Genomic DNA, 54046 nt, shown 5'->3' with positions numbered 1-54046 from the left:
CCGCTCCCGCGGTCACCACCCTGGGCCCCACCACTCCCGGCCCCACCACTCCCGGCGTCACCGCTCCCGCGGTCACCACCCTGGGCCCCACCACTCCCGGCGTCACCGCTCCCGCGGTCACCACCCTGGGCCCCACCACTCCCGGCCCCACCACTCCCGGCGTCACCGCTCCCGCGATCAACGCACTCGGCCCCACCGGGACCAGGCCCCGCCCGTAGGCCGCTTCATGCCGCCGCCGCCCCTATCGAAGCCGCGTGACCACCAGCAGATACTCCTTGCGGTTGAGGGGGTTGTGATCGGTCCGTGCGCGGGCGGGCGCCTCACCGCTCACCGGGCGGTATCCGGAGAACGCCGACTCCACGACACCCTCGCCCCGCGTCAGCCCCGGCAGCAGCTGACCCAGCCGGTGCAGCGAAGCCGCCGGGATCTCGCCTTCGAGCGAGCATGCCGCGCCCCGGATGTCCGGCGTCCCGGGCACGGCCCGCAACCGGCCGAGCAGCGGCAGCACCGGACCCAATGCGTCGGCGGGCAGATCGAGCCGGAAGTGGTGCACCGGCTCCTCGGTCCGGGTGCCGGCCTCCCGCAGCGCATCCATCAGGACCAGCGGCGTGACCTGCCGGAAGTCACGTGCCGTGCTCGACATGCTCTTGTCGAAGGTGGCGTGCGAGTGGCTCTGCCGCGGCCAGTATCCGGAGTGGGTCATCGTCACCTTGCAGTCGACGACCCGCCAGCCGAGCAGGCCCTGGCCCAACGTCTCGTACACCGTCTCCTCGACGGCCTTGAAGAACGCGTAAGGCATCGAACCGAGTTCGACCTCCAGACCGAACGAAACCCCGCTGCCCGGCGGCGCCGGCTCCACCCGCAGTCCGACCGTGCCGAGGAAGGGCAGCAGGTCCTTCTCGTACCCGTACCCGACGCCGACCGGCCGCTCGACGCAGATCGTCGTCGTCTCGTGGAAGCCCACCTCGAGTCCGAACTCCTCGGCGAGCGTGGCCTGGATCACCTCCTTCTGCACCTCGCCGTACAGGGAGAGATGCACCTCGCCGCGTACCTCGTCCTGGCGGAGACCGATCAGCGGGTCCTGCTCGGCGAGTTGGGCCAGGGCCAGATGCAGCGCACCGCGGTCCGTGCCCTCGCCGGGGACCACCAGGGTCTCCAGCGTGGGCGGGGCGAAGTGGGCGTCGGAGGTCTCCTTGCGGGCCGCGCCCACCCAGTCCCCGATCCGGACCTCGCCGAGCCCCCACACCTTCGCGATCTCGCCGGCCCGCGCCACGGCCCGCCGCTGCCCGGCGCCCGCATGGAAAACCTCGACCGCCGTGACCTTGCCCTCATGGGCCGAACCGTCCCGGGCCGAACCGTCCCGGGCCGAACCGTCCCGGGCCGAACCGTCCCGGGCCGAGTCCTCACGCGCCGAGCCCTCGCGGCCCACCGGCACCCGGTCGCGCAGCCGCAGTTCGCCCGAGAACATCCGTACGTACGCGATCTTCTCGCCGGCGGGGCCGCGCTCCACCTTGAAGACCGTTCCCGAGAGCCGGCCGTCGCCCTCGTCCGCGGACGGCAGCAGCGTGCGGATGCCGTCCATGAGGTGGGGGAGGCCGGCGCCGGTCATCGCGGAGCCGAAGAACACCGGGTGCACCAGGCACGCCCGGGTCTGCGCCGCCAGCGCGGAGAGCAGGGGTCCCCGCGGGACGGCCGAGCCCTCCACGTAGGCGGAGAGCAGCTCGTCGTCCTGCTCGGCGAGCACCTCGGTCAACGCCTGCTGGAATACGGCGTCTTCGCAGCCGTACGGCCGCGCCTGCGCCCGTCGTGTCCCGATGCCGTGCACCTGGCCCATGGCGGGCGCCGCCGGAGTGAGGCGCCGGGTGATCTGCCGCAGGGTGTGCTCGTACCGGGCGCCGCCGCGGTCGATCTTGTTGACGAAGATCAGTGTGGGGATGCCGAGCCGGCGCAGCGTGCGCAGCAGGATCCGCGTCTGCGCCTGGACGCCCTCGACGGCCGAGATCACGAGCACGGCGCCGTCGAGCACACTGAGCACCCGTTCCACCTCGGCGATGAAGTCCGGGTGGCCGGGGGTGTCGATGAGATTGACGGTCACCCGGTCCTCGGGCGGCCCGAGCGGGAACGAGGCGACCGCGGACTTGATGGTGATACCGCGGCGCCGCTCCAGGGCGAGCGAATCCGTCTGCGTACTTCCCGCGTCGACGCTGCCGGGAGCCTCGATCACACCGGCGGCATGCAGCAGCCGCTCGGTCAGACTGGTCTTACCTGCGTCGACATGGGCCAGAATGCCCAGATTCAGCGACGGAGTTGGCGATGCCGATGACACGTAGCGTCATGTCCTTCGAAGAGGGGGTCGGGGTCAGCGAGCGGGACATGAATGTCTGGCGCATTGCCGTTACCTCCTCTTGGGCCGCTTCGTCGCGGCGGACGTCTGCGAGTAGAGCAGGGCGTACGCGGGCCGGGCAACCGATTAAACGGGTGCGAAGGGTCCGCGTTAAACGGGTGCGAAGGGTCCGCGGGCCGGGGGCGGGGAGCGGCGCCGTACTCCCGTACGCAATCCTGCTGCGGGTGGCCGAGCACCCTCACACGAGGAAACGGACGACGACGGTGGACGCAGCGGTGGGCGCGGGAGTGGACGAAGCGGCGCAGGTCGGTGCCTTCTGGCGCGGGCTCGGTCTGCCGGGCCTGATCGACGTGCACACGCATTTCATGCCCGAGCGGGTCATGGACAAGGTGTGGGCGTACTTCGACGCCGTCGGACCCATGACCGGTGTGGACTGGCCCATCACCTACCGCGACGCGGAGGACGAACGGGTGCGGCGGCTAAGGGACTTCGGCGTGCGCGCCTTCACCGCCATGGTCTACCCGCACAAGCCCGGCATGGCCGCCTGGCTCAACTCCTGGGCCGCGGAGTTCGCCGCCCGCACCCCCGACTGCCTGCACACGGGCACCTTCTACCCCGAACCCGGCGCCGCCGACGAGGTCCGCCGGGCGATCGAGTCGGGCGCGCAGGTCTTCAAGACGCACCTCCAGGTCGGAGCGTACGACCCGACTGATCCCCTGCTCGACGACGTGTGGGGCATCCTGGCGGAATCCGGCACCCCCGTCGTCACGCACTGCGGCTCCGGACCCGTACCGGGCAAGCACACCGGGCCCGGCCCCATCGGTGCGGTCCTGTCCCGCCATCCGCAACTGCGGCTGATCGTCGCTCACTTGGGCACGCCCGAGTACGCCGAGTTCCTGGACCTCGCGGACCGGTTCACGCACGTCCACCTCGACACCACGATGGTGTTCACCGACTTCACCGAGCGCATGGCGCCCTTCCCGCCGGCCCTGCGGCCGCGCCTGCTCGACCACCAGGACCGCATTCTGCTCGGCACGGACTTCCCGAACATCCCCTACCCGTACGCCCACGCCCTGGACTCCCTGGCGCGCCTCGGCCTCGGCGACGCCTGGCTGCGCGCGGTCTGTTACGAGAATGCCGCGCGGCTCTTCGCGGGTTCACCGGCCGTGCGGCTGCTCGGCCGCGACTCCGCCTGAACACCGGTCCTCGTTCGCTGAACACAGGTCCTCGTTGGGGCCCCAAGTCGTCTGCCTGGCATGACGGTTGACCGCCTCGGTCCGGCTGGTCCGTCGCGTCCGGGGCAAGTCCCGTGTGGTCCGGTGGTGTTCGGGTACCCGCCGGGCGCCTGACTCCCGTACGGGCGCGGGCCGCCCTACCCCCCACCGCGATCCAGGAGCACTGCGTCTGCCATGCCCATCACCATCGAGGGTCCCGCGCTGCCCCAGCCGCGCGGCGTCCTGTCCGCCAGCGTCATCGACACCCTCCGCGGCCCCGGTTCCCGCTGTGCCGCCGAGCTCGTCCGCCGCGCCGAGCCGTACGGAGACGACCTCCAACTCGCCCTCTACCTCTGCTACGAACTCCACTACCGGGGATTCGCCGGCGTCGACGAGGCGTACGAATGGGACCCGCACCTGCTCGGCTTCCGCCGCGCCCTGGAGCACCGCTTTCTCACCGCGCTGCGCAAGGACGCGGCCCGCCCCCGGAGCGTGGACGAGGCGCTCGACGCGCTCCTCGTCGAACCCGTCGAAGGGGCCGGAGTCTCCCATCGACTGTGCGACGAGGGCGAGTTGTGGCAGCTGCGGGAGTACGCCGCACACCGTTCGCTCTACCACCTCAAGGAGGCGGATCCGCACGCCTGGGTGCTGCCCCGGCTGCGGGGGCGGGCCAAGGCGGCCATGGCGGCGGTGGAGTTCGACGAGTACGGCGGCGGACGGCCCGAGCGCGTGCACGCCGTGCTCTTCGCCGGCCTGATGAGCGACCTCGGCCTCGACACCGCCTATGGCCACTATCTGGACGCCGCCTGCGCACAGGCTCTCGCCACCGTGAACGTCATGTCGCTGTTCGGGCTGCACCGCCGGCTGCGCGGCGCCCTGGCCGGGCACTTCGCCGCCGTCGAGATCACGTCGTCGCCGGGCTCGCGCCGCCTCGCCCGCGCCATGTCCCGTACGGGGGCAGGGCCCAAGGCCGAGCACTTCTACACCGAGCATGCCGAGGCGGACGCCGTGCACGAACAAGTGGTGCGCCACGAGGTGATCGGCGGGCTTCTGGAGACGGAACCGCAGCTCGCGCCCGACATCGTCCTCGGCATCGACGCGACCGGCTTCCTGGAGAACCGGTTCGGCACGTATCTGCTCGACCGATGGGACGCGGGCTCGACCTCGCTGCGGGAGCCCTATGTGCAGAGCGGCACCGGATCCGCCAAGTGAGGGCGCCGCACGGACCGGACGGGCGGCCCGCCGCGCCGGGGCGCCCGGAGGACCGGCCCGCCGGGCCTAGGCGCCCGGATGAACGCCCCGCCCCGTCGGCGCGCGCCGACGAGCCCTGCCGTATCGCCGTCCAGCGCGAAGGTCCCTTCCTGGTCGAGGGCCCGGTGGAGGTCACCCTGGAGGACGGCAGCACCGTCCGCTCCGACCGCTTCCGGGTCGCGCTGTGCACCTGCCGCCGCAGCCGCCGCTATCCGTGGTGCGACGCCAGCCACCGCAGGCGCGTACACGAGTGAAGGCACTCGCGTACGCGAGTGAGGGGGCTGCCCTGCCTCGGCAGCCCCTCACCTGCCCCCTCCCTGAGGCACCCCTCACGTGCCCCTCCCCGAGGCTTGCGTGCCCTACTCCTTCGGCACGTCCCGAGGCGCGAGCGGTCGAGTGGCAGGCCCTTGCAGCACCGAGCCGTCCGGGGCGAAACGCGAGCCGTGGCACGGGCACTCCCACGCCGTCTCGGCCTGGTTGAAGGCGACCAGACAGCCGAGGTGGGTGCAGCGGGCCGAAACGGCGTGCGCGCTGCCCGACGCGTCGCGGTAGACGGCGCAGCGGCTGCCGTCGAGCCGTACCACCGCCCCCGTGCCCGGCGCGATCTCGGCGACCGAATCGACATGCGCGGGGCCGGTGCGGTCACCCACGAAGGGCCGTGCCACATCGGCCTGTTGCCTGGGGAGCGCGGGCGCTTCCACGGCGGCTCCTCGCCGTGCAGCAGCCGGGTCAGGAGCTGTCCGGCGAGGACGCCGCCGCTCATGCCCCAGCCGCCGAAGCCGGTGGCGACATAGGTGTGGCGGGCGCCCGGGTGGTACCGGCCGATCATCGGGACGGTGTCGCTGACGTCGTTGTCCTGCGCCGCCCAGCGGTAGGCGGTCGCCCCGACGGAGAAGTGCGCGCCCATCCACGCGTCGAGCCGGGCGAATCCGGCGGCCGGATCGCCTTCGCCCGGGGTGAAGCTCTCACCCGTCACGATCAGGAGCCGTCCACCGTCGCCGTACGGGGCGGTCCGCACGGACCGTTTTCCGTAATCCTCGGTGAGGTACATGCCGGCCGGGTCCTGACCGGCCGGCAAGGGTGCGGCGACGACGAGTTCACGGCGGGGCGAGAGCCGCGCGAACAGCAGCGCGCGGTCGAAGACCGGATAGTGCGTGGCCACGACCACGTCCCGGGCGGTCACCGTGTGGCCGGCCTCGGTGGTGACCCGGCACGGGGAGCCTTCGTGCAGTCCGGTGGCCCGGGTCCGTTCGTGGATCACGCCGCCGCGCGCCCGTACGTCCTCGGCCAGGGCGAGGAGATAGGCGCGCGGATGGAACTGCGCCTGCCCCTCCGCGCGCACCGCCGCCGCCACCTCGAAGGGCAGCCCGGTCTCCTCGACGTAATGCGCGTCGAGCCCTGCCGCCCGGGCGGCGTCCGCCTCCGCCCGCAGCACGGAACGGTTCTCGGGGCGGGTGGTGTACGTGTAGGCCGGGCGCCTCTCCCACGCGCAGTCCACCTTCAGCTCGGCGCTGACGGTGGCGATGCGCTCGACGGCGCCCACTTGGGACCGGGCGTACAGCCGCGCCGCCTGCTCGCCGCGCGTGCTCAGGAGCCTGTCGTAGACAAGACCGTGCAGCGCGGACACCTTGGCGGTGGTGTGTCCGGAGACCCCGGCGGCGATGCGGTCGGCCTCCAGGACGACGACGTGCAGCCCGGCGCGGGCCAGCTCCCAGGCGGTGCTGAGGCCCGCGATGCCGGCGCCGATGACCACGACGTCCGTCTCGGTGTCGGCGGACAGCGGCGGCAGGTCCGTCGTCGGGCTCGTCGCCATCCAGTACGACTCGTCGCGGCCGGGCAGCGGATCGGTGTCGAAGGTGCGGTGTGCGCTCATCCGGACTGAGTGCCTCGATTGCCGCAGAAGATGCCCGCATGAGGGCACGGGCTCGGCCCTGCGCCCAGGTGACGCGAGAGGCGGCCGCGTCCGTACATACGTCGTGGGCCGCGGGGTACCGCGTATCCCTTGATGACCAAGATCTTCAGGGAACGGCTGAACGGGACCGCGCACTGGTGGCGGCGCGCGCTGGCCCGGTCGGGTCACGAGCGGCACACCGCGCTCCTGATCGGCAAGAGCGCGCTCGCCGCGACGTTGGCGTGGTTCGTCGCCCACCATCTGATGCGGGCTCAGTCGCCGGCGTTCGCCCCGTTCTCGGCCGTCCTGGTGATGCAGACGACGGTCTACCGGTCGGTGCTGCATTCGCTCCGCTACACGGGAGCGGTGGTCGTGGGCGTCGCCGTGCAGACGGCCCTCGCGCTGACGCTCGGGCCCGGCTGGCCGGCGTTCGCCCTGGTCGCGCTCGTGACACTCGGGATCGGGCGGTGGGCGAAGCTGGGTGCGCAGGGCGCGCAGGTGCCGACCGCCGCGTTCTTCGCCTTCGCCACCTTCGTCGCCGCCGAGCCCGGTGACCGCCTCGCGCACCTCGGCCAGATCGTGCTGCTCGTCCTGATCGGATGCGCCACGGCCACGGCCGTCCACCTCGCGCTCGTACCGCCGATGCGCCACCGCAGCGCCGAGTCCGGGATCGGCATCCTCGCCCGGGCCTTCGCCGGGCTGCTCGCGGATGCCACGTCGGCCCTGCGCGAAGAGGAGCGGGGCGCGGAGCGCACCGGGCGGCTCGACCACACCGACGCCCTGATCGCACAGGCAAGGGCGGATCTGCGCACGGCCCAGGAGAGCGTCTCCTTCAACCCCCGCCGGTATCTGCGCGGACACCGAGGCCACACCAGCTTCGACGGGTACGCGACCGTGCTGGAGGCGCTGGTGCGCACGCTCTACCAGACGGCCTCGCTGCAGCGCAGCCTCGACCAGTGGCACGAGGAGCACGAGCGGCACAGGGACGGGGACTTCCTGCGGAACTACGCGCGCTTCCTGGATGCCCTGCAGGAGTTCGCCCAGGTCCTCGGTGACCTTGACGAGGACAGGCTGCCCGCCCAGGCACGCCGGTTGAGCGGGCTGGCCGAGGAGGCCGGCGCGCTGCGCCACGGGCTGGCCGAAGAAGCCGTACGGCAGGGCCTGCCGCTGGCCGATCCGTCGCGCCCGTACGGCGTGCTCGTCGTGGAGGCCACCCGCCTGTGGGAGGAGTGCCGCCGCGCTTCGGACGCCCTGCGGCAGTGGGTGGAGAACTGACCTGTGCCGTATGGGTGCGAGCTGACCTGGTGCCCTATTGGGTGGTCCTGACCTGGTGCCTTATCCCTGGCACGCGCTTATCCCTGGCACGCGCCGAAGTCGACCTCGTCCGCGGCGACCACCTGGGCGCTCATGTTGCGCTCCATCATGCGCAGGGCAGCATCGGCCAGGTCCCGGTGGATGTGGGCGACGGCGTCGTAGGGCACGGTGACCCGCAGGTGGCGGATGTGCGCGTCCAGGGCGGAGTACAGGACGCACTGCTCGGTGACCTGACCGCACAGGACCACATGATCGATGTCCTGCTGGGCCAGAAGATAGCTGAGCGGGGTCTCGTAGAAGATCGAATGCCGTGCCTTGACGACGAACAGTGAGTTCTCGTCCGGCGCGAGCGGGCGCACGAGATCGGCGTGCGGACCGTCAAGGGCCGTCTGCAGGATCTCCCCGTGGTGGGAGCGCCACTCGCCGAAGTTGTCGTTGGCGTAGATGACCGGGACGCCCTGCTCGCGCGCGCCTTCGATCAGTTCGAGCAGCGCCGGCAGAGCCGCCTTGGCGGAGGGCAGCAGGAGCTGGGCATCGTCGTGCTCATAGGTGTTGATCATGTCGATGACGATGAGTGCGGCAGCTGCCATACGGGATCACCTCGCCCGGGACGCCAATGTGCGGCCGCGCATGAGCAGCGCGCCCAGCGCGATCATGCCAACACCGCGCCCGGCGCGCAGCCCGGATCGTGCGGGATTGACCCCTGCCCGCCGGGGTACGCGGCACACTCCCACCCCGCGGGTACGGAGAGGCTGCGCAGGCATGAGCATGATCGAGGGCTCGGTCGACGTCGATGTGCCGGTCAGGACGGCGTACAACCAGTGGACCCAGTTCGAGAGTTTCCCCCGGTTCATGGACGGTGTGGAGCGGGTCGACAAGCCGCAGGCGACCCTCTCGCACTGGGTGACCCGGATCGCCGGCGTGACCCGCGAGTTCGACGCGAAGGTGGTCGAGCAGCGCCCCGACGAACTGGTGGCCTGGTGCAGCCTGGACGAGCCGCACCATGCGGGGACGGTGCGCTTCGAGCCCCTCGGCGACAGCCGCTGCCGGGTGACGTACCGCCTCGAGTTCGCTCCGCAGGGTCTCCTCGAGCGGACCGGTGACGCCCTCGGTCTGGTCCGCAGGCAGGTCCAGGGCAGCCTGCGGGGCTTCAAGGAGTACATCGAGGGCCAGGGCAAGGAGACCGGCGAGTGGCGCGGCACCATCAGCGGCGGCCAGGTGAAACCGCACGCCGCACACACGCCCCGGCCGGTGCCGCACTGGCCGACGGGCTGACCCTGCCGGGCCCTTGGGGTGAACCGGCGATCAGGAGCGCCGGCGATCAAGAGAGCCGGAGGCCGGAGGACGGAAGGGCCGGCGATCAGGAGAACCAGTGGCCAGGCGCGCCTGTGACCAGGAGACCCGGCGAGACCGAACGAAAGGCTGACGCGGTGCGAGAGTCGTCGACGGCAGACCCTGGTGGCGAGCACGCGAGGGTCACGCCGCCCAAGACATGGGCGGCCGGTGTCCCGGCGGTCGCCGAGGCGGTCCGCTACTCCCTGGCCGAGACATCCCCGCGGCGTGCGGGCCGCACTCTGCTCGACCTGAACCAGACCAGGGGCTTCGACTGCCCGGGCTGCGCCTGGCCCGACCCGGAGCCGGGCGAGCGGCACGTCAACGAGTACTGCGAGAACGGCGCGAAGCACACCAACGACGAGGCGACATCCCGCCGTATCACCCCCGAGTTCTTCGCGCGCCATTCCGTTTCCGGGCTCGCGCGGGCCTCCGACCGGTGGCTGAACCAGCAGGGGCGGCTGACCCACCCCATGGTCAAGCGGCCCGGCTCCGACCACTACGAGCCCATCAACTGGCATGACGCGCTGGGTCTGTTGGCCGAGGAGCTGCGGGCCCTCGACACCCCCGACGAGGCGGTCTTCTACACCTCGGGCCGGGCCGGCAACGAGCCCGCGTTCGTCCTGCAGCTGTTCGCCCGCGCGCTCGGCACCAACAACCTGCCGGACTGCTCCAACCTGTGCCACGAGTCCAGCGGCACCGCGCTCCACCAGACGCTGGGCATCGGCAAGGGCGATGTGAGCCTGCCCGACCTCCACCACGCCGACCTCATCCTCACCCTGGGTCAGAACCCGGGCAGCAACCATCCGCGGATGCTGTCCGCGCTCGAGGTGGCCAAGCGCAGGGGCGGGAAGATCGTCGCCGTGAATCCGCTGCCCGAAGCGGGCCTGATGCGCTTCAAGAACCCGCAGAAACCGAGCGGGGTCATCGGCCGCGGCACCAACATCGCCGACCAGTTCCTCCAGATCCGCCTCGGCGGCGACCTCGCCCTGTTCCAGGCCCTGAACCTGCTGCTGCTCGAAGCCGAGGAGGCGGCGCCGGGCACGGTCCTGGACCGCGCCTTCATCGAGGAACACACCGACGGTTTCGAGGAGTTCGCCGACCACCTGCGCCGGAGCGTCTCCTGGCCGGAGGTCCTCGCCGCTACGGGGCTGAAGCGCGCGCAGATCGAGGAACTGAGGGGCCGGGTCCTCACCAGTGAACGGATCATCGTCTGCTGGGCGATGGGCCTTACCCAGCACAAGCACGCGGTGCCCACCATCCGCGAGGTGGTCAACTTCCTTCTTCTACGGGGCAGCATCGGCAAACCCGGCACGGGCGTGTGCCCGGTCCGCGGCCACAGCAACGTCCAGGGCGACCGGACCATGGGCATCTGGGAACAGATGCCGCAGGATTTCCTCGACGCCCTGGAGCGGGAGTTCGCGTTCAAGCCGCCCACCGGGCACGGCCTGGACACGGTGAACGCCATCCGGGCCATGGACCAGGGCAGGATCAAGGTCTTCCTGGGGCTCGCGGGCAACTTCGTACGCGCCACACCCGACAGCGACTTCACCGCCGACGCGATGCGCCGCTGCCGGCTCACCGCGCACATCTCAACGAAGCTCAACCGCTCCCATACGGTGTGCGGCGACACCGCGCTGATCCTGCCGACGCTCGGCCGCAGCGAGCGTGACCGCCAGAGCGGCGGCGAGCAGTTCCTCACCGTCGAGGACTCCATGAGCCAGGTGCACGCCTCCGCGGGCCACCTGGAGCCCGCGTCGAAGCACCTGCTCAGCGAGGTCGCGATCCTCAGCAGGCTCGCCCGCCGCACCCTGGGCGACCAAGTGGCCGTCCCCTGGGAGGAGTTCGAGGCGGACTACGGTCATATACGGGAGCGGATCGCCCGGGTCGTGCCGGGCTTCCACAACTTCAACGCGCGGGTGGCCAAGCCCGGTGGCTTCGGCCTGCCGAACCCGGTCAACGACGGCGTCTTCCCCACGCCCAGCGGCAAAGCGCAGTTCACCCGCAACGACTTCGAGGGGCTCACAGCACCCGATGGCCATCTGCTGCTCCAGACCCTGCGCTCGCACGACCAGTGGAACACCGTCCCGTACACCATGAACGACCGCTACCGTGGCATCCACGGGTCGCGCCGCGTCCTCCTGGTCAACCCGTCCGACCTGCGCGCCCTGGGTTTCGCCGACGGCGAGCGGGTCGACGTGATCAGCGTCTGGCGGGACGGCACCGAGCGCCGGGCCGAGGACTTCCGGCTCGTCCCGTACTCCACACCCGTCGGCTGCGCCGCCGCGTACTACCCGGAGACCAACGTTCTCGTCCCGCTGGACAGCGTGGCCGACCAGAGCAACACCCCGACGTCCAAAGGCATCGTGATCCGCCTCGGACCGCGCTCCGAGGCACCGTGAGCGGCCTCGCCGAGCCCGCGGTGCGGGTGGGGACCTGCTCCTGGACCGACCCGGCACTCGTGTCATCGGGCTGGTACCCGACCGGCAGCAGGGACGCCGAGGGGCGGCTGCGGTTCTACGCGACACAGTTCACGGTCGTCGAGAGCGACTCGACGTACTACGCGCTGCCGAGCGCACGGAACTCCCGGCTCTGGGTGGAGCGCACACCACCCGGATTCACCTTCGACATCAAGGCGTTCGCCCCCTTCACCGGCCACTCCGTCCCCGTCCGCGCGCTGCCCGCCGACCTGCGTCCCGCGGGCCCGCCCGGGCGCAGACTGCGGGCCGGCGACCTGCCCGCCGACACCACGGCCGAGCTGTGGCGCCGCTTCCACGCGGGCATCGAGCCGCTGCGCGAAGCGGGCCGGCTCGGCTGTGTGCTGTTCCAGTTCCCGCCCTGGTTCGCACCGGGCGCCGACGCAGTCGAACGCATTCTGCGCTGCGCCGAGTCGTGCCGGGCACCGATCGCCGTCGAGCTGCGGCATCCGGACTGGTACGAGCCCGAGGCGTTCGCCCTGGTCACCGACGTCCTCGCACGCCACCGGATCACCTTCGCCGGCGTCGACGCCCCCGGCCTCCCGCCGGAGGTCCGCGCCACCTCGCCGCAGCTCTCGGTCGTCCGCTTCCACGGCCGCAGCGCGCACTGGGGACGCGGCTCCAAGGAGGACCGCTACCGGCATACGTACGAGCGGCACGAGCTGGAGGAGTGGGTGCCGCGCATCCGCATCCTCGCCAAGGAGAGCGCCGCGGTGCATGTCCTGTTCAACAACTGCTGTGCCGACGCGTCGGTGAAGGCTGCCGCGACCATGGGGGAACTGCTGCGCGCCTGAACTCCGGAATGCTGCGTTACGGGGCGGGACGCTCGACCGTCCGCGTCCGCGTCCGCGTCCGCCTCCGCCTCCGCGTCGTCCCTGTCCGCGTCTGCTTCCGCGCCCCCGTCCCCGCCTCGCGCCGGGGCGCGCCTGCCTCGTGTCGGTGCCGGCTCCTCGCCCACGCCGGTGCCGGCTCCCCGCCTTATGCCAGGGCCGACTCCTCGCCGCCGCCCTCGTCCTGTTCCTCATGGCCCGGCCGCCGCCGCAGCGTCGGCAGGACCGGCAGGATCGCCGCCGCCTGGGACGGCGAGGGTGCGATTCCGCGCCGGCAGACGAGGGCGTCGGGATCCGTGGCCGGCACCTGGAGGCTGTAGCCGTCGGGACAGGACGGACCGGCCTCACCGCGCGGACCCTGCACACCCTCGGGGCCCGCGGGTCCGGCCGGACCGGTGTCGCCCCGCTCACCCCTCGTACCGCCGTCGCCGGGCGGACCCGCAGGACCGGCCGGACCCATGGCGCCGTCCGCACCCGCGGGACCAGGGGCGCCACTGGCCCCCGGCTCACCCGAGGGGCCAGGCGCACCGTCCGCGGCGGGGGGACCCGAAGGGCCGGCGGGACCGCGCTCTCCGCGGGCCCCGCTCTGGCCGGCCTTGCCGGGCGCACCCGGAGCTCCGGCCGGTGCCCGGACCCGGGCCAGCAGATCGTCCACCGCCTCCGACGGATCGGGCACGGCCGGGGTACCACCCGCCGCCGAGACCTGCCGGCGCAGCGTGCGGACATCCTCGGCGAGCGTCGACAGGGCCTCGCCCCTGCGCGTCGTCTCCTGGGCCAGCTGGTCGGCCCGGCGCTCGCCCTCGTCGATGCGCGCCCACAGGATCACGGCGATCCCGCACAGCGCGATCAGCACACAGACGAGAAAGACCTTGCGCCAGCGCAGCGCGAGCAGCCGCTCGATGCGGTTGGTCACGGGTGCCTCCGGGGGCGGGCGAGGACCGAAGCGGGGGCGACGCACCGAGCGCCCCCCGGAAACGGGGCGCGGCGTCGTACGGGATGGATCACTGCGGGCCTCCGAGGCGGTGCACATCGAGGCGCAGCCGGGCGATCTCCGACTGGTCGGCCGCGTGCAGGGTGGCCAGTTCGGCGATGCGCGAGTCGCGCTCGGCCAGCTGGCGCTCAAGGCGGTCGCGTTCGCTCTGTAACCGCTCCGTCAAACTCGAGTACCCGGTCAGCGCGTTCTCGCCGCGTTTGCCGAGGTACGCCACCAAGGCGGCGCCCAGGACCCCCACGCAGGCCAGCGTCGAGCCGAGCAGGGTGGTGCCGGCATCCAAGGAGTGCCTCCTACTTGGCCACCGGATTGTGCCGGTGTGAACTCTCGGCGGAACAACGAGCGTTGGTTCGCGGCGTATGCCGTACTGCGCCCGATACATCCGGAAGTGTGCTGACGGTGCGTCACTTCCGGTGCGCCCGGGAGCCCGGATGCGCCCGGGGGCCCGGATGCGCCCGGGGGCCCGGATGCGCCCGGGAGCCCGGAGGAGGTGCACCCGCGCAGGTCCGGACGGCCCGCAGGCCCGCAGGCCCGTACGGCCGCATCCAGCGCGACGACCGGCCCGGCGTCGGATGGAGTGATGCCTGTACCAGGGGGGTCACACCGAGGGAGTCCTCCCGTGCGTCTCACCAAGTCGACCGTGGCCCTGACCGCCGCGGTGCTGCTCTCCCTGACCGCCTCGGCCGCCCAGGCCGCAGGACCTGACCCCACGTATCCGAAGGGCAATCCGCCGGCCACCAACTGCGGGCCGTCCTTCTACAACCCGCCGACCGGGCAGAACGACAAACCCGAGGGGCACTACTACGACGAGATCCCCGGCACGGGGCTCGCCTGGTGGTTCTTCGCGCAGTCCGGCACCGGGACGCTGCCCATGGGCGAGGAGTTCCTCGCCGAGATGAAGCGCGCCGGGATCAAGATCGAGGCGATCTGCCCGGTGGGAGCTCTGAAGGGCGGCAAGGGCATCTGGACCCCGGTCGGCTCCGACGGCTACAGCGCTATCAACGTCTTCAACGGCCGGATCTGGTATCCGGGCGGCTGGAAGTTCACCAACCCCAACACGGGCCGCTCGCACCGGATCGACGGGTTCTGGCTGCACGACTTCCCGTTCATCAACAAGGCCAGCGGCAACGCGTACATCGACGAGAAGCGCACCCCGCACCAGTTGCACCTCTCCAGTTACGACACCGTCGACTTCCTCACCCACCTCCTCGAGCCGCGGATCAACCAGGGAAAGGTCAGCCTCGGCCCTGACAACTGGCGGTTCAATCTGACCGGGGCGTACGTCAAGGAGCTCAACGACGTACTCGGCACCAAGCTCAAGCCGGGCGTCCACTTCGCCACCCTGGAGATCAACGCGAGCGTGCTGCCGGGCCAGAACATGCCGCTCAAGCCGGGTTACGCGAAGGGCGAACCCGGCACGCGCTGAGCAGCCGGCCCACCCGCGGACCGGTCCGTACGCCGTACGCCGTGGTCAGGCGGCCGGCTTGCCGGGCCGGTCGTGGGTGGCGCACTGGATCCCGCCGCGACCAGGAGTCGGCGGGCAGGCCTGGGAACGGCCGGCCCCGGCGTCGTTCGCGTGGACCTGCCTGTCGCCCCAGCCGTTGAAGTTGCAGTCGACGCCGAGGACGTCACCGCCCTCCTCGACGACCTCCACCTGGGACCTCCACCTGGGACCCGCACGCCTTCCGGGCGGCCGCCCGCTCGTCCCCTCCCGCCATCACGACCACGTACTCGTACTCCTCGACTGCCCGGGCGTCGCCTTGTCCATCGCACCCGCGGCGCGGCTCGACGATGTCCCTCAACCAGCGGCATCCGACGCCCAGTTCATCAAAACTGAGGAATCCTCATCTTTTTCGGCCGGGACCGTTGACTATGCTCCCGCGGCTCGCGATTCTGAAAACTCGTCAGTAACTTGCGTGCGCATGTCAATCAAGGTGAGTGATGACCATGGTTCAACCTCCGCGTCACAGACTCGGACCCCTCACGGTTGTGTCACTGCTCCTCGCCGTGTTCTCCCTGTTCATCGGCCCGATGCCCGCCTCCGCCGCGGACCCGGGCGCCGGGACCGAGGCCAACTCCGCGGCGGAGCGCGACTGGTGGACGCCGACCGCGCGGCCCGAGCCCGACTCGCAGATCAACGTCACGGGTGAGCCCTTCAAGGGCACCGACGCCCAGGGCAGGGTCAGGGGCTTCGTCGACGCGCACGACCACATCATGTCCAACGAGGGCTTCGGCGGCCGGCTGATCTGCGGCAAACCGTTCTCGGAGCAGGGCGTCGCCGACGCGCTCAAGGATTGCCCCGAGCACTACCCGGACGGCTCGCTCGCCCTCTTCGACATGATCACCAAGGGCGGCGACGGCAAGCACGATCCGCACGGGTGGCCCACCTTCAAGGACTGGCCCGCCCACGACTCGCTCACCCACCAGCAGAACTACTACGCCTGGATCGAGCGGGCCTGGCGCGGCGGCCAGCGGGTGCTCGTCAACGACCTGGTCACCAACGGCGTGATCTGCTCCGTCTACTTCTTCAAGGACCGCGGCTGCGACGAGATGGACGCCATCCGTCTCGAGGCGAAGAAGACGTACGAGATGCAGGACTTCATCGACACGATGTACGGCGGCCCGGGCAAGGGCTGGTTCCGCATCGTCACCAGCAGCGGGCAGGCCCGCGAGGTCATCGAGCAGGGCAAGCTGGCCGTCGTCCTGGGAGTCGAGACCTCCGAACCGTTCGGCTGCAAGCAGATCCTGGATGTCGCGCAGTGCAGCAAGGCAGACATCGACCGCGGCCTGGACGAGCTGAAGAAGCTCGGCGTCAGCAGCATGTTCCTGTGCCACAAGTTCGACAACGCCCTGTGCGGCGTGCGCTTCGACTCCGGCACACTCGGAACGGCCATCAACGTGGGCCAGTTCCTGTCGACCGGCACCTTCTGGAAGACGGAGACCTGTCGTGGCCCGCAGCGCGACAACCCGATCGGCAACGCCTCGGCGGCGCAGGCGGAACAGCACCTGCCGAAGGGGGTGTCCGTGCCCACGTACGCATCGGGCGCCCAGTGCAACACCCGCGGTCTGACCGGCCTGGGCGAGTACGCGGTGCGCGGCATGATGAAGCGCGGCATGATGCTGGAGCTCGACCACATGAGCGTCAAGGCCGCGGGCCAGGCCTTCGACCTCCTCGAGTCCGCCTCGTATCCGGGCGTGATCTCCTCGCACAGCTGGATGGACATGAGCTGGACCGAGCGGCTGTACAAGCTCGGCGGGTTCATCGGCCGCTACATGAGCGGCTCCGAAGGCTTCAGCGCGGAGGCCAAGGGCACGGACGCGCTGCGCGAGAAGTACGACGTCGGCCTCGGCTACGGCACCGACATGAACGGGGTCGGCGGCTGGCCGGGCCCGCGCGGCGCGGACACCCCGAACCCGGTGACGTACCCCTTCCGCAGCGCGGACGGCGGCTCGGTGATCGACAAGCAGACCACCGGCGAGCGCACTTGGGACTTCAACACCAATGGAGCGGCGCACTACGGCATGGTCCCGGACTGGATCGAGGACATCCGGATCGTCGGCGGCCAGGACGTCGTGGACGACCTCTTCGCGGGCGCCGAGTCCTACCTGCGCACCTGGGGGAACGCGGAGAAGCACGACCCCGGGCAGAACCTCGCCTCGGGCGCGACCGTCACGGCCTCCACGACACAGTGGTGGAACCCGTTCGTCAGCTTCGCACCCGGCAAGTCCGTCGACGGCGACAAGGCCACCCGCTGGGCCAGCGAGTGGAAGGAGAACCAGTGGCTGCGTATCGACCTCGGATCCGTGAAGCCGGTCGGGCGCGTCACCCTCGACTGGGAGGACGCGTACGCGAAGGGGTACCGCGTCGAACTGTCCCAGGACGGCAGCACTTGGCGGACGGCATGGTCCACGGACTCCGGTGACGGCGGTCTGGACACCGCACGGTTCGACAGCACACAGGCGCGTCACGTTCGGATCCAGGGTGTGCAGCGCGGCACCGAATGGGGCTACTCGCTGCGTGAGGTCGGCGTGTACGGCGGCTGACGGCGGTCGATGGCCGTTGCTCGGTGGGGGGGGCGCCTGGGGAGGCCCAGGCGCCCTCGGGGCATGTCGTACGCTGCCCGTGCGGCACGTCCCCCGAGCCGTCTTTCACCTGATCCGTCCCCTATCCTCACCGCCCCCGACAAGGGGCTGCAGTGAGATATGAGAGCGTGCAGGGCGTGAGCGAGACACCCGAGAACACCCTGCAATACCGCTTCGACGGCCCGGAGGACGCCCCGGTCCTGATCCTGGGACCCTCCCTGGGCACGACCTGGCACACGTCGGCAAAGCCGTCTTCTGGCGTCCATGTGGTCCAGGTCGGGAGCGTTTGACCGAGTTCGGTCCTCGCAGTCCAGGCGCGTCCACGCAGTTGGTGACTCGGACGTGACAGATGTTGACCCCCGTCGGCTTGTTTCGGCGCGGGTTCTGTCTGCGAGGTCGATGGCGCGGCACTGGTCGGCAGCGGCTTGGGAGGGGATGCGTCCGGGAGGTCGCAGTGCCCAATGATTCGAACAACTGTAGGCATCGTGGCGTGGGATGGCTACGATCGCAGTTGCTCGTCCGCGACCTGTTGCGGGTGCAGATTGCGCAGCGAGACCGCGGCGGATGACCGATGCGGAGCTATCCGGCGAGGCGGCCGACGATCGCACGAGTGTCCGTACTAGCCTTGCCGTTCGTTTGGACGCGTTCGCGTGTCTAGGGCTGGTTGAGGTCCGTTGGTTTTGTTGTTGAGGCTGCTTCCGGTGGCGCGGGGCAAGCGGCAAGGATGTGCGCGTACAGCCCTGCTGGGGAGAGCGTCGGTGCAGGACGAGAGCGGGTTGGTCGATGGCAATCGCGGCACGTGAGCCCTTGGGTGTGGTTGCGGGAGCGTTGGCTCCTGGCGATCTCGTGCCTCGCGATGCGAACCTGGCAGTTGTTGAAGCCGAGGGTGCGAAGGTCGTTGCGGCCTACCGATTCGAGGCGCGAGAGCGGGAGCGACGGGCGGCAGCGGGTATGCCACCCCTGACGCGACCGGATGCCTTGAACCTCTTGATGGCGCTGCCGCTCGGCGAGCCTGTTCCTGCGAGATCACTGAACGGCAGGGAACGCCGAGCGTTGAAGTGCCTGCCGAAGGGGGCGGTGGTCCGACGCGATGGATTGATTACGCGTCTGGCAACCCAGCCGGTCCACGTCGACATGGTGTTCGTGCCCGGACGCAGCTGGGAGTCGGCGATGGAGCGGGCCGAGCGGTTTACACCATTCACTGCTCGTTCCGTATTGGTCGATGGTGTGTTGCGGCGCAAGAACGAGGCGGTGATGCGCGCTGACTTCTACGGCATCGGATTGCTCCACGTGCAGGGGGATGCGGTCGAGGTTGTAGTGCTGCCAAGTCCCTTCGTGCGCAGGCGGCATACGGTTGCTGGCTGGAAATTCCTGGAAGACGTACACCGTCAGCTCCCTTGAGGGGGCTTCCGGCTACGGCGTGACGGGCAGTGTCGCCCATGCTTTGAGCGGTGCGGGTGCTTGGAACCCGGACTTGGGACTCGCGCCCACTCCGATGCGCTGGTTTTCCAGTGCATGACGGTCGACGGCTGCAGCGCATTTGTTGCGCCACCACGTCTTACGCGCGGAGCCGGCTCGGTAGCTGGCCATGTCGCTGATCCATGCGCCCCAGGTGCGGATGTTGTGGTTCTCGGCCTCACGCCGCGTTTCACCATCGGCAAGGTAAAAGCTGTCGAGGCTGCGCCCGTCGCACTCCTCGCAGTCGCAGGTTGCCGGATCGGCATTGCCGTAGACCTTGGACAAGAACTCGGCGCCCTTGAAGCACATCAACTGCGGCATCAGGATGTGCGGGTACGTGGGCCCGCCGCCGCGCTTGCCTATCTGGGCCTTCTCGTCGGGCGGTATCGCGTGGCGGAGCGAACTCTGCACGCCGATTCCGGCGCAGAGGGCGCCGTGCGCCATCACGTCGAGTGCTGCGAGGTCTGTGCGCAGCAGTGACATGTGCTCGACCTCGGTGAACAGCCGGCGCAGGTTGGCCGGGATGTCCTTTGTCTGTCCCAGCGGGTCGAACTGGCGAAAGAGGATGACCGCCTTCGGGTGGCGGATCTTGGCGCAGACAGCGATCAACTGGGCGATGTTCTCCTGGTTGAGCCAGGTGACGTCGATCGGAAGGGAGACCAGCGTGTCAGCTCGCTCGATCCGGTTGGCATCCCGCATTACCGCCTTGAGGGCACGGGAGTTAGCCGGCGGTATGTAGCCGGTGGGTGTTAGTGCTGCGGTTGCGCCTCGAGCCTTCTGGAAGTTCAGTGAGGTGTCCACGGCGGCGAACAGTTCGTCGGGAGGAGCCATGAACGGCTCCTCTGCCGTTGCCGTGTAGGTGGTGTACACGGCGCTGTCGATCAGCAAAGTGCCCTGGTAGCCGACGTCGGTGCGGAGCTGGAAGGCGCGTGCGTCGGCGTTGGTGCCGGTCATGACCACGCCGCTCAACCTGTCATCGAGGGCAGGGCGAGGCCGGGGAATGTTGCGTGCATGTTCATGCAGCAGGATGCGTCCCTGCAGGAGCGGCACCGCTGCCACGGTGTGGTCGAGCGTCTTCACGGCGGGCGGTCGCCGCCTCGGATCGGGGGCGTTGCTCATGAATCACCTCGCAGAAGGGTCCGGCACGTCCTTGTGTCCGGACGGAGAAGTAGCGCACAAGTAGATCTCGTGGAACTCCTCACGACCCAGGCCCGCCAGGTGAGCGGTCTCGGTCGCACTGAGGTGGTGCTGTCCCTCAAGCCGGGTGACGGCCTGAGCGATATGACGCGGGGTCTCGCGCCGGATGACGATTGGTTCGTTGGTGCGGTAGCCGAGTGCGGACAACTCGACCATGAGCGTGCGGTATTGCCATTCGCTGATCACGCCCAGGTCCACGGCACGCCGGATGAGTGCGGCCATGGAGACTCCCCAGCGGGCTTTCAGATCCATGAGGCGGGCGACGTCGATGCCGGGTTTGAGCTCGCTCAGGATCACCTCGTGCGGCATGAGGAACTCGGCGGCGAACCGGTCGGCTTGGGTCTCCTGCGTACGTCCATCGCCCGGCTCGTGATGCATGGTCAGGTGGCCCAGTTCGTGGGCGAGGCTGAAGCGTGAACGGTCGCCAGGGGTAGTGGAGTTAAGCAGCACGAGCGGCGCCCGGTCCTGCGGCCACTGGCTGACGGCGTCGAGTTCGGTGGTGCCCAGATCGCGGACGACGACCAGGGCGCCGGCGTCTTCGAGCAGTGCGACCAGGTCGTCGATGGGGCCGGCGGGAATGTTCCACTCTTCGCGCAGCGTCTCCGCAGCGTCCGCGGGGGTATCGAAGTCGTTGACCTCGATGGGCCTGAACCGGTGGGGGCGACGGAGGGCCGCTGCCTGTGTCACCGCTTCGACCTGGAGGCGGGTGAGCGTCAGCGTCGCATGGATCCGGCGCAGCGCGGGAGCTCCCAGCGAGGCCCGCTTGCGATGGTGTATCAGCCCGATGCCCACCCCGGCCGTATCGGCAGCCTGGCACAGAAGCTCGGGTGTGAAGCGAAGCGCGGCGGCGAACAAGAGCACCCGATCGGCCCGGACCGGGATCCGTCCGGATTCAGCCCGGCTGACGTACCCCTGCGTGATGGGGCGGCCCTCCACGCGCGACATCTGCTCGGCAAGCTCGGCCTGGGTCCACCCCCGCGAGTCGCGCGCCAGGGCGAGCATGGCGGGGTCTGCGACCAATTCCGGCTGATCACTCACGGCCCACCTCCAACCCTGGCAAGTCTCAACTTCGCTGAGGATACACGGTCTTATCCCTCAGAATATTCCGCAAATGATCCGCAGTATGTGGTGCCTTCAAGGATGCCATGAGCCACCGACAGTCCAACTCCCGTCTTCATGGCTCGTGTTGGTTGGTCGCCATGCAGATCGGAACTCGATGCGACGGGCTGCGGCCGCAGTGGGACGATCCGGTGTGGCCGCAGCCTGCGGTCAAAGGCTCCAGCTCAGTTCGCCGAGCGCGCCTATGAGGGTCTGCGGTACAGGGGGTGGCGCATATGGGCCGGTCGTTGTTGCCCTGCATGCGGGCGCACTCAAATGCGCTGGAGGGGACACTGCAGCGCGCGGCGGTGGGGGAGCATGACAGGGAACGAGGCTGCTGTCCCGCGGACTGGCTCCTGACATCTCGGACCGACGTGTCCTGACCATCCTGTGTCGACGCGGGGCGAGGCAGTGTGCTTGGACGCTGGGCCGGGCGAGCGTGTCTGGAGCACTGCACTGCGAGGTGTTATCTGCACCGTGTCACTGGTGACCGCTCTCCGGGCCAGCGGCGCGGCTGCTGACCTTCGACGGGGGATGAGCCATCGAGTCGTCACACCCGCCTCGAGCCGCGGGCCGCGCTGCCGATGCGGATGAGGTGGTGCTGGGGGTCGACACGCATCGCGATGTTCACGTTGCGGCTGTCGTTGCGTTGACGGGTCACGTGTTGGGTGTGGACCGTTTCCCGGCAACAGCGAGTGGCTACAGGCGACTTGCCGAGTAGGCCGGCCGGTGGGGTGTGGTTCGACGTGCCGGTGTGGAGTGCTCCGGCAATTACGGCGCGGCGCTGTCTCGCCATCCGCTGACTCAAGGCATCACGGTGGTCGAGGCTCCTGGCCCTGGGCCTGCAGCGCGGCGCCGACGGAGCAGGTCCGACGAGGGCGATGCGGTTGCTGCCGCCCGGTCTGTGCTCAGCGGCCGTGCACAGTCCCTGGTGAAGACAGGGGATGGCCCGGTTGAAATCGCGCGCATGTACCTGATGGCGAAAGACTCTGCGGTGAAAGCCAAACGGCAGGCCGTGAACCAGATCAAGGCCCTGCTGGTCACCGCTGATCCGGCCCTCAGAGAGGAGCTGAGGAGTCTGTCGCGCCGTCGTCTCACCCTTTCCTGCCTGCAGTTGAGCGAGGGCGGTGAGGAGGTGGATCCGGTCGTGCGGGCGACCAGGTTCACGGTGCGGGTGCTGGCGGAACGCATCGAGCACCTTGATGGGCAGGCTCGAGTGTTGGAGCAGCGCCTGTCTGAGCTGATCGGGATGCATTACCTGCGCCTGCTCGATGCTGTCGGGGTTGGACCGCACAGTGCGGCGGTGCTGTTGACGGCCCTGGGGGACAACAGCGACCGCCTGCGGGGTGAGGCGTCTTTCGCGGCGTTGTGTGGGGCCAGCCCGGTCGAATACTCATCTGGCAGCCGGCAGCATCGCCGGCTCAACCGCGGCGGCAACCGGCAGGCCAACGCCGCTCTTCATCGGATTGTGCTGTCCCGGTTGCGCTGGGATCCGCGTACGCAGGCGTACTACGAGCGGCGGGCGGCTGAGGGAAAGTCCCGGCGCGAGATCATCCGCTGTCTGAAGCGGTACGTTGCCCGCGAGGTGTACCGGCTGATCGCCGCCAGCCGTCAGGAATTCGTGAACGGATCCAGCCGCCGGCTCGCCCCGTAACAGGGTCTTGGTCCACCTGGTTCGCAGATCGCCTCGGCTCGATCGTCGAGGTCCCGATGCCGTCAGATGAGGGCCACGACGTTAGGCCCCATCCCAAGCCTGGCCTGCTGTTCAGCATGCTCAGCCTCGGCCTCGGCCTCGCTCCGCTTGCGCCGGGGGGTGTGGTGAGCTGAGCCAGGCGGACCAGGACAGCAGCTCCTTGAGGGAAGCTGGCCAGCGCGACGGCGGCGTGCCCGACGGGCCTGCGATACGCAAAGTGCCCAGGGCCGTGTGCAGGAACGTAGTGGCCACGGGTGTTCTGCGGGTGTCGAGGACGCCAAGGAGCTGGATGGCCTGGCGCGCTCGCTCGGGGTGTGTGCGCCAGTCGGTGAACAGGCTGTCGCGCAGCACCTGCGAGGTCGTATCGGGGGCGATGAACAGCCGGCACAGTACAGCTGCAACGTGCTCGGGGGTCCAGGTGATGGCGCTCTGTGTGGCGTAGTGGGCGAGCTTGGGGGAGTGGGCGAGTCGTTCGGCGTCCATGACGGCCATGGTCATGCCGTGGGCGGCCAGGGGGTGGTTGTGCCCCAGTGCGTCACCGATCAGCGCGACGCGGCCTTGGCCGTAAAAGGTGCGTGGGCGAAAGGAGTTGACGGCCCATTGGAACCGGCGGCCGGTGGCCAGCCAGGTGCGCAGGGCGGTGCGTAGGGCTCGGGGGAGGAAAGGCAGGTAGCGGTGGCCCACGTATCGGGCGGCCGCCCTGGCGGGTGGTGGTGGGTGGGGAATGTCGAACGTGACACGCAGCAGGTCGGGGGTGAGGCGGTAGGCCAGCACGGGTCCGGGGCCGCCGAGGAATATGTGCCCGTACTCCTCGGTCGGTAGATCCGCGCCTTGCAGGAGCAGGCCGGCGGTGTGGGACAGGCGTATGGGGTGTGCTTCGTGTGGTCGCAGGGCTCGGCGGACGGCTGATGTGCGGCCGTCCGCCCCGATCACCAGCCGTGCCCGGTAGTGGCCGTTGGTGGTCTGCGCTTCGCCGGTGGGGGTGGCCGACAGCACTCGGTGGCCGGTCAGTGCCGTGATTCCGGGGTGGTCCTGTGTCGCGTGATGCAGGAACTCGGTCAGGACGTGGTGCGGCATGCTGATCGCCGTCGCGTCGGGGTGGGTGAGCGTGATCGGCTGGTCACCGTCCGTGGTGTGCACGATGAATCCGTGATTGCGCATGAACTGCGGGCCGTCCAGGGGTAGTCCCGCGGCCCGCAGTGTGTGCACGCCGCCCGGGTGGATCCACTCGCCGGAGAACCGGCGCTCATCTGGGCCGCCTGGGTCGATGAGCTCGACCTGCGCGCCTCGTGCGGCGAATTGCAGTGCGCTGACGCATCCGCCTGGTCCTGCGCCTGCCACCAGCACGTCGGGAGTCCTCATGATGCGCCCCCTCCAAACTCGTACCAAGCTGGATGAATGCCATGAAGAACGTATTCCTGGTCTATTGACCCTATGAGGGAGGGATAGGTCATGTCCATACGGATGGTGCGACCCGCAGCGCCCGTGGGGGTGGAAGACGGGCTGAAGCCCTGGGCGGCGATACCTGAACTGCCGGGAGGGAAAGTCCCGTGGCTGGGACACGGGCCTGGATTCGGCAAGGATCCGGTGTTGTTTCTGCGGGCGGGCCGCGAACTGGCCGGCGACCTGTTCCGCTTCACCTTGATGGGACGTCCTGCGGTCTTCGCGTGCGGTGCGACGGCTCACGAACAGGTCTTCAAGGCGGACGAGGCCACGCTCAGCGCGGCAGATGCCTATCCGTTCATGGAGCCCATCTTCGGCAGCGGTGTGGCCTTCGACGCCGGTCCGCAGGAAATGGCCCGGCAGATGGGGCATCTCGCGCCGCTTCTCGCAGGCTCCAGTCTCAAGAGCTACCCCGGCGTGATGCAGCAGGAGATCGAGCAGTGCCTCGCGACGTGGGGCGACGAGGGGGAGATCGATCTCGTTCCCGCCATCACCGAGCTGGTCGGGGCCATCAGCGTCCGCTGCCTACTAGGTCGGGAGGTGCGTGAGCGCCTCGGACCCGAGACGATCGCGTTGTACCGCGAACTGGCCAGCGGCATCCGACTGGCCGCGCTGCTCAATCCACGACTTCCCATTCCGGCATTCCGCAGACGAGATCGCGCACGCGCGCGCATCGCCCAGGAGCTGCAACGGGCCATCGACGCACGCAGGCACGGCCCGCACACCCACCACGGCGACCTACTGCAGTCCCTTCTCGATTCACCCTCACCGCAGGGCGAACCTGTGCAGGACGACGACATCCTGATCGGGATCCTGATCGCGATGACGTTTGCCGGAGTGCACAACAGCGCCGGGCTCGCGGTCTGGTCCGGTGTGGTTCTCCTCGACCAGGGAGTCCACGCCCTGCCCCCGGTCATGGCCGAGCTGCACAGCATCATGAGAAGCGACAGTTCGCTGACAGTCGAACGACTGCACCGCATGGAGCTCTTGGGGCACTGCATCCGCGAGGCGGAACGCCTCTACCCGCCGTCCTTCCTGCTGCTACGCAAGGCCCGCAAGGCATTTGTCCTTGAGGGGCACGAAATCCCCCCGGGCACGCTGGTGATGCTGTCGCCCACCGTGTCGCACCGGATGGAGTCCGTGTTCTCCGAACCCGGCCGCTGCGATCCGTCCCGCTTCGCACAAGGCAGGGCCGAGCACAAGCATCCATACAGCCTGATTGCCTTCGGTGGCGGCCAACACCGCTGTATCGGCCTCGCCTTCGCCTATCTGGAGATCCAAGCCATCTGGAGTGTGCTCCTGAGGCGTTTCCACCTGGAACTGCTCGGCGGTCCTCACCGGCCGCAGTACGCCACATCGTTCGTCGCCGAGCCCAACAGCCCGTGCGTGCTGAGGTATCGCCGACGCCGCGACGATCAGGCCCAGGCGTAGGGATAACTCCTGAGAACCCGAAGGGTGGCGCCCACTCGGCGCTCCCGTGCACGCAGGAACGGATCGCGCATGAAGCCACACACCTCATCGCCGCCGCTGCCACTCGCCGACCCGGCACCGGAGCGGGCCACGGACCCCCGCCTTGTCCACCGCAGGGCGAGCGAGCGCCTGCTGTCCCTGCAAAACGCCGACGGCTCTTGGGAAGGGGAGATGGTCTGGAACACAACGACCCTCTCCCAGTACGTGATCACCCGTCACCTGCTGGGGCGGCCGAACTCCGCAGCGGAAGCCGCCTCCATCATCCGCCATTACGCAGTCACCCGCCGCGACCGGCATGGCTGGGGGCTGCACGCCGCCGCCGACACCCCCTCGCTGTACTGCACGACGCTGGCGTACACCGCACTGCGCCTGCTCGGTTTGCCCGCGGATCACCCGCTGTGCGCACCGGCACGCATCTGGCTGCGTTCGCAGCCGGGCGGCGTGGCCGCCGTCCCGTCTTGGGGCAAGTTCTGGCTGGCCCTGCTCGGCCTGTACGACTACCGGGCGATGCATCCCGTGTCCCCCGAACTTTTTGTCCTGCCGCGGTGGTTGCCGCTGCACCCCGACCGCCTGTACTGCCACACCCGCTCGATCATGCAAGCCATGTCCTATCTCTATGGCGTCCGGTTCCGAGGCCCGTCCGGCCTGGTGATCGACGAGCTGCGCGCGGAACTGTTCGACCGGCGCCTGCGTGCCCGGGACCGGTATCGCACCGGCGCCGACACCGTCGCCGCACCCACGCCGGCCCTGCGTGTGATGCAGGCAGCCCTGGGGGTCTATGAGTTGCGCCCATCGCGTGCCCTGCGCCGCCGCGCGCTGGAGCGCTGCCGCCGGCGCGTCGAGCACGAACACACGGTCACCGCACGGACTGCGCTCTCGCCCGCCAACGGCCTGCTCGACGTCCTTGTCCTTCATGCCTGTGGGGCTGACCCACAGGAGATCGACGCGTCACTGGACGCCTTCGACTACTGGCGATGGAGTGATGCAGGGGAGGGAACCCGCTACGTCGGCGCGCGTTCCCACACCTGGGACACCGCCTTCGCCGTGGAGGCACTGCTCGCCGACCGGTCACCCGGCCCACCTGTGATCCGTGCGACCACCCAGGCGAGCCGGTTCCTCGCGAGCGCGCAGATCGTCGACGAGATACCCGAGCCACATCTCACCGCACGCTCGCCGGCACTCGGCGGATGGTGCTTCTCCGCGGGCCGCGATCGCTGGCCGGTCAGCGACTGCACCGCCGAAGCCGTCGGTGCCCTGTTCACCGCCGCGTTCCACCGGGGCGTCACAGACAGCGACGCTGGCTTCGACGTGCCCGCGGCCACCGAGTTCCTGCTGGCCCGGCAGAACCGCGACGGCGGCTTCGGTACCTATGAGGAGCGGCGCGGACCACGGTTGCTGGAGCGCCTCAACCCGGCGGAGATGTTCACCAACTGCACGATCGAGAGCTCCTACATCGAATGCACGGGATCGGCGGCCGTCGCACTGGCGCAGCTGCGTCAGCGGTGCGCAGGCACCCAACGGCAGGCATGCGACCGGGGTCTGCGCCGTGCAGCCGCTTTTCTCCTGTCTCAGCAGTCCAAGGACGGTTCCTGGCCGGCGGCCTGGGGCGTCAACCGGATCTACGGCACGCTCTTTGCCGTACGGGGCCTGCTCGCCGCGGGAGTTCCGCGCACGCACGCCAGCTTCGTCAAGGCCGGCTGCTGGCTGGAGAGCGTCCAACGCCCCGACGGCGGCTGGGCCGAGCACCATAGCGGCTGCCTGGAAGAGCGCTACGTGCCAGGCGATCACAGCCAGCCGCTCAGCACGGCCTGGGCGCTGCTGGTGCTGCTCGAGCTCACCGGCGGACGCAGTCCCGCGGTGACCCGCGGCATTGACTGGCTGTGTACTCACCAGCGTCCTGACGGCAGCTGGCAGCAGGACGCCCCCATGGGTGTCTTCTTCGGCTCGGCCGTCCTCGACTACCGCTACTACCGCGAGTACTTCCCACTGTGGGCCGTCGGCCGCTGGCTCTCCACCCAGCCTGCCCCAGCCACCGGGAGGACCCAGGCGCACACCTGACCCCACGGCTTCCCTCACCGACGCATCCAGGAGCACACGATGACCGCGAACATCCCCCAACTGGAACGGCTTCAAGAGCTCGTGGCTGCCCCGACCACACGCCATGCCCAGAGCACAGAGATGGTTACGACCTACTACGCGCTGGTCAACGACCTCTACCACGCGGGCTGGGGCGACTCGCAGCACTTCCCGCCGCTGCGGGAAGGGGAGCCGCTCGCCGCAGCGCAGGCGCGCAGCGAATGCACCCTGGCCGACCGCGCTGAACTCACCACCGGGCAATGGGCCCTGGATATCGGCAGCGGCATCGGTGGTCCCGCCGGCACCATCGCGCAGCACTCCGGTGCCCATGTCATCGGAATCGATCTGAGCCGCCTGCGTGTGGCCAAGGCCCGCGAACGTGCTCAACAGCTGCCTGCCGAAGAGCGACTGGCTTTCATCGAAGGGGACGCGGGCCGGTTGCCGTTTCCCGATGCGTCCTTCGACGTGTGCTACACCTTCGAGGCTATCTGCCACGTCCCCGACAAGCCGCGTGTGCACAGGGATGTCTTCCGGGTGCTCAAGCCAGGCGGCCGCTACCTCGGATACGACTGGCTCGCCGCCGACGATCTCACCGACGCGGAACATCAGCAGTTCATCGAGCCCATCTGCCGCCACCACGGCATCCCGAATCTTGCCACGCCCACCCAGCTCGACGATGCGCTCGGCGCCGCGGGGTTCACCGGAGGCCACCTGGCGGACACCGCATCCACCGCGGAGATGAACCGCACCTGGGACCTCCTCGAGCAGTCCGAACAGCTCGCTGAGGGCATCGACGACCCGCTCATCGACTTCATGAGCACAGGCGCCCGCGCCCTATACCAGGCGGCCCGCGCAGGCCGCTTCACCATCGGGTACTGGGAGGCACGCAAGCCCGCTCCGTGAGCGCCCGCGTCGCGCCGCGCGCACGGACCACTGGCGCCGCACTTCACCGATCCTCCGCCCGTCACGCAGGGAGCGAGCATGGACACGGAGTTCAACCTCTATGACCCCTACGACCGCGCCACCACTCTCAACCCGTTCCCCGTCTACCAGTGGCTTCGCGATCACGAGCCTGCCTACTACAACGCGCAGCGAGATTTCTGGGCTCTGTCGCGGCATGCCGATGTCGTGGCGGCGCATGCCGATCCGGAGACCTTCAGCAGCGCGGGCGGTGTGACGCTCGAAGGGCTCGAGAAGGGGAGCGGGAACCTGGTGGTGATGGACCCCCCGGAGCACCGGGATCATCGCAAGCCGGTCAACGGTCTGTTCACCGCGCGTCGCATCGCATCCCTCGAAGGGTTCGTGCGCTCGCGCGCTTCTGCGCTCCTCGACGCCGCCGGGGACGCAGGCGAGTTCGACGTGGTCACCGACTTCTCCTTGAAACTGCCCCTCGAGGTAGTGGCAGAGCTCGTCGGCATACCCGCCGAACTGCTCCCGCAGATCCACGAATTGAGCAACCGGGTGCTGGCGCGCAGCGGACCGGACGATCCGGCGGGCCTTGACGACATGATGACCGCCGGAGCCGAACTCTTCTGCCTGTACCTGGACCTCGTCCGCGAGCGTCGCGAGCAGCCACCACGCGACGACGCCATTGCCGTCCTGCTGACCACCGAAGTCCCCGACACAGACAGTGGAACCGCCCGTCGCCTGTCCGACGAAGAAGTGGCCATGCGCTTCCTGGAGTTGGGCCTCGCGGGGCACGAGACCGTCGCCAAGCTCATCCCCAACGCCGTGGTGGGCCTGTACTGGTACCCGGAGCAACGCCGGCATCTGGTGGACCATCCCGAGGACATGCCCAACGCGGTCGAGGAATTCCTGCGCTGGGATCCCCCCTCGCACCTCCAGGGGCGCACCCTGACCCGCGATGTGGACCTGCACGGCCGCACCCTGCCGGCCGGCAGTCGCGTCATGCTGCTCACCGCCGCGGCCTCACACGACGACCGCGTCTATGAGTACCCGGAACTCCTGGACATCCACCGCAAGATCCGCAAACAGCTCGCCTTCGGATACGGCGTACACGCCTGCCTGGGTGCGGCCCTGGCCAGGATGGAGACGCGCATCGCTTTGGAGGAACTCCTCAAGCGCTATCCGGACTACGAGATCGACGGCTCGCGGGCCGTACGGAAAGTGCACTCCAACGTCCGCGGCCTGAGCAGCCTCCCCCTGCTGACCACCAGGACGCATCGTTCGCCAGCGCGCTCCACTCGCGCCGTCGCGGCCGCGGGTTCCTGAACAGACGCACGTGCGCACAGACCGGCGCACCACACAACGGAGGTGCAGCAATGGGCGCCAATCTGATGGAGCGGGTGAGTAGTCCCGAAGCTCTCAGAGCCCTGCCGGTCGACGCTCTACCGACGCTGGCGGAGCAGCTCCGCCAGGTCCTCATCCAACAGGTCTGCCGCAGCGGCGGCCATCTCGGCCCGAACCTGGGAATGGTGGAGATCACCATCGCGCTGCACCGGGTGTTCGACTCACCGTGGGACACGCTGCTGTTCGACACCGGCCACCAAGCGTACGTACACAAACTCCTCACCGGCCGTTACGACGGGTTCGCCTCACTGCGTACACGCGGCGGGCTCTCCGGCTATCCGGACCGCCGCGAGTCCGTGCACGACCACATAGGCAACTCCCATGCCTCCACCGCCCTGTCCTACGCTGAAGGCATCGCCAAGGGGTACCGCATCACGGGTGTCGACCAGCGGTGGGTGGTCGCCGTGGTCGGGGACGGCTCCCTCACCGGCGGCATGGCCTGGGAGGCCCTGAACAACCTCGGTGCCTCACCCGACCTGCCCGTGGTGATCGTGCTCAACGACAACGGACGCTCCTACGCGCCCACCGTCGGCGGCCTCGGCGTCCACCTGCAGAACTTGCGCAACAGCGATCAACATCCGCCGCAGGCCGATCTGTTCACCCGTCTCGGGCTGTCCTATCTGGGCCCCGTCGACGGACACGACACCGTGGCAGTCGAAGACGCCCTCATCCGGGCGTGCCGCTCCGGTCGGACCACCGTGGTGCACTGCGTCACCCGCAAGGGCAACGGCTACCGCCCCGCCATGGAGCACGAGGCTGATCAGATGCACGCCATCGGCCCGATCGACCCTGCCACGGGCAAGTCCTCCGTTCCTGGCGAGACGACCTGGACGAAAGTGTTCGGCGAGGAGCTGTGCGAACTAGGCGCCGAGCGCCCCGACTTGGTGTGTCTGAGCGCCGCGATGCTCCTTCCTGCGGGCCTGGGGCCCTTCGCCCAGCGCTACCCCGACCGGGTCTTTGACGTGGGCATCGCCGAACAGCACGCCCTCACCTCGGCCGCCGGTCTGGCCATGGCCGGGCTGCACCCCCTGGTGGCCGTCTACTCCACCTTCCTCAACCGTGCGTTCGACCAACTCCTGATGGACGTGGCCCTGCACGATCTTCCGGTCACAGTGATCTTGGACCGGGCGGGCATCACCGGACCGGACGGCCCCAGTCACCACGGAATGTGGGACCTGCCCCTGCTCTGCCTCGTACCGGGACTGCGAGCGGCCGCGCCACGCGATCCACACCAGCTGCGCCAACTGCTGCGCGAAGCCGTCGGCCACCACAGCGGCCCCACGGCCCTGCGTTTCCCGAAAGCCTCCGCCGGTGACCCGGTGCCGGCGCTCGAGCAGGTAGGGCAGATGGACATCCTGTACCGCTCCGGCCCCACAGACGTCTTGCTGGTCGCCATCGGGACGTGCGCGCCGGTGTGCATCGAGGCCGCCGGCATCGTGGCACGACAGGGCGTGGGTGTCACCGTGGTGGATCCACGATGGTTCAGCCCCGTGCCGCAGATGCTGCCCGACCTGGCGGCCGCACACCGCGGGGTGGTCACGGTGGAGGAAGGAGTCGAGACGGGTGGCGCGGGCGCCGCGATCACGCACGCCCTGTCCGCAGCACAGGTCCGGGTGCCGGTCCGGATGGTGGGACTACCGGACACGTTCATCGAGCACGGCGCCCGCGAGGAACTCCTCGCAGCAGCCGGCCTGACCGCAGAACACATCGCCGAGTGCGCTCTGGAAACCTTGTAGGCGGAGGCGGCGCACGATCATGGCGGACGTTGGGCCGCTCGTCCCGGAGGCCCATCGCGTCCCTTGCCACCAGAGACCCTCGTCTCACGCCGGACCGGTCACGCCGGGCTTGCGCGGTCTTCGGGGCGCCCTTGCTGTGCGAAGAGCCGGGGAAAGAGGGTGGCACCTGGTGAATCGGGTGTGAGGTCCAGAGTCGCGTCCTGCAGGTGGGGCGACTGCCGTAGCGCGGTGGCGAGTTGGAGGGCTGCGGGGGCTGGGGTGAAGGGGTAGTCGCTGCCGTACAGGAGGCGGTTGGGCGGGGCGAGTTTGAGCAGGGTCTCAAGGGCCACGGGGAGCGGGGTGCCGGCCAGGTCGTAGTGGAGGTTCCCGAGGGCCGTGGGCAGGTCGGCGGGTGTACCGGTGAGGTCGCAGACGAAGGCTACGCGGTGGGCCAGGGTGGGGAGAACTGCGCCGGCGTGGGGCACGATCCAGCGCACTCGTGGGTAGCGGGCGAGGGTGCCGCTGAGAGCGAGGTCGATGACGCAGCGGGTGGTGTCGAAGAGGAACTCGATCATGGGTCTGGGGCGGTCCAGTGCTGTGCGCTGCCAGCCGGGTGGGGAGGTGGGGTGCAGGGTGACGACAGCTGCGTGAGCGTCGAGCGCGGTGAGGACGGGGGAGAAGGCCGGGTCGGACAGGTAGCGGCCGTGATAGTTGGTCTTCAATGCGATGGCGTCGGCTCTGAGATCACCGTAGGCGTGGTCGAGTTCGCGCAGCGCCCCTTGGATATCGGGCAGGGGCAGTGAGGCAGCGAGGCCGAATCGCGAGCGGTGCGAGGTGACCAGGTCGGCGCCGAAGTCGTTGACGTGTCGGGCCAGGTCTCTGGCGGCCCGGTCTGCGCCGAGGGAGTCATCGCCGAAGTGCACACCGGGAGAGGAGACGGACAGCACGGATGCGGCAATACCGGCCGCATCCATGAAGGCGAGTGCGTCCTGGGGGTTCCACGCAGGAAGTGCGGGCATGCCGTCGGGATGGTGGTGCCCTGCTGCTGTACACGCCTGGGTGTAGCGGTCGGTGAGGTAGTGGGCGTGGACGTCCAGCCAGCCGGTCATGGTGTTCGGTTCCTTGCGTGCGGCGTTCTCGTTCGCTGAGTCAGTCGATGCGGCGCAGCTCGCGCCGGTAGCGCTGGCCGTTGGCCACGTACTTGGCTGCTCCGGCGGCGAACGCCTGGGGGGCGACCCTTTGGCCGGTGATGCGCGCCGGGACTCCCAGCGCTTGTGCGCGGGGCGGCACGCAGGTGTGCTGCGTGACCACGGCGCCGGCCCCGACGAGCGCACCGGCTCCGATGGTCGCGCCCTGCAAGACCACAGCCGCGGCACCGATGAGGCATCCGTCGGCGACGGTGCATCCTTCGAGGTGGGCGAGGTGGCCGATCACGCAATCGGCTGCGATGCGCGTCGGCCAGGCATCGTCCGCGTGCAGCACCGCTCCATCCTGGATGGATGTGCGTGCGCCGACAGTGATGGGGCCGTAGTCCCCGCGCAGGACCGCGCCGGGCCAAACCGTCGCCTGGGCGCCGATGCTGACAGAACCGATCACCGTGGCTTGCGGGTGGACGAACGCATCGGGGTGGATGTCGGGTACCTGCGTACCGAGTGCATAGACCGGCATCGAGACAACTCCCCTTACCGATAGGCCAGAGCTTCACGGATAGTCGAATGAACGAGGCGCCTGGACCCCTCAGTTGGGCACGATCAGCGTCCGGCGGAAGGTCATGACCAGGTCGCCGTGCTGATTCAGCCCTCGCGTCTCCAGCCGAACGGAGCCTCGGGCCGGATTACCGGCAACAGCCTCCTTGTGCAAGATCTCGCTCTCGGCGTACAGGGAGTCGCCGTGAAAGACGGGGGCGGTGTGCCGGATCCCGTCGAAGCCGCGGCACGCAAGCGCGCGCCCTGCCACGTCTGCCTCGGACAGGCCGATGAGCAGCGACAGCAGGTAGCTTCCGATGACCAGGGGGCGTCCGTGGCGAGTCGCGGACTGGGCGTACTCGGTGTCCAGATGGAGCGGGTGACGGACCATCGTCAGCAGACAGAACAGGTGATGGTCGTATTCGGTGACGGTCTTTCCCGGCCAGTGCCGGTAGACGGCCCCCACCTCGAACGCACCGAAATCCCTGCCGAACATCACCCGCACCATCCTCTGCTCGCCGACCAGGTGGCCGTGTCCGGCACGGCCACCTCTGCGCCGCCTCAGCCAGTGCGGCGGGCTACTTCCTGTCGCATCCGGCTTTGCCGCGGCTGGGGACGTGCACCCCGGAGGCGCTCAGGTTGTCCTGCTGGTCCACATCCACGTCCGACTCGGTGGCCGGGGCGATGAGGGCCAGCCCGTACAGGACGCCGGCGGGCGCGCCCTCCCGCATCCGCAACGGCAGGGTGAGGGTGTCGTCGTCCTCGACGTCGAGCCCGTCGACCTTGCAGACCACGATCTCGGGGACTCCGGGCACCGGGTCGTTGAGCTCGATCGTGCACCCCGTTGGGAGTTCTCGTTCGGTGTCGATCCGCGTGTAGAACGGGGTGACGACGGTGATCTGGATGTCCCCGGACTCGTTGGGCCCGACATTGCCGTAGTGGAAGACTGCATCGGTGCGCCCGTCGACGTCGGTGGCGGGGGTGTCACGGGTGAGGTAGAGGCCGACCTTGTTCTTCCCGGACGGGACGGGCGGGGTGGGCTGGGTCAGCATCAGCTGGGTGATGGCCCAGTTGTCCGAGAGGTTGGATTCCACGTCTTTGGAGCCCGGCGCCGGCACGGCCGCGGCCCGGCCGAGGACGATGCCGGTCAGCCGGGCGCGTTCGGTGACCCGCAGTGGAACGCTCAACGTGACGGGCTTGCCCTTCGCCAGCCCCCGGGGGAGCCGGCAGGCGATGACCTCGTTGACGGTCGGATCGAGGTTCTTGTAGTAGATCTTGCAGCCCTTGGGCAGCTTGGATGCGCGGTCGACATTGACGTATGACGGGGTCGCGAAGGTGACTTGGACCTCCCCCGTAGTGCGTGCACCGCGGTTGGCGATCGTCAGCTTCTGGATCCCTGATCTGCCGGGAGCGATGGTGGGCGGAGCCGAGGTGATGGCCAAGTCCACGTTCCCCGGCGCCGCCGGGGCGGGGGCCGCAACGGCGGTCGGCGCAGTGATGGCGAGGGCGGCCGCTGTGGCTACGGCCAGGCGGGGGCCTGCCGATGCGAAGGACACAAGATGGTGGGGCAGGAACATGGCGTACTCCTCGTACCGCGCCTGCATCAGGAAGCAGCAGATGCCAGGCATGTAGAAAGTGCCGAAGCACAGTGAACAGCCCATGCATTGCCCACGGTCTTGCTCGCTACCCGGTCGGACGGCTGATCCCCTCCATCCGGCGGACGGCAAGCAGGTCATCCCGCCGCTGACGTCGGGACCTTCATGCCTCGGCGCGACTAGCTCGGGAGGCTTCGGCGAGTTCCTTGCGGGGCGCTGCTGGGGGAGGAGGCTGACGTCGATAGTGCGCTCTGCGGCCGGCCGGACCATCACTACGAGCATGGTCGTGGTGAATGGTCCGGCGACGTTAACTCCGCCCGCCTGGACATCTGGCTGGGGAGTGTGTCTCTGCAGTTTGCGGTGGATGGTTGTTCGTTTGATGCTCAATTCGCGTGGTGCGGGCGCGTGTGGCGCGACCTGGGCTCCGGTGGAGCGTTGAGAACGCTGAGGCTCCGCTGCCGTGACGATTCTGCACGCCGGGGTTGCGACGTTCTCGGCCGCGGTGCTGTGGGCCGCGGCTGTGAGAACAACAGGGAAGGTTGCGTCAGTGTCGAGGTGGGCGGGGGAGCCCATGGCCCCCCAGACGTATTCCGGTGGGCTTAGGGGTAGTTGGGTGGGCCGGGAGCGGGAGGCCGCCGTTCTGGAACAGGCGCTGACGGAGCATCGTCTGGTGACGGTCTGCGGCAGAGCCGGAGTGGGCAAGAGCCGCTTGGCGGCCGTCGTGACTGACCGGCACGGCCCACCCTGCATGGCAACGAGTCGTACGCGCACGTTGGCCGGGCAGACCTGGTCGGCCGGGGGCTTTGGCCGCCGCGGTTCACGCGGCATGGCCTCATCGCAAGCCATCGCACAAAGAGGTGGACCTCTTCACCCTGGTGCGCCGGGAGGTGGCCGAGGGCGTGCTATTGGTGCTCGATGACATCGATCCCGTTCACCGGCAGTGTGTCGGTGTGGTGCAGCAGTTGCTGATGGCCTCGCCCGTTGTGTGCATGGCGGTGAGCACCGCGTAGCCCGCCCGCTGAGTGTGAGGCCCTGGGGCCGGGTGGGGAGGGTGGTCATCGGCCTCCGCCCAGCGGGGCGGTCAGCCGTTTGGGGGCTGGCTGGTGGTGTGGCGCAGGGCCATGAAGTAGGCGGGGACCTGGGCTCGTTGGCCGTCCGGGAGAGTGAATGTGGTGTGGACGAGTGCCTCGCGCTCGGCCAAGACCGTGAAGGTGTCGGCTCCCAGTAGTGCGAGGGCTTCCTGCCGGTCGACGCTGCCGGGGCGGACTCCGGTGTTCAGCACGCGGGTCAGGCCCGGTGGGGGGCCGTACGTTGCGACGAGGTCGTGCAGGTACTGCTCTGCTGTCGTGGCCAGTTCCACGAAGGCGAGGACGCCGGTGGTGCCCAGGAGTGTGCGCAGGGAGCGGGCGAAGGCCGGGCGGTGCTCGGGGAGGATCTGGTGCAGGACGGTGCGCATGTAGATGTTGGCGTCGCCGAGGCGTTCGTGCAGGGCCTCAACGGCAGGTGTGTCGAACAGGTCGAGCACCATGTACTTGGTGGTGGGGTCGGCGGCGGTGGCGGCCTTGATGGCTGCCGGGGAGACGTCTGCGCCGATGACGTACGGGAAGTGCTGGGCGAGGTAGCGGGTCTGGGTGCCGTTGCCGCAGCCGAGGTCGATGAGGGCCTTGTCCTTGTCGAGGTGGGCGGCGAAGCGCGGCAGGTCCACGGCGCTGGCCAGCTCGGGCGGAGCGTCCCACAAGGAGGTCTCCTGCTCCTGTTCGGTGGCGCTCCAGTAGGTGTCCCAGCTGTCGCCGTACTGAGGGGTGTCTGTGCGCATGGGATGTCTCCGTTCAGGTGCGGGGTCAGGGTGCCCCGCCGCAGTGCGGGCGTGGGTGACGTACTGCGGCGGGCTTGGTGGTGACCTGGTACACCGCGATGAGCAGTTCGCGTGCCGTCAGGTTCGGTTCGCCAGGCAGGGTGGTGACCGGCTTCGGCTCGCCGAGGAAGGAGGTGAGTCGTCGGTCCCGCGCGGGTGGGGTGTTCTGCAGGTGCATGGGTGACTCCGATGTACCGGGCGGTGGGAAGTTGACTCGTCAATCGGTGTCAGCGGGTGGTGTGAGCGGGCTGAAGAGATGTTGCAGCTCTGTGGCGTTGTAGGCGTTTTCCCAGTGCTCGACGATGAGCCCGTCTTCGAAGCGCCACAGACCGCAGAACGGCATGGCGATCTCTTGTGGGTGGGTGGCGCGCAGGATGCCGAGGACGGCGCCGAAGTAGTCGTTGGCGGTGATGTGCTGGACGTCCATGACCAGGGTGTTGTGGGTCAGGCGCAGTAGCGCCTGCTCGTGGGCCAGGACGGCCTGGATGCCGCGGCACACATGGGGGTCTTCGGCGCTCCGGTCGGCGCGGTGCAGCACGATGTCGCCGGCCGCGTGCTCGACGAGGGTCGGCAGGTCGGCGTAGATGGCGCGCAGGATCTTGGTGTGCGGGTGTGTGGTCTGCGAGGGGATGGTGGCGGTCATCGCGCGCGTCCTTCCTGGGCCGGTACGGCGGTGGGCCGCCATGGGGTGGCCTTCGCGCACTGGGCTTCGATCTCGTCCCACTGCTGATCGCTCAGCTGCAGGTCGGTGGCCTTGAGGTTCTCTTCAAGGTGACTGACCGAGGTGGTGCCGGGGATGAGGAGGGTGTTGGGCGAGTGGCGCAGTAGCCAGGCCAGTCCGAGCTGGGCGCCCGTGCAGCCGAGGGTTTCGGCGGCTTTGGTGAGGATCCCGGCCGGTCCGACGAGGTCGCCGTGTCCCAGGGGGAACCAGGGAATGAAGGCGATGTTCTCCTTCTCCGCGTGCTCGAGTACCGCTTCGCCGGATCGGTCGGCGATGTTGTACAGGTTTTCCACGGCCACGATGTCGACGATGGCGCGGGCCGCTTCGAGCTGGTCGATGGTGACTTCGGGCTGGCCGGACAGGCCGATGTGGCGGATCTTGCCCTGCTGTTGGAGATCCGCGAGTGCCCCGAGCTGGTCTTCCAGCGGGACGAGCGGGTCGATGCGGTGCAGTTGGTAGAGGTCGATGCACTCGCGGCCGAGGCGGTACAGGCTCAACTCGACCTGCTGGCGCAGGTATTCGGGCCGACCGAGAGCCACGATGTAGGGGGCGCGGCCCTCGGCGCGGACCCAGTCCTCAGGTCCGCTGCGTAGCATGCCGCCCTTGGTGGCGATGACCAGGTTGTCGGGGTAGGGGTGCAGGGCTTCCTTGATGATCTGTTCGTTGTAGCCGGGGCCGTAGGAGTCGGCGGTGTCGATGAAGTTCACCCCGAGCTCGCGTACCGCGCGGCGCAGCAGGTATTTGGCCTTGTCGGGGTCGGCGGGCGGTCCCCACATGCCGGGCCCGGTCAGATGCATCGCGCCGTAGCCGAGGCGGTTGACCTTCAGGTCGCCGCCCAGCATGAAGGTGGTGGACACGGTCGGGGCAGGTGTGGTCACAGCAGTTCCTCGTTTCTTGTCGCTGGATGAGGGGCTTGACGTGTCAGTGACGCAGCGCCGGGGGCGCATCCGCCAGCAGCCCGTCGGCGCTTGTGGATTGGCGGCCGACTCGGAGAGGTTCGGGGGCACTCCACGCACCCAGGGAACTTTCGGCGGTGATACCGGGCCCGAAGCCGGCCAGCAGACCGCGGGCGCCCTCGGGCAGTCCCTCGTCGAACTGGCGGCGCAGGGCGTCGAAGACGACGGCTGAGGCGATGTTGCCGTATTCCGTCAGCGTGGCCCGGCTGTGCCTAAAGGCGACGGTCGGCACCATGAGGTAGCGGCTCAGGTCGTCCAAGATCCGTGGCCCGCCCGCGTGGATGATGTAGAAGTCCAGCCGTGAGGCATCCCAGCCGTTCGCACCTGCCAGGGTGTGCAGGGCGGGTGCCAGCACGTTCATCGTGCCCGGCACCCTCCTGTCCAGGCGGAAGTGGAAACCGGTCGCCTTCACTTCGTAGGCGATCCAGCCTTCAGTGTCCGGTACCAGGTGGGAGGCGTTGTGCAGCAGCCGCATCCCTGTGCCGCCGCTGCCGCGCAGGACTGCGGCGGCGATCGCGTCGCCGAACAGTCCGTCGGAGAGCAGCGAGCCGACATCGTGGTCGTCGGGCTGGTAGCACAGCGAACAGAACTCACAGGCCACGATCAGGACGTTGGAGTCGGGATAGGCGCGGCAGAAGTCGTGTGCCCGGTTGATCGCGCCGCCGCCGGCCGCGCACCCGAGCTGCGCGATGGGGATCTGCCGGGTGTCGCTGCGAAACCCCAGTTCGTTGATCATCCAGGCGGTCAGCGGTGGCATCGCGAACCCGGTGCAGGACACGAACACGATCGCATCGATCTCCTGGGCCGTCACCTCGGCCGAGGACAGCGCCTCCTCGACCACGGCGGGGATACGGGAGCGGGCCTCACGGACGTAGATGCGGTTGCGCGCCTCGAAGCCCGGGTGGGACAACGTTGTCGCGAGCGGCTGGATCAAGTGACGCTTCACGACTCCGGTGTTCTGGATCATCCGCAGCACCAGTGGCAGTTTCGGGTGGTTCGGGTGTAGCCGGCGCGCCAGCGCCAACGTTTCTTCCATCGAGATGGTGTTCTCCGGGACCCACACAGCGGGTCGGCACAGCACAGACATGCACGCACTTCCTCACGGTTCGCTTTGCAGAACCAGCCATGGACTCTGGGGCGACAACGGGGCGCCTGCCCATGGAACTTGCTCACTTATCAGCAGCTCACCGCCCTGCGGACGCGAGGCCGGGAGCTGGATGCTGCTTGGTCAACTCCATATTTGTTCACTAATCCGAACGAGCAAAGGCGCATGGTGTGGAGCTTGGCGTGTTCAGGATCTACGAAGTGCGCTCGGGACGTACGAGGTGCGCGGTGGCGTAGAAATTCATGGGGCGCTTCAAGCTGCTCACCTAGGACCAGGGCGCCGCTGTTCACGCCGTCTGCCTCCGGCGTGCGCTACCTGACCGCCGCCGGGGATCGGCCCGATTGCCCGGCGCCACTTGTTCGGGGATCCGGTCGAGGCCAGCGGTTTGGGCGAAGCGGCAGGTCGGTACGCATTGTGTTGTCCACGGTGCAGCAGTGGCCTCGATAGCGGGTCACGCGCTGGCTGTTGAGCGCTTCCAGACCGGTGGCTAGCGGCAGCTCGCGGAGCCGATCAATGAGGTGTGGCGGTCACGGCCGATCCAGGCCTCAGGGAGGCGCCAGGGAGCCTGAAGTGCCGTTGTTTCATCCGTTTCTGCCTGCAATTGCACGAAGGTGGAGGGCGAGCGGTTTCGGTCGTGCAGGCGACCAGGCAGATGCGCCGCTCGTGTTCGGCTTCGTCATCGACAGGCCGCGCGTCCGCCGTGTCCGCCGCTTCCTGCCGTACGCATAGTTCGCTTTGAGGCGTGAGCCTCCTTGATTGCCTCGGGTCCTAGTCCTCGGCCCGGGCGGCGAGTCAACGGATTCATATGCAGCCGCGTGGGCGGTGGATCTACCGCCAACGCCTGTCAGATCGGGAAGGGTTGAGCTCGTGTGCGGCACACCGCACACGAGCTCATGGTGTGCCGTTCCAGATCTCAGTGGGGATCTGCTGGTTGCCTGCGGGTTGGCGACTGCGAGGAGTGCACCCCCGGCAAACTTTCCGCTTCAGTGCGCAAAGAAGGCGGAGGGAGATCTTGGTGCTGGTGGCAGGACCTGCGGGTGTGGCACGGGTTTCCCTGACCGATCTGGCATACGACGCGCTGCTCCGGCGCATCCTCGACGCCGAACTGAAGTCGGGCGCCCGGCTGGTGGAGCGGCACCTCGCCGCCGAGCTCGCGGTGTCCCGTATCCCCTTGCGTGAGGCGCTGCGCCGGCTCGAGGCGGACGGCCTCGTGGTGCTCGTGCCGCATCGGGGTGCGCTGGTCTCGCCGTTCACTCCGGCGGATGTGCGCGATCTCTTCGATGTACGGGAATCCCTCGAGTCCCTCGCGGCCCGGCTCGCGGCCGAGCGCGCTGACTCGGACGGGCTCGCGCGGCTCGCGGGCCGTATCGCGACGGGCCGTACGGCGATCGCTGCTCAGGACCGCGGCAGCATCGCGACCGCCAATGCGGGCTTCCACACGGACATCGTGGAACTGGCGGACAACCCCCTGCTCAGCAACATGATGCGCCTGCTCGAAGCGCGTACGTACTGGCTCTTCCGGCTGACCGCGCAGCGCGATCCGGCGCAGCAGTGCGCGGAGCACGAGGAGATGTACGAGGCGATCGCCGCCGGTGACGGCGATCGCGCCGCGGCGCTCGCGCATGGGACGACATCCGCGCCTTTTCTGCACCCTCCGCAACTGACGCAGCGCCCTGGGCTAAAACCTTCTCGGCCCCCGAGCGATTCGCACGCGGGGCCGAGAAGTCAGCAGTGCTCTCCATCGGTTGACATCTGATATTTCCGCCCGCCTTTGCTTCGACGGCGGCGCCGCCTTGGTGGAGTCGGTCCTCTTCCTACCGGGCAGCGATCCGGGCCCATTGCCCACCGGTGAATCCGTGAACCCGCAAGGCGGCGTCGGCGGACGAGTTGCCTGCAGCATTCAGTACGCGCCGAGTTCCTGGTTCAAGCGGGGTGTCGCGGCGAGACCGAGCTGAACCGGCCGGAGCGTTGGGGGCGGGGCTGGCAACAGTCCTGCCCCACGGCTTGCCGGCCTGGTCGGCGGTGTTCTACTACTTCGGCCTGTGGCGCGAGGACGGGCTTGACCAGCGGATCCAGGAACTCCTGCGTAGCCAGGTGCGGGAGAGAGCCCGGCGATTAGAGGACCCGTCCCTCGTGATCATCGACACTCAGTCCGTCCGCGCGGCCGCGGGTGTCCCGAAGACCACGACAGGACTGGACGCCAACAAGAAGGTGTCGGGCCGCAAGCGGGGACTGGCCGTCGATGTCCTGGGGTTGGTCATCGGCGTCGTGGTGCTGGCCGCCTCCGCCCACGACAACGCCACCGGCACCGCCCTGCTCGACCAGGCGGCGACGCCGTGCGGGATGCGCCTGGAGAAGGCCCTGGTGGACCAGGGCTTCAAGGACCAAGTCGTCATCCACGGCGCATTGTTGGACATCGACGTCGAGGTAGTCCGCCGTAACCCGGAGGATCAGGGCAAAGGCTTCGTCCCACAGCCGAAAAGGTGGATCGTGGAACAGGTCAATGGCACGTTGATGCTGCACCGGCGCCTGGCCCGCGAGTACGACCACCGGCCCGACACCTCCGCCTCGCGCGTCTACTGGGCCTCCATCGCGAACATGGCCCGCCGCCTCACCACCCCGAGTCCGGCCTGGCGCGACACCCTCGAGCTGGCCGCGTGAACGTCATCGATCTCCTGGCCGATCTCCAGGCCCAGCACGACAAGACCACCGCCCACGCCGGTGAACTACGCGACCGGATTGAGCACTTGACCGCCGCCTTGGCCGAAGCCGAAGCACGGCTTGCGGACCTGGCCGCCACCCAGAAGGTCATCGCAGAACTCGCGCCGGCCCAAGACGAACCCGAACCTCCCGAGACGAGCACCGCCTACCAGGCCATCGTGAACGCCTTCAACCAGCACCCCGACCAGGCATTCAGAGCCCGCGAGCTGCATGAACTCCTCGGCATGCCCACCGACGAGGCATCGGTCAACGTCACCCGCGCTCGCCTCGGACGCCTCACCCGCCAAGGCTTCCTCACTCAGCCAGGACGAGGCCGCTACCAGAAACGGACTTAACGTCCACTGACAGCCGAGCGACTTGCCGAGTCGTATGCCCAGCAGGGTAGGGGTGGATTCGGAGGCAGGCTGCTGGCTGTGCACTGGCAGCTACTCCGAGGGCGCACAGCTACGGCCAGTCTTCCGCCAAGCGGCCACAGACCCGTGCGCTGTGTGGTGTTCAAGCTGCTGTTGGGTGGGATTTCGGAAGGTTTCCGGCTTGGTCGCGCCGAGCCTCGTTCGTTCCGCCACACTTGCAATTGCAACTCGCCCCTGAGGTCGCGGCCAAGGAGGAAAGCCTTGCTCGTAGGGACGAGGGAGGGCGTGCGCCCAGAAGACCCGCTGCCAACACGGCCACGAGCGCGCGTCGGCGAGCGTACGCCTGGACTCTCGTTGGCGGGTGCGGCAGCGTCGGAGCGGGGCAAGCTTCTGTAGGTTCACCCCGGCGATGTGACACCTCGTGACAGATGAGAGGGTCAGGCAGGTGAGTGAGACGCCGAAGAACACCCTCCAGTACCGCTTTGACGGGCCAGAAGACGCTCCTGTCCTGATCTTGGGTCCCTCACTGGGTACCACATGGCACATGTGGGACCGCCAGATACCCGACCTCACCCGGACCTGGCGCGTCCTGCGTTTCGATCTGCCCGGGCATGGCGGAGCGCCCGCCCATCCCACCGACTCCGTCCAGGCGCTCGGCGACCGGCTGCTGGCGACGCTCGACGAGATCGGGGTCCAGCGCTTCGGGTACGCGGGCTGTGCGTTCGGCGGTGCGATCGGTGCCGATCTGGCGCTGCGCCACCCGCAGCGCGTCGCCTCGCTCGCCCTGATCGCCGCGTCACCCCGCTTCGGTACCGCCGATGAATTCCGGCAGCGTGGCGTGATCGTCCGTACGAACGGGCTCGAGCCCGTCTCGCGCACCTCGCCCGAGCGCTGGTTCACGCCCGGCTTCGCCGCCGCGCAGCCCGCGATCACCGAGTGGGCGGTGCAGATGGTGCGCACCACCGACCCCGGCTGCTACATCGCGGCCTGTGAGGCGCTCGCCTCCTTCGACATACGGGCGGACCTCGGCCGGATCGGCGTGCCGACCCTCGTCCTGGTCGGCTCCGAGGACCAGGTGACCGGGCCCGCCGAGGCGCGCACGCTGGTCGCCGGCATCCCGGACGCACGGCTCGCGGTCGTGCCCGGTGCCTCGCATCTCGCTCCGGTGGAACAGCCGGCCGCCGTCACGGACCTGCTCGTACACCACTTCTCCACGGCGTGGACCGAAGCGCACGCGGCCATCGCCGCGCCGCCCCTGGTCCCCGTGATCGCCCCGTCCAGCGATGTACGCGGTCCGGTCGCCGAGATCGCACCCTTGGAAGCGCAGACGGGTCCGGGCGGGCGCCCGGACCCGTACGAGGCCGGCCTCAAGGTCCGCCGCGAGGTGCTCGGCGACGCCCATGTCGACCAGGCGCTCGGCAACAGCGACGCGTTCTCCGGCGACTTCCAGGACCTGATCACGCGCTACGCGTGGGGCGAGGTCTGGGCCCGCCCCGGCCTGGAGCGCCGGATGCGCAGCGCCGTGACGCTCACCGCCCTGGTGAGCGGCGGTCACCTCGACGAGCTCGCCTTCCACACCCGCGCCGCCCTGCGCAACGGGCTCACCCCGGACGAGATCAAGGAGATCCTGCTCCAGGCCGCCGTCTACTGCGGCGTCCCCGCGGCGAACTCGGCGTTCAAGGTCGCGCAGACGGTGATACGCGAGGAGACGACGCCCCGCGAGTAGCCAAGGGCGCCCGCTCGTGGGCTACAGCCCCGTACCGTCCAGCCGGGCGCCCGCTCGTGGCCTACAGCCCCGTACCGTCCCCGGGTGCGAGCCGCAGATGATCCGCACCGCTCAGGTTCGTCAGATGCGTGTCGTACACGGGGCGCGCCAGGTCCGTGAGCAGGGCGTCGTGGACGTCGATCGTGCGCTGCGGCTTGACCTCGCGTACGTAGTCGATGACCTCCGAGACCTTGCTCCAAGGGGCCATCACGGGCAGCAGCAGGGTGTCGACCGGATGGTCGGGCACGGTCAGCGCGTCGCCGGGGTGGAAGACCGAACCGTCCACGAGGAAGCCGACGTTGGTGATCCGCGGCAGATCCGGGTGGATCACGGCGTGCAGCTCGCCGTACACGCGGACGTCGAAGCCGGCGGCGGTGAAGCTGTCACCGTTGCCGACGGTGTGGACACGGCCCGGGAACGCCGCCGCGATCTGGTCCGCGACCGAGCGCAGCGTCCAGATCTCGGCGCCCGGGTTCGCCTCCAGGGCGGCGCGCAGCCGGTCCTCCGCGAAGTGGTCCGGGTGCTCGTGCGTGACGAGGATCGCGTCCGCGCCGACGGCGTCGTCGGCCTCCCCGAACAGACCGGGGTCGATGACCAGGGTGCTGCCGTCCTTCTCGAGCCGTACACATGCGTGGGTCTTCTTGGTCAGCTCCATGAGCCCCATCTTGCTCCGGTACGCCCGGGGCTTCACCCCCGGGGCGTACCGGACCGCTCCGGCCGGCGGCGCCTCACCGCGAACGGCGCTGTCAGACCCCAGCGGTAGATTGGCCGCATGCGTATTGCCACCTGGAACGTGAACTCCGTGACCGCCCGACTGCCCCGCCTCCTGGCCTGGCTGGAGAACAGCGGCACGGACGTGCTGTGCATCCAGGAGACCAAGTGCGCGGCCGAGCAGTTCCCCGCCGACGAGCTGCGCGAGCTCGGCTACGAGTCGGCGGTGAACGCCAACGGGCGGTGGAACGGGGTCGCGCTCGTCTCCCGCGTCGGACTCGACGACGTCGTCAAGGGCCTGCCCGGCGACCCGGGCTACGACGGCGCCGAGGAGCCCCGCGCGATCTCCGCGACCTGCGGCGGCGCCCGTGTCTGGTCGGTCTATGTGCCCAACGGGCGCGAGCCCGACCACGCGCACTACGCGTACAAGCTGCAGTGGTTCGAGGCCCTCAAGGCCGCCATCGCGGGCGACGCCCAGGGCTCGCGTCCGTTCGCGGTGCTCGGTGACTACAACGTCGCGCCGGCCGACGAGGACGTCTGGGACATCAGCCTCTTCGAGGGCGCGACCCATGTCACCCCGGCCGAGCGCGCCGCGCTCGCGGCGCTGCGCGAGACGGGACTCAGCGACATCGTGCCGCGGCCGCTCAAGTACGACGTGCCCTTCACGTACTGGGACTACCGCCAGCTCGGCTTCCCCAAGAACCGCGGCATGCGCATCGACCTCGTCTACGGGAACGCCGCGTTCCAGAAGGCCGTCACCGACGCCTACGTGGACCGCGAGGAGCGCAAGGGCAAGGGTGCGTCCGACCATGCGCCCGTCGTGGTCGACCTGGACATCTGACCGGGGATCCGTCAGGACCTGAGGCCTGCGTACGAGGGCCGGTCGGCTCTGCAGCCGACCGGCCCTCGCGGCATACCGTAGCGGTATGCCCAGTTCTGTCCGCATATCATCCACGGGGGAGATGCCAGCCCAGGACGAGACAGCACCTCCGGACGAGACAGCACCCCCGGACGAGACGACGGCAGCCCAGCTCCAGACCCTCGCTCTGGCGGTCGTGATCGGTGTCGGCGCAGGCGCCGGCGCGGTTCTCTTCCGCTGGATGGTGATGGGCGCGACCAGGCTGTTCTGCGGCCACGCCGACTACGCGGCGGCCGGCGGCGCCGCCCATCCGCTGCTCCCGCACCTCGGCCCGTACTTCGTCCTGCTCGCCCCCGCCGTCGCCGGCCTCGTCTACGGCCCGCTCGTCCACCGCTACGCCCGCGAGGCCCGCGGCCACGGTGTCCCCGAGGTCATGCTGGCCGTCGCGCGGGGCGGAGGCCGGATCAAGGGCCGGGTCGCCGTCGTGAAGTCCCTCGCCTCCGCCCTGTGCATCGGCGGCGGCGGCAGCGTCGGCCGCGAGGGCCCCATCGTGCAGATCGGCTCGGCGCTCGGCTCCACCCTGGGCAGGCTCGTCCGCGCCGACGAACAGCGCACCACTCTGCTGCTCGCCTGCGGCGCGGCCGGCGGTATCGCCGCGACCTTCAACGCACCGCTCGCGGGCGTGGTCTTCGCCATGGAGCTGATCCTGCGCCGCTGGACCGCCCGCACCTTCGGCATCCTGGCGATCGCGTCCGTGACGGCCTGCGCACTGGCCCGCGCGGTCTTCGGCAACGAGGTGTTCCTGCCGCTGCCCGGCCTGAGCGTCGAACACCCCGACCAGTACGTCCTGTTCGCCGTCCTCGGCCTGGTCGCGGGCGCCGTCGGCATCGCCTTCACCCGCTTCCTGTACGCCGTCGAGGACCTCTGCGACCGCATCTGGCGCGGCCCCGAGTGGCTGCGTCCCGCCGTCGGCGGCCTGGCACTCGGCGCGCTGCTGCTCGTGCTGCCGCAGATGTACGGGGTGGGCTACCCGGTCCTCGAGGACGCCGCGCACGGCAAGTACGCGCTCGGACTGCTCCTCGTCCTGCTCGTCGGCAAGATGGTCGCGACCAGTCTGACCATGGGCATCGGCGGCTCGGGCGGGGTCTTCGCACCGTCCTTGTTCATCGGCGCCATGCTCGGCGCGGTCTTCGGGATCATGGCGGCGTCGCTGTTCCCCGGGCACGCGGCGGCCCCCGCCGCGTACGCCATGGTCGGCATGGCGGCGGTGTTCACGGGCAGCGCCCGCGCACCGATCGTCGCGGTGGTCATCATGCTCGAACTGACCGGTGCGTACGGTCTGTTGCTGCCGCTCCTCCTCGCGGTCGCGCTCTCGGCCGGCGTCAGCCGTGCCCTGAGCCGCGAGACGGTCTACACGCTCAAACTGGCCCGCCGCGGCATCGACCTGTCCCGCCCGGCGGGCGCGACAGGCTGAGGCTCACAGCAGCCCGAGATCGATCGACTCCCCGAGCGCCGCGAGCCCCGCATCCCCGGGATGCAGATGATCCCCGCTGTCGTACGCGGGCAGCAGCCGCGCCGGATGCTCCGGGTCCCGCAGTACGGCATCGAAGTCGAGCACCGCGTCGTAGACCCCGCTGGTGCGGATCCACTCGTTCACCGCCTGCCGCTCCGCGTCCGCGGCCGCCGTGCACAGCGCCTCGCCCTCGCAGGGCGCGATCGTCGCGGCCACGGTGCGCAGCCCGCGCTCCTCGGCGCGCGCGGCGATCTCCCGCAGACCGGCGGTCACTTGAGCCGCCTTCGCACCCCACCGCACATCGTTGACACCTTCGAAGACCACGACCGTACGGGCCCGGGTCTGCGCCAGCACATCCCGCTCCAGGCGGTGCAGCGCGCTCACCCCGCCCGTATCCGTCGAGACACCGTCGCCCGGATACCGGTCGGTGACGACGCGGTTGGCGGAGATCCCGTGGTTGAGCACGCCGTACGCCGGGACCTCGTCCTGGTCGAGCAGCCGCCGCGCCAGCACGTTCGGCCAGCGCCGGTTGGCGTCCGGCGTGGACTTCACCCCGTCCGTGATCGAGTCCCCGAGCAGCACCACGGACTGCTCCTGGCCGCCGACATCGACCCCGGCGAGGAACGGCCACGTACTGATCGCCGAGGTGTACGCCCCCGCGTCCGGGGACCCCGTGTGATCACCGCCCTCGCTCACGTACGACTTCTGGATCGCCTGACTGTGCACCGGCGCCGCCCTCACCGTGCCGGGCAGATGGAAGGAGACCAGCAGATTCGTGTCGGCCGGCACAGCGAAGTCCACCGGATCGCTGAACACCTGGGCGCCCGCCGGGATTTCCGCGCCACGCTCCCCGCGGAACGTGAGGGCCACGGGCTCGGACCGGGCCCCCGCACCCGCCCCCTGTACGGCGACGCTGGCGGCACCGATCCGTACCGGAACCGAGGCGAAGGGGTTGGCGAGCTGGATCCGCACGCGCGGCCCGCCCGCCGAGGTGTGCACCACGAGCCGCAGCGTCCGGTCCGTCCAGGGCCCCACCGCGGTGAAGCCGGACGCGGAGGCGGACCAGCTGCCCGTCCAGCCGCGTGCCGGCTCCCGCAGGGACATGGCGAACACATGCAGATCCGCGGCGCCCGGATCGCGCGGCAGCTCCACCGAGGCGACCTCGCGGCCGCGCACCAGCGGCACCGACACCACGTACAGCCGTGCCTTCTCGGTCAGTTGACCGTCCGCGGTGTTCACATGCGGCAGCGCCACCGCCTTCGTCGCGAGCGGACCCGAACGCCAGTCGGGCGCGGTCAGGCGGTACGAGGAGGAGGACCCGTCCCGGTAGCGCACCCGCCCGGCTCCGCTCGCGTCCCCGCCCGTCCCGGCCACCAGGAACGACAAGGCCTCGCCGCGCCCCCGCACCCGTACGGACTGCCCGTCGGCGCGCACGTTGTCCCGCTCGCCGGGACCGGTGCGCGGCAGTCGCAGCCGCGTGGCGTCGACGGAGAGCGAGCGGCCGGGCGTCCAGCCCGCCGCCGCGAGGTCCTGCGCCGACAGCGAGGCACCCGATCCGTCGAAGTCCGCCTCGCCCGGCGCCGCGTCATCACTGATCGCCCGGCTGTCGAAGAGCCGCTCCAGCGGCGCCGGGGCGCGTTGCCCCTCGGCCACCGCGACGGCACCCGGCGCCAACCCCGCCACCAGCGCGAGAACCGTCGCCCCACCCCACAGACCTCGGCGCACGAAGGACTCCTCCCGTTGACGGTGTGACGAAGGATGCGCCATGAAGCTAAGGAGGTGGCAGGAACGCGTCAATGACCGCCGTCCGAACTCGCCCTGAATTCAAGGCGGAACGAGCGCGTGTGCGAGAGGCAAGATCGATCCGCGCGCCCTGTGGTGCCCCGCGGGAACGGATGCGACTCTTGGCTTATGAACATCCCTTTTGTCGATCGGTGGCGCAGGAGGCAGGCGGCCGGCAGCGATGACGCACCTCTCGCCGCCGCGTTCGAGGAAGACCCCGCAGGCGTGGCCGAGCTGCTCTCGGAATGCGCCTTGCTGCGCTCGCAGGCGGAGAGCGCAGGACTCGAACTCGACGACTCTCCCGCCTCTTTGGAGGCGCTCGACCAGCTGCTCCCGCGCTGGCGCGACGACCCCGAGCTGCTGCCCTGGCTCGGCAACGACGCCGGTCTCTACCTCGGCACCGTCGTCGTGCGCACCGTGCCCGGCGCCACCTGGCACGTCTGGCCCGGAGGCCATCCGGTGGTCCGGCTCGTCTCGGGCCGTGAGATCCAGGTCGTGGAAGCGGGCCTGGACTGGGCGGTGGGCGGCGCACCGGAGCTGTCGCAGGTTTACGCGGAGGCCTCCGAGGCCTGACGCGGACCACACCCCGGAGCCCTCAACACCCCGTTGGTCAAAATACGGTTAATGCCCCAATCATGCGTGTCGCCTGTTAAGTCCCATATTGCGCTGGATAGTTTGCGCGGACTCAACAGCGATAAGTGGGCAGGTCCGTACATGGCCGTCGATCCGTTGATCGAGCTGCGTGACGTCAACAAGTACTACGGAAAGCTGCATGTCCTCCAGGACATCCAGCTCACCGTCGGACGCGGGGAGGTGGTGGTGGTCATCGGGCCGTCCGGCTCGGGCAAATCGACCCTGTGCCGGACGATCAACCGGCTCGAGACCATCCAGTCGGGCTCGATCACCCTCGACGGGCAGCCGCTGCCGGAAGAGGGCAAGGGACTCGCGAAGCTGCGGGCCGAGGTGGGGATGGTCTTCCAGTCCTTCAACCTCTTCGCGCACAAGACGGTCCTGCAGAACGTCTCGCTCGCCCAGGTCAAGGTGCGCGGCCGCAAGAAGGACGAGGCCGACAAGCGCTCGCGGGAACTCCTCACCCGCGTAGGGCTCGAGGCGCACGCCGAGAAGTACCCGGCGCAGCTCTCCGGCGGTCAGCAGCAGCGCGTGGCCATCGCCCGCGCCCTCGCGATGGACCCCAAGGTGATGCTCTTCGACGAGCCCACCTCGGCCCTCGACCCCGAGATGATCAACGAAGTCCTCGAGGTCATGCAGTCGCTCGCCCGCGAGGGCATGACGATGGTCGTGGTCACGCACGAGATGGGATTCGCGCGCTCGGCCGCCAACCGCGTCGTGTTCATGGCCGACGGCAAGATCGTCGAGGACCGCGCTCCGGAGGAGTTCTTCAACAACCCCGAGAGCGACCGCGCCAAGGACTTCCTGTCCAAGATCCTGAAGCACTGACGGGGGACGGGACTCAAGGAATGCGTACTACACGTGTGCTCGCGGCGGTCCTGCTCGCCGCGCTCGCCGCAGCGGGCTGCGGCAAGGAGGGCAGTCCTCCCACCAAGGGCCCCAAGCCCGAGGACCTGCCCAAGTACCAGGTGGCCACCGACTTCCAGCTGCCCGACTCCGGCACCTGGAACAAGGCCAAGCGCCGCGGCCGGCTGATCGTCGGCGCCAAGGAGGACCAGCCCTATCTCGGCGAGAAGGACCCGGCGAGCGGCACCTACTCGGGATTCGACATCGAGATCGCCAAGATGATCGGCGCCTCACTCGGCTTCGACCCGAAGAAGATCGAGTTCCGCACGATCGCCTCGGCCAACCGTGAAACCGCCCTGCAGAACGGGCAGATCGACTACTACGTGGGCACCTACACGATCAACGACAACCGCAAGAAGCTCGTCGGCTTCGGCGGCCCGTACTACATGGCGGGACAGGGCCTGCTCGTCCGCAGCGACGAGGAGGACATCAACGGCCCCCAGGACCTGGACGGCAAGAAGGTCTGCTCGGCCGCAGGTTCGACCCCGTACCAGCGGATCCAGGCCGACTACCCGAAGGCCGAGCTGGTCGCGTACGACACGTACTCGATCTGTGTGGACAACCTGCTCACCTACCAGGTCGACGCCGTGACCACCGACGACGCGATCCTCCAGGGGTACGCGGCCAAGCTGCCCGAGGAGATGAAGCTGGTCGGCAAGCCCTTCTCCGAGGAGCCGTACGGCATCGGCGTTCCGCGCGGCGACAACGCGCTCAGGTTCGCGATCGACGACGCCCTGGCGGCGCGCGAGAAGGACGGCACGTGGAAGAAGGCGTACGACGCGACCCTCGGCCTGTCCGGGGTGCCCGCGCCCACACCGCCGCCCATCGACCGCTACCCGGCGAGCTGAGGGGGCCGGCATGAACGTACTGACGGAGAACTTCTCCACCTACGGCGAGGGTTTCCTCGGGACGGTCGAACTCACCGTCTACGCCTCGATCCTGGCCCTGGTGCTCGGGTTCGTCATGGCGTCCTTCCGGGTCGCGCCGGTCGGCTCCTTCCGTGTCTTCGGCACGGTCTGGGTCACCGTCCTGCGCAACACCCCGCTGACCCTGCTCTTCTTCGCTGTCCTGCTCGGACTGCCGCGCTTCGGACTCGTGCTTCCCTTCAAGGTGTTCGCGGTGCTCGCGCTCGGCTGCTACACCTCGGCGTTCATCTGCGAGGCGCTGCGCTCCGGCATCAACACCGTGCCCAAGGGGCAGGGCGAGGCGGCCCGCAGCCTCGGGATGACCTTCAGCCAGACGCTGTCCCAGGTGATCCTGCCGCAGGCGTTCCGCTCGGTGATCCCGCCGGTCGGCTCCAACCTGATCGCGCTCGCCAAGAACTCGGCGATCGCCGGCGCGTTCAGCGTCGTCGAACTGCTCGGCACGTACCGCACGCTCAACGAGCTGGGCTACAGCATCATCTGGACCTTCGTCTGGATCGCCGTCGGCTACCTGATCATCACTCTCACCATCAGCGCGCTCTTCAACTTCCTTGAAAAGCGCTGGGGGGTCGCCCGATGAAAGCCCTCGACCACGGCTCCAACGCCCTCTACGACATCCCGGGCCCCAAGACGGAACGCCGGCACATGCTGTACGGCGTGCTGTCCACCGTGCTCATCGCGGCGGTCATCGGCTGGGCGCTCTATCTGCTCTTCGACACGAACCAGTTCACCGCCACCAAGTGGAACCCCTTCACGTACAAGGGGATCCAGGAGCTGCTGCTCACGGGCCTCGGCAATACGCTCAAGGCCTTCGCGATCGCCGCTGTGCTCTCGCTCGCCCTGGGCGCCGTGCTCGCCGTGGGGCGGCTCTCCGACCACCGGCCGGTGCGTTGGCTGGCCACGTTGATCGTGGAGTTCTTCCGGGCCATGCCGGTCCTGGTGATGATCTTCTTCGTGTTCGTGGCCCTGAAGGTGCAGCCGCTGCCCGCACTCGTCGCCGGCCTCACGCTCTACAACGGCTCGGTGCTCGCCGAGGTGTTCCGCTCCGGCGTCAACTCCGTCGAGCGGGGACAGCGCGAAGCCGCGTACGCGCTCGGGATGCGCAAGACGCAGGTGATGAGTTACGTGCTCGGTCCGCAGGCGCTGCGCGCCATGCTGCCGGCCATCATCAGCCAGCTCGTGGTGGCCCTCAAGGACACCTCGCTCGGCTACCTCATCACCTACGAGGAATTCCTCCACGCGGGCAAACTGATCGCGTCGAATCTCGACTACGATCTGCCGTTCATCCCCGTGGTGATGGTGATCTCGCCGATCTACATCGGGATGTGCATGCTTCTGTCCTGGTTCGCCACGTGGGTGTCCAAACGACAGCAGCGCAACCCGAAGGTCGAGGCCGTGGAAGTCGCACCGGCCGAACCAGGGACGCTGCTGCCGGGGAGGCAGTAGCAACGAGCAAGCCCCCCGGCAGCAGCCGGAGATCACTTCTCGCGCAGCGGCACCGATACGAACGACGGGTCGGCCGCGGGAGAGGAGAAGGTCAGCTGCGCGCCGGTCGGGTTGTGCTCGATGTAGAGCGGGTCGACCGTGTCGATCACCAACGCGAGCCTGTGCCCCTCGGGGACGTCGTAGGCGGTGGAGAACAACTCCAGATCCACGCCGAACGGTTGTCCCGGGGTGCGGTCGTGGAAGGTGTACGGAGCGTGGGAGACCAGCTTGCCGATGCTCTGCGGGCCCACGTCGTGGAGAAAACCGGCCGGGCGGGCAAACGGCGGCCTGGGA

The 54046-nt window shown here is 69.2% G+C and carries 46 protein-coding genes and 5 pseudogenes; 30 read left to right on the top strand and 21 right to left on the bottom strand.

The features are described 5' to 3' along the window. Positions 1-218: pseudogene (locus tag JAO81_RS24470) on the top strand (hypothetical protein); the annotation flags it as partial. Positions 219-241: 23 nt separating this feature from the next. On the opposite strand, the gene JAO81_RS24465 reads toward JAO81_RS24470, so the two are convergent. Beyond that, a complete protein-coding gene (locus tag JAO81_RS24465; RefSeq protein WP_307813628.1) occupies positions 242-2326 on the bottom strand; it encodes a TetM/TetW/TetO/TetS family tetracycline resistance ribosomal protection protein in 2085 nt (694 codons plus the stop codon). Positions 2327-2607: 281 nt separating this feature from the next. On the opposite strand from JAO81_RS24465, the gene JAO81_RS24460 reads away from it, so the two are divergent. The 3 genes from JAO81_RS24460 (at position 2608) to JAO81_RS42720 (ending at position 5063) form a co-directional block, all read left to right on the top strand. After that, on the top strand, positions 2608-3540 hold the full coding sequence (locus tag JAO81_RS24460; protein WP_307813627.1) for an amidohydrolase family protein: 933 nt from the start codon (positions 2608-2610) through the stop codon (positions 3538-3540). A gap of 213 nt (positions 3541-3753) precedes the next feature. Further along, positions 3754-4770 (top strand): iron-containing redox enzyme family protein, encoded by a 1017-nt coding sequence (locus JAO81_RS24455; RefSeq protein WP_199550070.1) that lies wholly within the window; start codon positions 3754-3756, stop codon positions 4768-4770. Between the two features lie 122 nt (positions 4771-4892). Beyond that, positions 4893-5063 (top strand): CDGSH iron-sulfur domain-containing protein, encoded by a 171-nt coding sequence (locus tag JAO81_RS42720; protein WP_307813629.1) that lies wholly within the window; start codon positions 4893-4895, stop codon positions 5061-5063. Positions 5064-5168: 105 nt separating this feature from the next. On the opposite strand, the pseudogene JAO81_RS24445 reads toward JAO81_RS42720, so the two are convergent. Next, positions 5169-6682, bottom strand: a pseudogene (locus JAO81_RS24445) (FAD-dependent oxidoreductase). A 132-nt stretch (positions 6683-6814) separates the two neighbouring features. On the opposite strand from JAO81_RS24445, the gene JAO81_RS24440 reads away from it, so the two are divergent. Beyond that, complete coding sequence (locus JAO81_RS24440; RefSeq protein ID WP_199550068.1) at positions 6815-7975, top strand: aromatic acid exporter family protein; 1161 nt, start codon at positions 6815-6817, stop codon at positions 7973-7975. A 77-nt stretch (positions 7976-8052) separates the two neighbouring features. Here JAO81_RS24440 and JAO81_RS24435 read toward each other — a convergent pair whose 3' ends face one another. Then, on the bottom strand, positions 8053-8604 hold the full coding sequence (locus JAO81_RS24435; protein ID WP_199550067.1) for an isochorismatase family cysteine hydrolase: 552 nt from the start codon (positions 8602-8604) through the stop codon (positions 8053-8055). A gap of 172 nt (positions 8605-8776) precedes the next feature. On the opposite strand from JAO81_RS24435, the gene JAO81_RS24430 reads away from it, so the two are divergent. The 3 genes from JAO81_RS24430 to JAO81_RS24420 all read left to right on the top strand — a co-directional run bounded on the left by JAO81_RS24430 (position 8777) and on the right by JAO81_RS24420 (position 12617). Beyond that, positions 8777-9289 carry an SRPBCC family protein gene (locus JAO81_RS24430; protein WP_199550066.1) on the top strand — a complete coding sequence of 171 codons (513 nt, stop codon included), beginning with the start codon at positions 8777-8779 and terminating at the stop codon, positions 9287-9289. 155 nt (positions 9290-9444) lie between these two features. After that, positions 9445-11748, top strand: a complete 2304-nt coding sequence (locus JAO81_RS24425) for an FdhF/YdeP family oxidoreductase (RefSeq protein WP_199550065.1) — start codon at positions 9445-9447, stop codon at positions 11746-11748. Further along, a complete protein-coding gene (locus JAO81_RS24420; protein WP_307813624.1) occupies positions 11745-12617 on the top strand; it encodes a DUF72 domain-containing protein in 873 nt (290 codons plus the stop codon). Before JAO81_RS24425 ends, JAO81_RS24420 begins: the two co-directional genes overlap by 4 nt. Before the next feature lie 184 nt (positions 12618-12801). Here the strand turns inward: JAO81_RS24420 and JAO81_RS24415 are convergent, their stop codons facing one another. After that, positions 12802-13566: a collagen-like protein gene (locus JAO81_RS24415; RefSeq protein WP_307813623.1), complete on the bottom strand. Its 765-nt coding sequence runs from the start codon at positions 13564-13566 to the stop codon at positions 12802-12804. A gap of 88 nt (positions 13567-13654) precedes the next feature. Then, positions 13655-13927: a hypothetical protein gene (locus tag JAO81_RS24410; protein WP_199550063.1), complete on the bottom strand. Its 273-nt coding sequence runs from the start codon at positions 13925-13927 to the stop codon at positions 13655-13657. Positions 13928-14263: 336 nt separating this feature from the next. On the opposite strand from JAO81_RS24410, the gene JAO81_RS24405 reads away from it, so the two are divergent. After that, positions 14264-15070, top strand: a complete 807-nt coding sequence (locus JAO81_RS24405; protein WP_199550062.1) for a hypothetical protein — start codon at positions 14264-14266, stop codon at positions 15068-15070. A gap of 45 nt (positions 15071-15115) precedes the next feature. On the opposite strand, the gene JAO81_RS43740 is transcribed toward JAO81_RS24405, so the two are convergent. After that, positions 15116-15298: a hypothetical protein gene (locus tag JAO81_RS43740; protein ID WP_199550061.1), complete on the bottom strand. Its 183-nt coding sequence runs from the start codon at positions 15296-15298 to the stop codon at positions 15116-15118. Between the two features lie 287 nt (positions 15299-15585). Here JAO81_RS43740 and JAO81_RS24395 point away from each other — a divergent pair, with 287 nt between their 5' ends. From JAO81_RS24395 to JAO81_RS24385, 3 genes and pseudogenes are all read left to right on the top strand, one after another. Further along, positions 15586-17688, top strand: a complete 2103-nt coding sequence (locus JAO81_RS24395) for a discoidin domain-containing protein (RefSeq protein ID WP_199550060.1) — start codon at positions 15586-15588, stop codon at positions 17686-17688. A gap of 176 nt (positions 17689-17864) precedes the next feature. Then, positions 17865-17963 (top strand): annotated as a pseudogene (locus JAO81_RS24390) (3-oxoadipate enol-lactone hydrolase); the annotation flags it as partial. A gap of 547 nt (positions 17964-18510) precedes the next feature. Continuing rightward, complete coding sequence (locus JAO81_RS24385; protein WP_199550059.1) at positions 18511-19128, top strand: hypothetical protein; 618 nt, start codon at positions 18511-18513, stop codon at positions 19126-19128. Between the two features lie 12 nt (positions 19129-19140). On the opposite strand, the gene JAO81_RS24380 is transcribed toward JAO81_RS24385, so the two are convergent. Continuing rightward, complete coding sequence (locus tag JAO81_RS24380) at positions 19141-20304, bottom strand: hypothetical protein (RefSeq protein WP_199550058.1); 1164 nt, start codon at positions 20302-20304, stop codon at positions 19141-19143. Between the two features lie 3 nt (positions 20305-20307). After that, a complete protein-coding gene (locus JAO81_RS24375) occupies positions 20308-21420 on the bottom strand; it encodes an ImmA/IrrE family metallo-endopeptidase (RefSeq protein WP_307813621.1) in 1113 nt (370 codons plus the stop codon). 1027 nt (positions 21421-22447) lie between these two features. Here JAO81_RS24375 and JAO81_RS43735 point away from each other — a divergent pair. Beyond that, positions 22448-23134, top strand: a complete 687-nt coding sequence (locus tag JAO81_RS43735) for a transposase (protein ID WP_374194340.1) — start codon at positions 22448-22450, stop codon at positions 23132-23134. A 120-nt stretch (positions 23135-23254) separates the two neighbouring features. Here JAO81_RS43735 and JAO81_RS24365 read toward each other — a convergent pair whose 3' ends face one another. Continuing rightward, positions 23255-24535 (bottom strand): NAD(P)/FAD-dependent oxidoreductase, encoded by a 1281-nt coding sequence (locus JAO81_RS24365; RefSeq protein WP_199550057.1) that lies wholly within the window; start codon positions 24533-24535, stop codon positions 23255-23257. Between the two features lie 90 nt (positions 24536-24625). Between JAO81_RS24365 and JAO81_RS24360 the strand changes: the two genes are divergently transcribed. From JAO81_RS24360 to JAO81_RS24340, 5 genes are all read left to right on the top strand, one after another. After that, complete coding sequence (locus tag JAO81_RS24360; protein ID WP_199550056.1) at positions 24626-26047, top strand: cytochrome P450; 1422 nt, start codon at positions 24626-24628, stop codon at positions 26045-26047. A 69-nt stretch (positions 26048-26116) separates the two neighbouring features. Next, positions 26117-28144 carry a prenyltransferase/squalene oxidase repeat-containing protein gene (locus tag JAO81_RS24355; RefSeq protein ID WP_199550055.1) on the top strand — a complete coding sequence of 676 codons (2028 nt, stop codon included), beginning with the start codon at positions 26117-26119 and terminating at the stop codon, positions 28142-28144. 39 nt (positions 28145-28183) lie between these two features. Beyond that, positions 28184-29065, top strand: a complete 882-nt coding sequence (locus tag JAO81_RS24350) for a cyclopropane-fatty-acyl-phospholipid synthase family protein (RefSeq protein ID WP_199550054.1) — start codon at positions 28184-28186, stop codon at positions 29063-29065. A gap of 78 nt (positions 29066-29143) precedes the next feature. Further along, complete coding sequence (locus tag JAO81_RS24345; protein ID WP_199550053.1) at positions 29144-30394, top strand: cytochrome P450; 1251 nt, start codon at positions 29144-29146, stop codon at positions 30392-30394. A gap of 50 nt (positions 30395-30444) precedes the next feature. Then, positions 30445-32208, top strand: coding sequence for a 1-deoxy-D-xylulose-5-phosphate synthase (locus JAO81_RS24340; RefSeq protein WP_199550052.1), 1764 nt, complete (start codon positions 30445-30447; stop codon positions 32206-32208). Between the two features lie 98 nt (positions 32209-32306). On the opposite strand, the gene JAO81_RS24335 is transcribed toward JAO81_RS24340, so the two are convergent. The 4 genes from JAO81_RS24335 to JAO81_RS24320 all read right to left on the bottom strand — a co-directional run bounded on the left by JAO81_RS24335 (position 32307) and on the right by JAO81_RS24320 (position 35500). Further along, positions 32307-33296, bottom strand: coding sequence for an amidohydrolase family protein (locus JAO81_RS24335; RefSeq protein ID WP_199550051.1), 990 nt, complete (start codon positions 33294-33296; stop codon positions 32307-32309). Positions 33297-33336: 40 nt separating this feature from the next. Beyond that, positions 33337-33855, bottom strand: coding sequence for a gamma carbonic anhydrase family protein (locus tag JAO81_RS24330; protein WP_199550050.1), 519 nt, complete (start codon positions 33853-33855; stop codon positions 33337-33339). A 69-nt stretch (positions 33856-33924) separates the two neighbouring features. Then, positions 33925-34368 carry a MaoC family dehydratase gene (locus tag JAO81_RS24325; protein WP_199550049.1) on the bottom strand — a complete coding sequence of 148 codons (444 nt, stop codon included), beginning with the start codon at positions 34366-34368 and terminating at the stop codon, positions 33925-33927. 82 nt (positions 34369-34450) lie between these two features. Next, entirely contained in the window at positions 34451-35500 is a 1050-nt protein-coding gene (locus JAO81_RS24320; RefSeq protein ID WP_199550048.1) for a hypothetical protein, read from the bottom strand. Between the two features lie 824 nt (positions 35501-36324). Between JAO81_RS24320 and JAO81_RS24315 the strand changes: the two genes are divergently transcribed. Further along, complete coding sequence (locus JAO81_RS24315; RefSeq protein ID WP_199550047.1) at positions 36325-36477, top strand: hypothetical protein; 153 nt, start codon at positions 36325-36327, stop codon at positions 36475-36477. Between the two features lie 71 nt (positions 36478-36548). Here JAO81_RS24315 and JAO81_RS24310 read toward each other — a convergent pair whose 3' ends face one another. The 5 genes from JAO81_RS24310 to JAO81_RS24290 all read right to left on the bottom strand — a co-directional run bounded on the left by JAO81_RS24310 (position 36549) and on the right by JAO81_RS24290 (position 40086). Next, positions 36549-37283, bottom strand: a complete 735-nt coding sequence (locus tag JAO81_RS24310) for a class I SAM-dependent methyltransferase (protein WP_199550046.1) — start codon at positions 37281-37283, stop codon at positions 36549-36551. Positions 37284-37308: 25 nt separating this feature from the next. Beyond that, positions 37309-37500, bottom strand: coding sequence for a hypothetical protein (locus JAO81_RS24305; RefSeq protein WP_199550045.1), 192 nt, complete (start codon positions 37498-37500; stop codon positions 37309-37311). Positions 37501-37539: 39 nt separating this feature from the next. Next, entirely contained in the window at positions 37540-37965 is a 426-nt protein-coding gene (locus JAO81_RS24300; protein ID WP_199550044.1) for a nuclear transport factor 2 family protein, read from the bottom strand. Next, on the bottom strand, positions 37962-38885 hold the full coding sequence (locus JAO81_RS24295) for an aldo/keto reductase (RefSeq protein WP_233415850.1): 924 nt from the start codon (positions 38883-38885) through the stop codon (positions 37962-37964). Before JAO81_RS24295 ends, JAO81_RS24300 begins: the two co-directional genes overlap by 4 nt. A gap of 79 nt (positions 38886-38964) precedes the next feature. Then, the gene (locus tag JAO81_RS24290) at positions 38965-40086 is read right to left on the bottom strand and encodes a type III polyketide synthase (protein ID WP_199550042.1); all 1122 of its coding nucleotides are present in this window, start codon (positions 40084-40086) and stop codon (positions 38965-38967) included. Positions 40087-41143: 1057 nt separating this feature from the next. On the opposite strand from JAO81_RS24290, the gene JAO81_RS24285 reads away from it, so the two are divergent. The 4 genes and pseudogenes from JAO81_RS24285 (at position 41144) to pcaC (ending at position 44904) form a co-directional block, all read left to right on the top strand. Next, positions 41144-41860, top strand: coding sequence for a GntR family transcriptional regulator (locus JAO81_RS24285; protein WP_307813616.1), 717 nt, complete (start codon positions 41144-41146; stop codon positions 41858-41860). A gap of 233 nt (positions 41861-42093) precedes the next feature. Further along, positions 42094-42765, top strand: a pseudogene (locus JAO81_RS24280) (transposase); the annotation flags it as partial. Further along, entirely contained in the window at positions 42762-43160 is a 399-nt protein-coding gene (locus JAO81_RS24275) for a hypothetical protein (RefSeq protein WP_199550040.1), read from the top strand. The pseudogene JAO81_RS24280 and the gene JAO81_RS24275, both read left to right, overlap by 4 nt. A 463-nt stretch (positions 43161-43623) precedes the next feature. Continuing rightward, positions 43624-44904: a 4-carboxymuconolactone decarboxylase gene (gene pcaC, locus JAO81_RS24270; protein WP_199550039.1), complete on the top strand. Its 1281-nt coding sequence runs from the start codon at positions 43624-43626 to the stop codon at positions 44902-44904. Between the two features lie 61 nt (positions 44905-44965). Here the strand turns inward: pcaC and JAO81_RS24265 are convergent, their stop codons facing one another. Next, positions 44966-45598, bottom strand: a complete 633-nt coding sequence (locus JAO81_RS24265) for an MBL fold metallo-hydrolase (protein ID WP_199550038.1) — start codon at positions 45596-45598, stop codon at positions 44966-44968. A 117-nt stretch (positions 45599-45715) separates the two neighbouring features. Here JAO81_RS24265 and JAO81_RS24260 point away from each other — a divergent pair, with 117 nt between their 5' ends. Together JAO81_RS24260 and JAO81_RS24255 are read left to right on the top strand one after the other, a co-directional pair. Then, on the top strand, positions 45716-46495 hold the full coding sequence (locus JAO81_RS24260; protein ID WP_199550037.1) for an exodeoxyribonuclease III: 780 nt from the start codon (positions 45716-45718) through the stop codon (positions 46493-46495). Between the two features lie 259 nt (positions 46496-46754). After that, positions 46755-47972: pseudogene (locus tag JAO81_RS24255) on the top strand (chloride channel protein); the annotation flags it as partial. A gap of 18 nt (positions 47973-47990) precedes the next feature. Here JAO81_RS24255 and JAO81_RS24250 read toward each other — a convergent pair. Then, the gene (locus JAO81_RS24250) at positions 47991-49793 is read right to left on the bottom strand and encodes an SGNH/GDSL hydrolase family protein (protein ID WP_199550035.1); all 1803 of its coding nucleotides are present in this window, start codon (positions 49791-49793) and stop codon (positions 47991-47993) included. 144 nt (positions 49794-49937) lie between these two features. Between JAO81_RS24250 and JAO81_RS24245 the strand changes: the two genes are divergently transcribed. From JAO81_RS24245 to JAO81_RS24225, 5 genes are all read left to right on the top strand, one after another. Next, positions 49938-50381, top strand: a complete 444-nt coding sequence (locus JAO81_RS24245) for a DUF6278 family protein (RefSeq protein ID WP_199550034.1) — start codon at positions 49938-49940, stop codon at positions 50379-50381. A gap of 141 nt (positions 50382-50522) precedes the next feature. After that, positions 50523-51266 carry an amino acid ABC transporter ATP-binding protein gene (locus JAO81_RS24240; RefSeq protein ID WP_199550033.1) on the top strand — a complete coding sequence of 248 codons (744 nt, stop codon included), beginning with the start codon at positions 50523-50525 and terminating at the stop codon, positions 51264-51266. Between the two features lie 20 nt (positions 51267-51286). Continuing rightward, positions 51287-52192, top strand: a complete 906-nt coding sequence (locus JAO81_RS24235; RefSeq protein ID WP_199550032.1) for a glutamate ABC transporter substrate-binding protein — start codon at positions 51287-51289, stop codon at positions 52190-52192. A 10-nt stretch (positions 52193-52202) separates the two neighbouring features. Further along, a complete protein-coding gene (locus JAO81_RS24230) occupies positions 52203-52847 on the top strand; it encodes an amino acid ABC transporter permease (RefSeq protein WP_165331073.1) in 645 nt (214 codons plus the stop codon). Beyond that, complete coding sequence (locus tag JAO81_RS24225; protein WP_199550031.1) at positions 52844-53713, top strand: amino acid ABC transporter permease; 870 nt, start codon at positions 52844-52846, stop codon at positions 53711-53713. The genes JAO81_RS24230 and JAO81_RS24225 overlap by 4 nt, the downstream gene beginning before the upstream one ends. 32 nt (positions 53714-53745) lie before the next feature. Here JAO81_RS24225 and JAO81_RS42705 read toward each other — a convergent pair. After that, positions 53746-54046: CocE/NonD family hydrolase C-terminal non-catalytic domain-containing protein (locus JAO81_RS42705; RefSeq protein WP_307813615.1), on the bottom strand; the 301-nt coding region annotated here is incomplete at its 5' end.

This window comes from Streptomyces sp. N35 (assembly GCF_016464295.1).
In the GTDB taxonomy this organism is placed as follows: Bacteria; Actinomycetota; Actinomycetes; order Streptomycetales; family Streptomycetaceae; genus Streptomyces.
This window is presented reverse-complemented; position numbering and strand designations above follow the sequence as displayed.

Bases quoted from the DNA above. Each gene is read 5' to 3' on its own strand.
- JAO81_RS24455 (WP_199550070.1), top strand. From the start codon at position 3,754: ATGCCCATCACCATCGAGGGTCCCGCGCTGCCCCAGCCGCGCGGCGTC.
- JAO81_RS24440 (WP_199550068.1), top strand. From the start codon at position 6,815: ATGACCAAGATCTTCAGGGAACGGCTGAACGGGACCGCGCACTGGTGG.
- JAO81_RS24435 (WP_199550067.1), bottom strand. From the start codon at position 8,604: ATGGCAGCTGCCGCACTCATCGTCATCGACATGATCAACACCTATGAG.
- JAO81_RS24430 (WP_199550066.1), top strand. From the start codon at position 8,777: ATGAGCATGATCGAGGGCTCGGTCGACGTCGATGTGCCGGTCAGGACG.
- JAO81_RS24395 (WP_199550060.1), top strand. From the start codon at position 15,586: ATGACCATGGTTCAACCTCCGCGTCACAGACTCGGACCCCTCACGGTT.
- JAO81_RS24385 (WP_199550059.1), top strand. From the start codon at position 18,511: ATGGCAATCGCGGCACGTGAGCCCTTGGGTGTGGTTGCGGGAGCGTTG.
- JAO81_RS24380 (WP_199550058.1), bottom strand. From the start codon at position 20,304: ATGAGCAACGCCCCCGATCCGAGGCGGCGACCGCCCGCCGTGAAGACG.
- JAO81_RS43735 (WP_374194340.1), top strand. From the start codon at position 22,448: ATGTACCTGATGGCGAAAGACTCTGCGGTGAAAGCCAAACGGCAGGCC.
- JAO81_RS24365 (WP_199550057.1), bottom strand. From the start codon at position 24,535: ATGAGGACTCCCGACGTGCTGGTGGCAGGCGCAGGACCAGGCGGATGC.
- JAO81_RS24360 (WP_199550056.1), top strand. From the start codon at position 24,626: ATGTCCATACGGATGGTGCGACCCGCAGCGCCCGTGGGGGTGGAAGAC.
- JAO81_RS24355 (WP_199550055.1), top strand. From the start codon at position 26,117: ATGAAGCCACACACCTCATCGCCGCCGCTGCCACTCGCCGACCCGGCA.
- JAO81_RS24350 (WP_199550054.1), top strand. From the start codon at position 28,184: ATGACCGCGAACATCCCCCAACTGGAACGGCTTCAAGAGCTCGTGGCT.
- JAO81_RS24345 (WP_199550053.1), top strand. From the start codon at position 29,144: ATGGACACGGAGTTCAACCTCTATGACCCCTACGACCGCGCCACCACT.
- JAO81_RS24340 (WP_199550052.1), top strand. From the start codon at position 30,445: ATGGGCGCCAATCTGATGGAGCGGGTGAGTAGTCCCGAAGCTCTCAGA.
- JAO81_RS24335 (WP_199550051.1), bottom strand. From the start codon at position 33,296: ATGACCGGCTGGCTGGACGTCCACGCCCACTACCTCACCGACCGCTAC.
- JAO81_RS24330 (WP_199550050.1), bottom strand. From the start codon at position 33,855: ATGCCGGTCTATGCACTCGGTACGCAGGTACCCGACATCCACCCCGAT.
- JAO81_RS24325 (WP_199550049.1), bottom strand. From the start codon at position 34,368: ATGTTCGGCAGGGATTTCGGTGCGTTCGAGGTGGGGGCCGTCTACCGG.
- JAO81_RS24320 (WP_199550048.1), bottom strand. From the start codon at position 35,500: ATGCCTGGCATCTGCTGCTTCCTGATGCAGGCGCGGTACGAGGAGTAC.
- JAO81_RS24310 (WP_199550046.1), bottom strand. From the start codon at position 37,283: ATGCGCACAGACACCCCTCAGTACGGCGACAGCTGGGACACCTACTGG.
- JAO81_RS24305 (WP_199550045.1), bottom strand. From the start codon at position 37,500: ATGCACCTGCAGAACACCCCACCCGCGCGGGACCGACGACTCACCTCC.
- JAO81_RS24300 (WP_199550044.1), bottom strand. From the start codon at position 37,965: ATGACCGCCACCATCCCCTCGCAGACCACACACCCGCACACCAAGATC.
- JAO81_RS24295 (WP_233415850.1), bottom strand. From the start codon at position 38,885: ATGCTGGGCGGCGACCTGAAGGTCAACCGCCTCGGCTACGGCGCGATG.
- JAO81_RS24290 (WP_199550042.1), bottom strand. From the start codon at position 40,086: ATGTCTGTGCTGTGCCGACCCGCTGTGTGGGTCCCGGAGAACACCATC.
- JAO81_RS24265 (WP_199550038.1), bottom strand. From the start codon at position 45,598: ATGGAGCTGACCAAGAAGACCCACGCATGTGTACGGCTCGAGAAGGAC.
- JAO81_RS24260 (WP_199550037.1), top strand. From the start codon at position 45,716: ATGCGTATTGCCACCTGGAACGTGAACTCCGTGACCGCCCGACTGCCC.
- JAO81_RS24250 (WP_199550035.1), bottom strand. From the start codon at position 49,793: ATGGCGCATCCTTCGTCACACCGTCAACGGGAGGAGTCCTTCGTGCGC.
- JAO81_RS24245 (WP_199550034.1), top strand. From the start codon at position 49,938: ATGAACATCCCTTTTGTCGATCGGTGGCGCAGGAGGCAGGCGGCCGGC.
- JAO81_RS24240 (WP_199550033.1), top strand. From the start codon at position 50,523: ATGGCCGTCGATCCGTTGATCGAGCTGCGTGACGTCAACAAGTACTAC.
- JAO81_RS24235 (WP_199550032.1), top strand. From the start codon at position 51,287: ATGCGTACTACACGTGTGCTCGCGGCGGTCCTGCTCGCCGCGCTCGCC.
- JAO81_RS24230 (WP_165331073.1), top strand. From the start codon at position 52,203: ATGAACGTACTGACGGAGAACTTCTCCACCTACGGCGAGGGTTTCCTC.
- JAO81_RS24225 (WP_199550031.1), top strand. From the start codon at position 52,844: ATGAAAGCCCTCGACCACGGCTCCAACGCCCTCTACGACATCCCGGGC.